53 protein-coding genes and 1 tRNA gene (2 of these 54 cut by a window edge) are annotated in these 57,671 nt (G+C 56.1%); 32 read left to right on the top strand and 22 right to left on the bottom strand.

The genetic code is table 11. The annotated features are described in order from the left end of the window. The 3 genes from VFU50_04785 to VFU50_04775 all read left to right on the top strand — a co-directional run. A protein-coding gene (locus VFU50_04785; protein HEU5232154.1) for a hypothetical protein crosses the window boundary here: on the top strand, window positions 1-17 show its 3' portion. 715 nt of this gene lie to the left of the window's left edge; only the last 17 of its 732 coding nucleotides appear in the window; its start codon lies beyond the left edge, outside the window; its stop codon occupies window positions 15-17. Between the two features lie 207 nt (window positions 18-224). Beyond that, window positions 225-1,925 (top strand): FecR family protein, encoded by a 1,701-nt coding sequence (locus VFU50_04780; protein ID HEU5232153.1) that lies wholly within the window; start codon window positions 225-227, stop codon window positions 1,923-1,925. Between the two features lie 158 nt (window positions 1,926-2,083). Then, entirely contained in the window at window positions 2,084-3,121 is a 1,038-nt protein-coding gene (locus VFU50_04775; GenBank protein HEU5232152.1) for an ankyrin repeat domain-containing protein, read from the top strand. A 179-nt stretch (window positions 3,122-3,300) separates the two neighbouring features. On the opposite strand, the gene VFU50_04770 is transcribed toward VFU50_04775, so the two are convergent. Further along, window positions 3,301-3,681 (bottom strand): response regulator, encoded by a 381-nt coding sequence (locus tag VFU50_04770; protein HEU5232151.1) that lies wholly within the window; start codon window positions 3,679-3,681, stop codon window positions 3,301-3,303. Window positions 3,682-3,832: 151 nt separating this feature from the next. Here VFU50_04770 and VFU50_04765 point away from each other — a divergent pair, with 151 nt between their 5' ends. The 3 genes from VFU50_04765 (at window position 3,833) to VFU50_04755 (ending at window position 6,429) form a co-directional block, all read left to right on the top strand. Next, window positions 3,833-5,374 (top strand): PAS domain S-box protein, encoded by a 1,542-nt coding sequence (locus VFU50_04765; GenBank protein ID HEU5232150.1) that lies wholly within the window; start codon window positions 3,833-3,835, stop codon window positions 5,372-5,374. A gap of 108 nt (window positions 5,375-5,482) precedes the next feature. Continuing rightward, window positions 5,483-5,953 (top strand): response regulator, encoded by a 471-nt coding sequence (locus VFU50_04760; GenBank protein ID HEU5232149.1) that lies wholly within the window; start codon window positions 5,483-5,485, stop codon window positions 5,951-5,953. 2 nt (window positions 5,954-5,955) lie between these two features. Next, on the top strand, window positions 5,956-6,429 hold the full coding sequence (locus tag VFU50_04755) for a response regulator (protein ID HEU5232148.1): 474 nt from the start codon (window positions 5,956-5,958) through the stop codon (window positions 6,427-6,429). A 145-nt stretch (window positions 6,430-6,574) separates the two neighbouring features. Here the strand turns inward: VFU50_04755 and VFU50_04750 are convergent, their stop codons facing one another. From VFU50_04750 to VFU50_04730, 5 genes are all read right to left on the bottom strand, one after another. After that, window positions 6,575-7,411, bottom strand: a complete 837-nt coding sequence (locus VFU50_04750) for a DUF2231 domain-containing protein (protein HEU5232147.1) — start codon at window positions 7,409-7,411, stop codon at window positions 6,575-6,577. Between the two features lie 97 nt (window positions 7,412-7,508). Then, window positions 7,509-8,042: a DUF4142 domain-containing protein gene (locus VFU50_04745; protein ID HEU5232146.1), complete on the bottom strand. Its 534-nt coding sequence runs from the start codon at window positions 8,040-8,042 to the stop codon at window positions 7,509-7,511. Window positions 8,043-8,361: 319 nt separating this feature from the next. Further along, window positions 8,362-8,694 (bottom strand): metalloregulator ArsR/SmtB family transcription factor, encoded by a 333-nt coding sequence (locus VFU50_04740; protein ID HEU5232145.1) that lies wholly within the window; start codon window positions 8,692-8,694, stop codon window positions 8,362-8,364. Window positions 8,695-8,715: 21 nt separating this feature from the next. Beyond that, window positions 8,716-9,627: a PP2C family protein-serine/threonine phosphatase gene (locus VFU50_04735; GenBank protein ID HEU5232144.1), complete on the bottom strand. Its 912-nt coding sequence runs from the start codon at window positions 9,625-9,627 to the stop codon at window positions 8,716-8,718. Between the two features lie 49 nt (window positions 9,628-9,676). Then, complete coding sequence (locus tag VFU50_04730) at window positions 9,677-10,150, bottom strand: SRPBCC family protein (GenBank protein ID HEU5232143.1); 474 nt, start codon at window positions 10,148-10,150, stop codon at window positions 9,677-9,679. On the opposite strand from VFU50_04730, the gene VFU50_04725 reads away from it, so the two are divergent. Both VFU50_04725 and VFU50_04720 read left to right on the top strand, forming a co-directional pair. After that, a complete protein-coding gene (locus VFU50_04725; protein ID HEU5232142.1) occupies window positions 10,120-12,021 on the top strand; it encodes a carboxypeptidase regulatory-like domain-containing protein in 1,902 nt (633 codons plus the stop codon). The two genes, VFU50_04730 and VFU50_04725, sit on opposite strands and share 31 nt — an antisense overlap. A gap of 255 nt (window positions 12,022-12,276) precedes the next feature. Continuing rightward, a complete protein-coding gene (locus tag VFU50_04720; GenBank protein ID HEU5232141.1) occupies window positions 12,277-13,251 on the top strand; it encodes a glycosyltransferase family 2 protein in 975 nt (324 codons plus the stop codon). Window positions 13,252-13,359: 108 nt separating this feature from the next. Here VFU50_04720 and VFU50_04715 read toward each other — a convergent pair whose 3' ends face one another. Then, window positions 13,360-14,394 carry an SDR family oxidoreductase gene (locus VFU50_04715; protein HEU5232140.1) on the bottom strand — a complete coding sequence of 345 codons (1,035 nt, stop codon included), beginning with the start codon at window positions 14,392-14,394 and terminating at the stop codon, window positions 13,360-13,362. Window positions 14,395-14,594: 200 nt separating this feature from the next. Here VFU50_04715 and VFU50_04710 point away from each other — a divergent pair, with 200 nt between their 5' ends. Both VFU50_04710 and VFU50_04705 read left to right on the top strand, forming a co-directional pair. Beyond that, window positions 14,595-15,521, top strand: a complete 927-nt coding sequence (locus VFU50_04710) for a helix-turn-helix domain-containing GNAT family N-acetyltransferase (protein HEU5232139.1) — start codon at window positions 14,595-14,597, stop codon at window positions 15,519-15,521. Between the two features lie 37 nt (window positions 15,522-15,558). Beyond that, complete coding sequence (locus VFU50_04705; GenBank protein HEU5232138.1) at window positions 15,559-16,905, top strand: M20/M25/M40 family metallo-hydrolase; 1,347 nt, start codon at window positions 15,559-15,561, stop codon at window positions 16,903-16,905. A gap of 146 nt (window positions 16,906-17,051) precedes the next feature. Here VFU50_04705 and VFU50_04700 read toward each other — a convergent pair whose 3' ends face one another. From VFU50_04700 to VFU50_04665, 8 genes are all read right to left on the bottom strand, one after another. Beyond that, window positions 17,052-17,588, bottom strand: coding sequence for a GtrA family protein (locus tag VFU50_04700; protein HEU5232137.1), 537 nt, complete (start codon window positions 17,586-17,588; stop codon window positions 17,052-17,054). A 15-nt stretch (window positions 17,589-17,603) separates the two neighbouring features. After that, window positions 17,604-19,592: a TolC family protein gene (locus tag VFU50_04695; GenBank protein ID HEU5232136.1), complete on the bottom strand. Its 1,989-nt coding sequence runs from the start codon at window positions 19,590-19,592 to the stop codon at window positions 17,604-17,606. Between the two features lie 146 nt (window positions 19,593-19,738). Then, window positions 19,739-20,209, bottom strand: coding sequence for a hypothetical protein (locus VFU50_04690; protein ID HEU5232135.1), 471 nt, complete (start codon window positions 20,207-20,209; stop codon window positions 19,739-19,741). Continuing rightward, complete coding sequence (locus VFU50_04685; GenBank protein ID HEU5232134.1) at window positions 20,206-21,120, bottom strand: hypothetical protein; 915 nt, start codon at window positions 21,118-21,120, stop codon at window positions 20,206-20,208. Before VFU50_04685 ends, VFU50_04690 begins: the two co-directional genes overlap by 4 nt. A 91-nt stretch (window positions 21,121-21,211) precedes the next feature. Further along, complete coding sequence (locus tag VFU50_04680) at window positions 21,212-22,276, bottom strand: LacI family DNA-binding transcriptional regulator (protein ID HEU5232133.1); 1,065 nt, start codon at window positions 22,274-22,276, stop codon at window positions 21,212-21,214. Window positions 22,277-22,472: 196 nt separating this feature from the next. Continuing rightward, a complete protein-coding gene (locus VFU50_04675) occupies window positions 22,473-22,820 on the bottom strand; it encodes an STAS domain-containing protein (protein ID HEU5232132.1) in 348 nt (115 codons plus the stop codon). Beyond that, window positions 22,817-23,263 carry an ATP-binding protein gene (locus VFU50_04670; protein ID HEU5232131.1) on the bottom strand — a complete coding sequence of 149 codons (447 nt, stop codon included), beginning with the start codon at window positions 23,261-23,263 and terminating at the stop codon, window positions 22,817-22,819. The genes VFU50_04675 and VFU50_04670 overlap by 4 nt, the downstream gene beginning before the upstream one ends. 265 nt (window positions 23,264-23,528) lie before the next feature. Next, entirely contained in the window at window positions 23,529-24,362 is an 834-nt protein-coding gene (locus tag VFU50_04665; protein ID HEU5232130.1) for an ABC transporter permease, read from the bottom strand. Between the two features lie 208 nt (window positions 24,363-24,570). Here VFU50_04665 and VFU50_04660 point away from each other — a divergent pair, with 208 nt between their 5' ends. The 8 genes from VFU50_04660 (at window position 24,571) to VFU50_04625 (ending at window position 31,315) form a co-directional block, all read left to right on the top strand. Next, on the top strand, window positions 24,571-25,083 hold the full coding sequence (locus VFU50_04660; GenBank protein ID HEU5232129.1) for a helix-turn-helix transcriptional regulator: 513 nt from the start codon (window positions 24,571-24,573) through the stop codon (window positions 25,081-25,083). Beyond that, the gene (locus VFU50_04655) at window positions 25,080-25,670 is read left to right on the top strand and encodes an NfeD family protein (protein HEU5232128.1); all 591 of its coding nucleotides are present in this window, start codon (window positions 25,080-25,082) and stop codon (window positions 25,668-25,670) included. The genes VFU50_04660 and VFU50_04655 overlap by 4 nt, the downstream gene beginning before the upstream one ends. 34 nt (window positions 25,671-25,704) lie before the next feature. Continuing rightward, window positions 25,705-27,162, top strand: coding sequence for an SPFH domain-containing protein (locus VFU50_04650; protein ID HEU5232127.1), 1,458 nt, complete (start codon window positions 25,705-25,707; stop codon window positions 27,160-27,162). A gap of 56 nt (window positions 27,163-27,218) precedes the next feature. After that, window positions 27,219-27,368 carry a hypothetical protein gene (locus VFU50_04645; protein HEU5232126.1) on the top strand — a complete coding sequence of 50 codons (150 nt, stop codon included), beginning with the start codon at window positions 27,219-27,221 and terminating at the stop codon, window positions 27,366-27,368. Window positions 27,369-27,443: 75 nt separating this feature from the next. Continuing rightward, window positions 27,444-28,106, top strand: a complete 663-nt coding sequence (locus VFU50_04640; GenBank protein ID HEU5232125.1) for a PspA/IM30 family protein — start codon at window positions 27,444-27,446, stop codon at window positions 28,104-28,106. Window positions 28,107-28,385: 279 nt separating this feature from the next. Beyond that, on the top strand, window positions 28,386-29,288 hold the full coding sequence (locus tag VFU50_04635; GenBank protein ID HEU5232124.1) for a DUF1648 domain-containing protein: 903 nt from the start codon (window positions 28,386-28,388) through the stop codon (window positions 29,286-29,288). Between the two features lie 166 nt (window positions 29,289-29,454). Beyond that, entirely contained in the window at window positions 29,455-30,252 is a 798-nt protein-coding gene (locus VFU50_04630) for a CAP domain-containing protein (protein ID HEU5232123.1), read from the top strand. Window positions 30,253-30,322: 70 nt separating this feature from the next. Continuing rightward, window positions 30,323-31,315, top strand: a complete 993-nt coding sequence (locus VFU50_04625) for a YpdA family putative bacillithiol disulfide reductase (protein HEU5232122.1) — start codon at window positions 30,323-30,325, stop codon at window positions 31,313-31,315. Between the two features lies 1 nt (window position 31,316). On the opposite strand, the gene VFU50_04620 is transcribed toward VFU50_04625, so the two are convergent. Next, complete coding sequence (locus VFU50_04620; GenBank protein ID HEU5232121.1) at window positions 31,317-31,604, bottom strand: hypothetical protein; 288 nt, start codon at window positions 31,602-31,604, stop codon at window positions 31,317-31,319. 246 nt (window positions 31,605-31,850) lie between these two features. Here VFU50_04620 and VFU50_04615 point away from each other — a divergent pair, with 246 nt between their 5' ends. The 4 genes from VFU50_04615 (at window position 31,851) to VFU50_04600 (ending at window position 36,471) form a co-directional block, all read left to right on the top strand. Next, a complete protein-coding gene (locus VFU50_04615) occupies window positions 31,851-32,429 on the top strand; it encodes an outer membrane beta-barrel protein (GenBank protein ID HEU5232120.1) in 579 nt (192 codons plus the stop codon). A 254-nt stretch (window positions 32,430-32,683) separates the two neighbouring features. After that, complete coding sequence (locus tag VFU50_04610) at window positions 32,684-33,934, top strand: glycosyltransferase (GenBank protein ID HEU5232119.1); 1,251 nt, start codon at window positions 32,684-32,686, stop codon at window positions 33,932-33,934. A gap of 3 nt (window positions 33,935-33,937) precedes the next feature. Then, complete coding sequence (locus VFU50_04605; protein ID HEU5232118.1) at window positions 33,938-34,753, top strand: dolichyl-phosphate beta-glucosyltransferase; 816 nt, start codon at window positions 33,938-33,940, stop codon at window positions 34,751-34,753. Window positions 34,754-34,953: 200 nt separating this feature from the next. Continuing rightward, window positions 34,954-36,471 carry a hypothetical protein gene (locus tag VFU50_04600; GenBank protein ID HEU5232117.1) on the top strand — a complete coding sequence of 506 codons (1,518 nt, stop codon included), beginning with the start codon at window positions 34,954-34,956 and terminating at the stop codon, window positions 36,469-36,471. A gap of 110 nt (window positions 36,472-36,581) precedes the next feature. Here VFU50_04600 and VFU50_04595 read toward each other — a convergent pair whose 3' ends face one another. Then, window positions 36,582-38,486, bottom strand: coding sequence for a RecQ family ATP-dependent DNA helicase (locus VFU50_04595; protein HEU5232116.1), 1,905 nt, complete (start codon window positions 38,484-38,486; stop codon window positions 36,582-36,584). A gap of 412 nt (window positions 38,487-38,898) precedes the next feature. Between VFU50_04595 and VFU50_04590 the strand changes: the two genes are divergently transcribed. Then, the gene (locus tag VFU50_04590) at window positions 38,899-39,552 is read left to right on the top strand and encodes a methyltransferase domain-containing protein (GenBank protein ID HEU5232115.1); all 654 of its coding nucleotides are present in this window, start codon (window positions 38,899-38,901) and stop codon (window positions 39,550-39,552) included. 117 nt (window positions 39,553-39,669) lie between these two features. Here VFU50_04590 and VFU50_04585 read toward each other — a convergent pair whose 3' ends face one another. From VFU50_04585 to ftsY, 3 genes are all read right to left on the bottom strand, one after another. Beyond that, entirely contained in the window at window positions 39,670-40,308 is a 639-nt protein-coding gene (locus VFU50_04585) for a riboflavin synthase (GenBank protein HEU5232114.1), read from the bottom strand. 223 nt (window positions 40,309-40,531) lie between these two features. After that, entirely contained in the window at window positions 40,532-41,704 is a 1,173-nt protein-coding gene (ribD, locus tag VFU50_04580) for a bifunctional diaminohydroxyphosphoribosylaminopyrimidine deaminase/5-amino-6-(5-phosphoribosylamino)uracil reductase RibD (GenBank protein HEU5232113.1), read from the bottom strand. 3 nt (window positions 41,705-41,707) lie between these two features. Beyond that, window positions 41,708-42,667 carry a signal recognition particle-docking protein FtsY gene (gene ftsY / locus VFU50_04575; protein ID HEU5232112.1) on the bottom strand — a complete coding sequence of 320 codons (960 nt, stop codon included), beginning with the start codon at window positions 42,665-42,667 and terminating at the stop codon, window positions 41,708-41,710. Between the two features lie 656 nt (window positions 42,668-43,323). Between ftsY and VFU50_04570 the strand changes: the two genes are divergently transcribed. The 3 genes from VFU50_04570 to VFU50_04560 are packed head-to-tail and all read left to right on the top strand — an operon-like array spanning window position 43,324 to window position 45,736. Then, window positions 43,324-44,349 (top strand): oxidoreductase, encoded by a 1,026-nt coding sequence (locus VFU50_04570; protein ID HEU5232111.1) that lies wholly within the window; start codon window positions 43,324-43,326, stop codon window positions 44,347-44,349. Window positions 44,350-44,402: 53 nt separating this feature from the next. Further along, entirely contained in the window at window positions 44,403-44,762 is a 360-nt protein-coding gene (locus VFU50_04565) for a cupin domain-containing protein (protein HEU5232110.1), read from the top strand. Window positions 44,763-44,773: 11 nt separating this feature from the next. After that, on the top strand, window positions 44,774-45,736 hold the full coding sequence (locus VFU50_04560; GenBank protein ID HEU5232109.1) for an NADPH:quinone reductase: 963 nt from the start codon (window positions 44,774-44,776) through the stop codon (window positions 45,734-45,736). A gap of 153 nt (window positions 45,737-45,889) precedes the next feature. Here the strand turns inward: VFU50_04560 and VFU50_04555 are convergent, their stop codons facing one another. Continuing rightward, window positions 45,890-48,385: a zinc-dependent metalloprotease gene (locus VFU50_04555; protein HEU5232108.1), complete on the bottom strand. Its 2,496-nt coding sequence runs from the start codon at window positions 48,383-48,385 to the stop codon at window positions 45,890-45,892. 268 nt (window positions 48,386-48,653) lie between these two features. Beyond that, a tRNA-Leu gene (locus VFU50_04550) sits at window positions 48,654-48,738 on the bottom strand. Window positions 48,739-49,507: 769 nt separating this feature from the next. Between VFU50_04550 and VFU50_04545 the strand changes: the two genes are divergently transcribed. The 6 genes from VFU50_04545 to VFU50_04520 all read left to right on the top strand — a co-directional run. Continuing rightward, window positions 49,508-50,080, top strand: coding sequence for a hypothetical protein (locus VFU50_04545; GenBank protein ID HEU5232107.1), 573 nt, complete (start codon window positions 49,508-49,510; stop codon window positions 50,078-50,080). Window positions 50,081-50,404: 324 nt separating this feature from the next. After that, a complete protein-coding gene (dnaE, locus tag VFU50_04540; protein ID HEU5232106.1) occupies window positions 50,405-53,872 on the top strand; it encodes a DNA polymerase III subunit alpha in 3,468 nt (1,155 codons plus the stop codon). Beyond that, window positions 53,869-54,864: an acetyl-CoA carboxylase carboxyltransferase subunit alpha gene (locus tag VFU50_04535; protein HEU5232105.1), complete on the top strand. Its 996-nt coding sequence runs from the start codon at window positions 53,869-53,871 to the stop codon at window positions 54,862-54,864. The genes dnaE and VFU50_04535 overlap by 4 nt, the downstream gene beginning before the upstream one ends. After that, window positions 54,864-55,928, top strand: coding sequence for a hypothetical protein (locus tag VFU50_04530; protein HEU5232104.1), 1,065 nt, complete (start codon window positions 54,864-54,866; stop codon window positions 55,926-55,928). Before VFU50_04535 ends, VFU50_04530 begins: the two co-directional genes overlap by 1 nt. A 261-nt stretch (window positions 55,929-56,189) precedes the next feature. Next, window positions 56,190-56,981: a glutamate 5-kinase gene (gene proB, locus VFU50_04525; protein HEU5232103.1), complete on the top strand. Its 792-nt coding sequence runs from the start codon at window positions 56,190-56,192 to the stop codon at window positions 56,979-56,981. Next, window positions 56,978-57,671, top strand: partial view of a glutamate-5-semialdehyde dehydrogenase gene (locus tag VFU50_04520; GenBank protein HEU5232102.1) — the 5' portion only. Its footprint extends 635 nt past the window's final position; the window shows 694 of its 1,329 coding nt (coding positions 1-694); the start codon lies at window positions 56,978-56,980; its stop codon lies beyond the right edge, outside the window. The genes proB and VFU50_04520 overlap by 4 nt, the downstream gene beginning before the upstream one ends.

The following is a 57,671-nucleotide window of genomic DNA, read 5'->3' as shown; positions in this document are numbered from 1 at the left end:
CGGTTGCTCCGCAGTAACAGCCGTCGGCGGTAGCCGATGGGGCAGCCACGGTGTTTGCGGCTGCGGTGATCGAGCTCGTTCAGTATTTCGAGTCACTCGGAGCTGGCCATCCGGCCATCTCCGATCCACCGCCTACCAGCCGCGGTTCTGTGTGGACGCAATAAAGGCGCAACTCTTGTGTTCTGCGCGTGGTCTAATATGAGTAAGAAGATACGGAGCCAGCTATGTCCATTACGGCACTGCGCTCGTCCTACCTCAGGTCGGTTCTTCGGCCCCTGGTTTTTGTCTCGCTTGCGTTCCTGTTTGCGCTGCCACTTCTTGCCGATTCGCACGTGCGCATCGTGCGTCTGAGCTTAGTTGATGGTGATGTTCAACTCGACAAGGGGGATGGACGCGGGTTCGGCACCGCCTACGTCAACATGCCGATCGTGCATCAATCGAAGCTCTGGGCCCGCGATGGACAGGCTGAGGTTGAACTGGAAGACGGAAGTTCCATCCGACTCACGCCCGACACGATCGTCGCCTTCAACGATCTGAGTCTCGACAACAACGGCGGACGCAACACCTCGGTGGAGCTGCAGCAAGGCACAGCGTACTTCGATATTCGCTATCACGATTCTGACCACTTCCAGCTCGACTTCGGACGCAATCGCGTTTCGCTGGATAGGTCCGCCCGCTTTCGCGTGAACGTAGATAAGCACGACTTTGACGTGGCGGTTCTAAGCGGCGAGATCGAAGTGGAGAATGCCTCGAACGCCGAAGTCGCCGTCAAGAAGGGTGAGACCATTCGCCTCGACGGCGACGATCCCGATCGTTATTACCTGGCCAAAGGCGTCGATGCCGAGAACTATGATCAGTGGGACAACGCCCGCGCCAAGTGGCACGATGAAGCAGTCGCGTCGAATTCGTACCAAAATGGGAATGTAGTCTACGGCTCCGACCTCGGCCAGTATGGAAATTACTTCTATGTACCCGGCTACGGCTACATGTGGCGTCCTTACTCGGTCGGTCTCGGCTGGGATCCGTTTGCCGATGGCTACTGGATTTCCTATCCCGGCTTTGGCTACACCTTCGTGTCCGGATATCCGTGGGGATGGGCGCCGTACCGCTATGGTTCGTGGCAGTACGTAAACGGTTATGGGTGGTGTTGGAGCCGAGGTTCAAATTGGAACAATTGGCAGACGGTTCCGCCGGTTTACAACGTTCCGCCGCACTATCGTCCGCCAATGCCTCCTCATCATCATGGATCGCCGGTAATGGTCGTTGACAACGGTAGGGTTATGCCCGTGCCGCATCGGCACATGATTGTCGACAACGACGCGATCGAGCATCATCGTCCAATCGCTGCGAAAGTCACAACAGCCAATGGTGAAGTTGTGCAGCAGGGAAGCGGTCGACCTGCAGAAGGTTTTGTCGGACGTCCAGGCTTTACTTCTGCCGCACCGGTAGCCGGTGTGACTATCGCACCGACGCCGCGAGTCGCCGGGCCTCGCTTTGGCAATCCACGATGGGGTGATGGCGAGCGTGTTCCTCGCCAGGCGCAGATTCCTGCGGCGCAAGCTCCGCCGGGGATGAGCGTGGTTTCGCCTCGGCCGACGCCTGCTGCTGTTCCCGCGGCTGCTGCGCCGCGTCCTCTGCCAACTCCGCCGGTGCGAATGGCTCCCGCTGTAAACAACGACAGGCCGATGCCAAGTCCCAGAACGGAACCGCGCTCCTCTCCGGCGCCGATTCGCATGGGGGGCGGCATGAGTTCCGGGGCTGTCATGTCACGTCCTTCGATGTCGTCCGCGGGAGGCGGAATGCGGATGTCAGCTCCGTCCATGGGCGGCGGTGGCGGCATGCGCGGCGGCGGTGGAGGCGGTGGAGGCGGTGGCATGCACGCTGGTGGGGGCGGAGGCGGCTCTTCGCACGGCAGTCATCGTTAGTGTCGTAGTCGCCGTTTGCGGCAATCAATAGTTTTGGTGCGGAGTTATTGTGACTCCGCACGTTCCTTTTTTGAAACCGCTTCCGAAATCGGAACATTATTCTTTCGCATTGGGTCTTTCTGCCAATCAACGCTCCGTAGAGAATACAATCATCACCCATGCACGCTGGTTCCGCAGTGCTGGAAGCACTTGGTGGAGAAGAGGGTTGCAGACGGCTGTCGGTGGCGTTCTATGCGCGTGTTGGCAGAGATCCAGTTCTGCGTCCGTTCTTCCCCGGTAAGAGCCTGCGGTGCGCGATCGAAGAGTTCTCTGCATTCCTGATTCAATTCCTGGGAGGAGATGAAAACGAATCTCAGTTCCGATGGTGGCTGAGCTTGCGCGAATCGCATGCGCGGTTCCAAATCGGGCCGGAAGCGCGACACGCCTGGTTGAAGAATATGGAAGCCACGCTTGATGCCGCCCCGATGAATAACGCGACGAGAACTGCTCTTCGTAACTTTTTCTTGCACAGTTCCGCATATGTCATTGGGAGTGAGGACGGCGAGCCAGATCATGAGGAGTTGGCTGCGCGATGGAGCGAGCAGCGGGCTTTGGATCGCCTTATTGCCGCCATTGTGGCCGGCCAAGATGATGAAGCGCTAGCTCTCGCGCCGCAATTTGCTTCCCGTCCCTCGGTATTTGTGGGCGTACTCGCACGGATGATCGAATCCGGTCGTGCGAGGTTGATTCGCTTCGTCATCGATGCTGCGGAGAGCAATCCTTCTCTTGCGACGCAGCGTTTTAATAAGGGAACTCTTTTGCATTTCGCAGCCGCTGCGGGATGCCTGGAAGTGGTGGCTTCACTCCTACGGCTTGGTGTCGACCCAAATCTTCACGGTCGCGGCGACCATACGCCGCTGTACTGTGTCGCGAACGAATGCGGATCAGAAACGGGCGCGGATATAGTGCGTGCGTTGGTGCAAGGCGGCGCCGACGTCAACGCGGATGGGGGCGTAACGCGCGCAACAGCTCTTCACATGGCCGCCAGACGAGGACACGTGGAGATCGCACGCGCTTTGCTCGATGCGGGCGCCGCCGTGGATGTCCGCGATCGCAAAGGCGACACGCCCTTGCAGCGCGCAATCAAGTGCCGCAAGCACGCAGTCGCACAATTGCTACGGGAGCGCGGGGCAGAGAATCGGCAAGCGTTGCGCTAACTCGCCATCGGCCGGTCCATTCCCAGTTTGGGAGATTTCGTGGAATCCCGCCTGAAGAAGATGCCTTCCATGAGCAAACATTGGCGCTACTGGAGAGTTCAATCCAAGCAAATGGAACGTTTTCTGACGACGACAGACGGCCGGGAGCCAAGCGAGTGAAGATGGAATCGAAGATTCGCCTACTGCCTGGACTGAGAAAGAGTCACTGCGGCCGAAACTGTCTTGAGCAGCTTTTCCGGCTCACCTTTTGGGACGAATCCACTTCCGTAGGCCTTCGCCTCCTCCGGCATAAAAGGAAGGTCGGAGAGCACGATTATGGGAGTGCTTGGGAACTTTGCACGAACAAGCTCGGCAATATTGGTTGCGGTCAGTTCACTTGACAGGCGGAAATCCAGAAGCACGACATCCACGTTTACGTGCGCAGGATCGGGGAGGTTAACGGAAGTGCTTCCAACCAGCGCCTGCACAACGGCAAACGAACCGCGTTCCAGAATCCATGTGTACAGCTTGAGCTGCGACGGGTCGTCGTCGATCAGCAGGATGGTGGGCACGACTTTCATGCAGAGTTCCAGTGTAACAGAATAGTTACAGGGCTGACGGCAAAGGCGAAAATTCCGTCTCAGTAAGGCAGTGCGGTGCATCTAACCGTGTTCACAGCCACAGGACGGGCTTGCGACCGTGCAAGCTGATAAATTGTCCTGTTCCGTCCATATGTCATCGCGCCTTTCAGCCGCTTCCGTTTTTAAAGCGCACAATCTGAGTTCAGACGAACTGTTCCGCCTGCTCGTCGAGAACATCGTCGATTACGCGATATTCGTGCTCGATCCCGAGGGTTACATCGTCTCCTGGAACAAGGGCGCGGAGCGACTGAAAGGATATAAGCGCGACGAGATCATTGGCCAGCACTTCAGCATCTTCTACACTCCCGCCGATCTTGCCGCCGACAAACCCAAATTGGAACTTCGCACCGCGAAAAAAGAAGGACATTTAGAGGAGGAAGGCTGGCGACTGCGCAAGGACGGCTCGCGTTTCTGGGCCAACGTGCTCATCACGAGCATTCTCGACGAGCAGGGCAATCTCATCGGTTACGGAAAGATCACGCGCGATCTGACCGAAAAACGTCTCTCAGAGCTGCGCTACCGACTGCTCGTCGAGGGAGTTCAGGACTACGCGATTTTTTCCATGGACCCGAACGGTGTTGTCACTTCCTGGAATCTCGGAGCTGAGCGCATCAAGGGCTATAAGCCTGACGAGATCATCGGCAAACACTTCTCGACGTTCTACACGCCGGAAGACCGTGCCAACGGTCTTCCCAAAAAAGTACTCCATACCGCTGCTACGGAAGGGCATTTCGCAGGCGAGGGCTGGCGCGTCCGCAAAGACGGCACGCGTTTTTGGGCCAACGTCGTAGTTACGGCTGTGCGCGATGACGAAGGCACGCTGTACGGATTCTCGAAAGTTACGCGTGACATGTCGGAACGAAAACGCCTGCTCGACACCATCCAACGTCACTCGCACGAGCTTGAACGCCGTATTCAGGAGCGCGAGGAGACGAACGCAGAACTCGAAGCATTCGCCTACTCGGTTTCCCATGATCTGCGCGCGCCTTTACGCGCCATCGGCGGCTTTGCCGAAGCGATGCGCGAAGATTGTGCCGCCAATCTCGATGAGCGTGGCCTCGACTACCTGAACGAAATCACCAATGCGGCTTCGAGAATGAATATCCTCGTTCAGGATCTCCTGGACTACGGTCGCGTGAGCCGGGTCGACATCACGCTGAATACAGTCAACCTCGGCGAAGCCGTGCAGCAGGCCGCCAAGCAACTCGGGGAAGAACAGCATGGATCGCTTTCGGTCGATGTGCCGGCGGGGCTCTTCGTACAAGCGCATCAGCCCATGCTCGTGCAGGTAATCTTCAATCTGTTCACCAACGCTTTCAAATTTCACGAGAAGAACTCGGTCCCGAACGTTCGCGTCTCTGCTGAGCAGCGCGATGGGCGTGTCCGCCTGAGTGTCCGCGACAACGGGATCGGCATCGCTCCCCAGCATCAGGAGCGCATCTGGCACGTGTTCGAGAGACTCCACGAACGTGAGGCTTATCCTGGCACCGGCATCGGTCTGGCGATCGTGAAGCGGGCTGTCGGACGCATGCAGGGAACCTGCGGTGTGGAGTCGGATTCAGGAAAAGGCAGTACGTTCTGGTTTGAGCTTCCCGCAGCACACAAAGAAACCCCAGAGAGCAATTCCGAGTAGCCGAACGCCTGTATCTCTTGTCGATGAGGACAACCGTTCTCGTCTCCATCGGCTCACACCTTCTGGCGACAAATACAACAAAGGAATTGAATGGCTAAAAGGAACTGAATGGCTAAAGGACCAGTTCTGCTCGTCGAAGATGATCCCTCTGATGCCCGGTTGATTCAACGTGCCTTCGGTAAGCTGGATGCGACGCTTGCCATGATTCGTCTCACCAATGGCGACGATGTCGTCTCCTATCTTTCGGGAGAAAAACCGTACGACAATCGCACGACGCATCCACTGCCTTGCATTGTTCTGCTCGATATCAAATTGCCGCGCCGTTCGGGTTTTGAAGTCTTGCAGTGGTTACGGCGGCAACCCACCGCGCTCAATCGGCTTCCTGTAGTAATGTTGACGTCTTCAAGGCACTCGGTGGACATCAACCGAGCCTATGACCTCGGCGCAAATTCCTATTTATCCAAGCCCGAGACCGCTTCTCAGTTGGAGCAATTAGCCACACGCTTTCAGAGCTACTGGCTGGGAATAAACGAATCTCCCGATCTACTTGGGAACGCAGCAAAACTGAATCGCTCATAACCATGCCCGACCGTACCTTGCCAACCATCCTGCTGATAGAGGACGAAGCTTCCGACGCAACTCTGTTGCGTCGCGGTTTCGAGAAAGCTGCGGTGCGCAATCCCATCGTTCACCTCAGAGATGGAGACGAGGCGCTTGCTTACCTGGCAGGAGTCGGACAATACAACGATCGCACAAAGCATCCCTTGCCAGTACTCATCCTTCTCGACCTCAAGCTGCCGGGGATGACTGGCCTGCAGCTCCTCCAATGGCTGCGAACGCAAAAAGAAATTCGGCGAATTCCCGTTGTGGTACTTACCATGGACGACAGTGCCAGCACGGTAAATGCAGCCTATGATCTCGGCGCCAATTCCTACCTCGTGAAGCCAGGTGATCCCGAACAAATCGGAAAGATCGTTGAGGCCATCCAGCGTTACTGGATCGAACTGAATGAGGCCCCTCCGCTTGTGGTAGGTGCAAAGCATTACGGGACGTAATCCACCCGCATCGCAGCCCCTTAGACCATATTGGAGTTGGAGCCATGCTGCTTCAGATCGCAGGAAGAGAATCGCCTTCATGAATCAGCCGCTCTCGCGAACATAGCGTGCGGCAATACTGTCTGCGCGGCTTAAACGTGGAGCATCACTTTCCGAAGACCATCATCCCGCCCAAACTTCCCTGGTACACGAGCGCAAGTACTGCGACGAGCGCGCAGAAAAGGTATGCCAAAGTGGGAGGAACACCGCGTTTGTGAATACTCCAGCGCCATATTGCGAGGATGATGAACAGCACAGCGGCTGCCGTTCCCAGCCACTGGTGTACAGTGATCAGCCTTGCCGGCAGCGCTGAACCGGCGGCGTGTTTCCACCACCATCCCGCCGCAGCAGTGAATGGCGTGATCACGGCGGCATAGAGTACCAGCCACCACGCTGCATTGTGCAGGCTCTGCCGTCGAAAGATAAGTCCGAGCACATCGCTCAGTAAAGCGAGTGGCAGCAGAGCCGCTGTGAAGTTGACGAGAATTGGATGGAACTGCTCAGGAGACCTCGGAGGAGACCACTTGAGCGTGGCAGCACCTTCTCCGTGGGTGCTTGCTTCGTTAGCGTGACTGCCTTCCTGCCCCGCCGCTTGCACGATCAGCTCCGCTGCCATGTTCGGGTGTGGGCGGCAATGGTAGCCAATGGTTCCTTCGTGTTCGACGACTGTCTGCCATGATGAGCCGGGATTGATCAGTCCCGAATCGAAACTTCCATTATTGGCAGTAACGGTGTGGGCAAAAATATCTTCGTTTTTCCACTGCACTGTGTCCCCTGGCTTAACAGTCAATTGCTGGGGATCGAAGTGCATCTGTTTGATGATGACAATGTGCTGCGCGCTTGCGGACTGGGAGGATTGTGCGCGCAGAGGTACTGCAGAGAAGACAGCTACCGCCACGGCGGTCAGGATAAGTCCCCAGATCTGTAGTCGTGGCGGTGCCATAGGGTATGTGCTCACATCGTGCAATTGTGGTCTGCACGCGTTCGACATCGCTGTTGATTGTTCTCGCAAACAGACATCGAGACGAATAAGTGGCGGATTAGCTTCCGCCTAGAGATTTCTGCAATTGCTGTGCGTGTTCCAGATGTCCCTGCAGGAGAGGAGCCGCACCTTCCAGCGCCGATTTGAGTTCCGCGTTTTTCGCGTTTGGGATCAGCGTGTTCTTTGCGGCGTCGATGACCGCCTGGTGAAACGCGACCTCATGAGAAGCATATTCCTGATCGAATGCCTTGCCGTGCAGGCCCGACAGCTTCTTGGTCTCTTGCGCAGCCTGCTGTTTCAGTTGCTTCGACGTGGCGCTCGGTTGCTGAGTTACTCCGAGCTTCTTCGCCAGGTCACTTACTGATTTTTCCAAATTCGTGTGATCGGAAATCATCTGGTTGGCGAATTCTTTCACCTGCGGGTCCTTGGTTTTCTTGAGTGCGAGCTTCGCCTGATTGATATCAATCTGGTTGGCTGTCTGCACAATGCCTACGATTTGAGGATCGCTGGGCGCTTGTGCGTATGCCGCAAGGGCTCCTGCTCCCAAGAGCACCGCGGATGTAATAGCGGCTGCAAAACGAGTTTTCTTCATATTCGAGTGTTCTCTCCTTATCGAGAATGCCTGACAGGCTGGCAGCCAATGGGTTGCATATAAGAGAGTCGCAAGCGGATAAAAGGTTACATCCAGGTTTTGTCAAGAAAGTGATGGCGCAAGAAGGCACTTGGTGACTGACCATCGCGAGCAGGGTGCCCGCGCATCGCTCTGCGCTTGTGTCAGGAGACGCGCATCTCGCCGGCGTCAAAGATTTTGCAATTCCCATCTTGAGTCGGCGTCAGGTTAGACTGGATGCTACGCAGTCTCTAATTCGGCTACCAGCTTAGGCGTGTGACTCGGTGTGGGGATCGTCGGGTCAATCTTCTTTGGATTCGGCAAGCATAGCTCCCAACCGATCCAGCCGCCGCTCCCATGCCGAACGATGCTCGTTGATCCACTGTTCCATTGCATCAAATCCAGCAGAATTGAGGCTGGCAGTGCGTACCCGGCCTAGCTTTTCGGTGCGCACCAATCCGCTTTCTTCAAGCAATTGGAGATGCTGGCCGACGGCGGTCAGCGTGATATTCAGCGGTTCGGCCAATGCCGAAACCGTATGAGGTCTTTCTGCGAGCTTCTCGATGATTGCGCGACGCGTCGGGTCGCCCAGAGCTTCGAAGATCCGCGCGATTTGTATATGTGCTTTTGCCATCGTCAATTCAGGGCAGCAGGCTCATTCTCGCGAGAGTTCGTCGGCCAAATCATCGAGCAAGCGGCTCCACATGGATTCCAACACGGCGGTATTCTTTACCGATTCCCGTTCTGGCACGGGAACATTCGGTTGAGGGCCGCCAAATTCGTTGTCTCGGATTTTCAACAGCAAAACGGTTTCGTCATCGTGCTGCTTTCCGCAAGGCGAGAGTTGTGCATACACGAGTTCTGCGAGACCGGACAGCGGAGCGTCAGCATTGTTGCGCAGCAGCCTGGCAATTCGGTCGAGTCCCAAATCCGGATCAGGGTCATCGCCTCTCTCCAGAACGCCGTCGGTCACAAGCGCGAAAATGTCTCCCGGTTCGCAGGGAATCGCGGTGCTCGTGTATCCGTCACTCGCCAGCAGGCCGAGTGGTAATTGAGAGACGCAGTATCGCAGCACTTCTCCGGTGGCATGCCGGTAGTGAAGCAAGGGAACGTGCCCGGCAGAGATGTACTCAACATTGCCGCTGCCATTGAAGCGCAGCGCCGCGAACGTCGCGTACATATTCGACTCTTTGACTACGGGCAGCACACGGTTGATATCGTCGAGCAGTTTCGTGAGTGGCTGGCCTAACAGCAATCCATAGCGAACCGCGGTCTTCACCATTCCCATCAGCACACCCGCACGGAAGCCATGCCCGGAGACATCGGCCACGTAAGCGGTGAGATCGTTTTCGCTCGCCACCAGGTCCATCAGATCTCCACCGACATCGTCTTTTGGTAGGCTGCGTCCATAAGCTTCGAGCTGCGCTCCAGAATGAGAGAGTGGAGGAACAAGGGTGCTCTGCATCTGGCTGCCAACGGAATCTGTCTTCCGCCGACCCGGGCTCAGAGCCTCGCCGGAGAAGATTCCTAATTCGGGAATCACGATCATCTTCGGAATGGTGTTCACTGTCAGCCTCCATGCGTTAATAAAATCTGTCCGTGAGGTTGTGGTTTGCTCAGCGCGTCATCTCTGCAGCGAGACTATCCAACAGTCCGCGCCAGCCGGCCTCGATCATCTTCGGGCCGTCCGGCCATTCGATGTATGTGCCCTGATGAGTGCAGACGAGATCCGTGCCCTGCCGGCTGCCTAGAAACTCGAACGTGATCAGGGATGCGGAGATGCGCTTATCGTTTAGGTCCATGGTCGATGCGGTCACGATGCGCTGGTTAGGAGCGATGTCCTGAAAGCGTCCTTCGTTAGTGATGTACATGCCGGCAATCGGCGTTCCTTCGCTCATGCGATACCGCAAACGCTCAGTCCCGCCAAGGCGAAAGTCCATGGCGTACTCCTCGATCTTGTGTCCCTCACCCTCAGCGAACCAGCGGCGCTTCTTGGTTGCATCGGCAAAGGCGGCGAAGACCTTGTCGGGAGCCTTTGGAAAACTTCTATCGAGAACAAATGTGCTGTGAACTGCAGAGGCCTGTTGCACTGGAATCCTCCTTCAATACTCAAGTAACAACTTCAGTATTGACTAGCGGCAACAGATTGTCAAGTAGAAACTTCAGTATTTATTTCCACGCGTCTGGCGGCTATAAAATTGCCTTCGAGGCACGAAGGGATGAGAGGAAGGTAGCGTCCTCTTCGACCGGCGGTCCGTATCGCACGATGAGGCAAATGCTAGCTGTAAACAAATTCATATTCATTGCTGTTTTGTATGGATTTTTGTGCGCAAGTTGCATCGGGCAGGATCAGTCTTCGGCGTTGTCTGCGAGTGTGGCAAAGAGTAATGCACCCAAGGGGCAGATCTCAGGGCAGGTGCTCGATTCGAGCACCGGACAGCCACTTAGGAAAGCGTGGGTCACAGCGCGGCAGAGCGAGCGGGGCGGTCGAAACGGGTCTACGACTGTGACCGACGCGCAGGGCAGCTTTTTACTGAAAGATCTCGAAGCTGGGCGATACATCTTGTCGGTCCAGCGCAACGGCTATGTCAGCCAGGTATATGGGCAAAAGTCCGCCGGAGAGCAGGGCACTACGATCTCGTTGAGCGCCGGCCAGAATTTGACCGATATCGTCTTCCGCCTGATTCAAGGCGGCGTGATCACGGGGCGTGTGGTCGATGAAGATTCCGAGCCTCTGGCTCATGCTCAGGTGCAGGCGCTGCAATTCCGCTACATGCAGGGACGGCGACGGTTGGTTCCCGTCGGCGGCGCCAATAGCGACGATCGCGGAGAGTATCGAATTTTCGGAATTCGTCCGGGACAGGTATACGTGCGCGCCACGTTGCGCGGCTTTGGATTCGTCGCTCCCGGCGAGTCGATGGATCCTTCGGCTCCGTCAGAAACCACCGCATATCCTCCTGTTTTTTATCCAAATGTTCTGGATGCCAGTCAGGCAGCGCCTCTCACCGTTCGCGGCGGCGATGAACTGCACGTTGATTTCTCCATGAGCCCGCAGCGCTCGTATTCGGTAAGTGGGAGAGTTGTCGGAGGATTGCAGGGAAGCTCGGGACGTGGGACATGGCTCATGCTCATGAAACACGGTGAAGGCATGTTCGCTTTTGGTCCTGGGCTCAACACAACGACGCGCGAAGACAATACTTTCACCTTCAAGCAGGTGTTGCCGGGTTCGTACGACCTGATTGCGCAGCAGCAGGAGGATAAGAATTCAGCCAGCGCGCGGGTTGCAATCGATATCCGCGAAGGCGATGTGCAAGGAGTAGTCGTCTCGCTGTCTCCAAAAGTCGACGTTACTGGTCACATTAGCTTCGATACGAGCCCGACACCGAAGCTCACCGGGATCAACATCGCGCTCTCGCCTCAGGACACGCAGGACTTCATGCGCGGAGCTTACGGCCAAGTAAAAGATGATGGCTCGTTTACGCTGCAGGCTGCTCCTGATGAGCGCTATCGTATTGCGGCCTATGGGCTGCCGCCCGGCACGTATCTCAAGTCGGCGTCGGCAGGCCGCGATGACGTGCTGGACAGAGGCTACAGCCCGGCAAGCAGCCGCAGCCTCGATCTGGTCTTTGGCACAGGAGCTAAGCTGACTGGCACCATCAACACACCGGATGGCAAAGGCGAGCCGGGAGTGACAGTGCTGGTCGCACCTGATCGCAAGCTCGCTGGGCTCGCCGATGAGTTCCGCACGGCAACAACCGACCAAAATGGGAAATACCAGCTCCAGGGACTCCGGCCTGGAAGTTATCGCGTGTATGCCTTCGAGCACATCGATCCCGGCGCGTACGAGGACGAGACTTGGCTAAACGGCTTCGCCGATCTGGCGCAAACGGTCCGATTATCAGAAGGAGGGCAGGAGAATCTGGATTTGAAGCCGATTCCGGCGGGGCAGGACGCGCAATAAAGCAGGCAATAGGCGATACGCAATAGGCGAAAAACAGTACCCGGTAGATTGCACTCTGGGCCGTGGAAAGTGCGCAAGACAGCATCGTTTCGGTGGAGTGCCTCCGACATGATTTGAAGGACTAGAGCCTCCGAAGAGAGGCCTTCGCCTACAAGCCCAGTGCTTACTGCCTATTGCGTATTGCGTGTTTTCTCGCTCGTAATCACCCTCAAGGCGATGTAGACTATCGCTTCTCCCCGCTATAATCTGATGACCATGCCCAAGTACTCCATCGTTGTCCCTTTTCACAATGAACAGGAGAACGTGACCGTTCTCTACGACCGCCTGAAAGGGGTGATGGAGGCCAATTCCGACAGCTTTGAACTGGTCTTCGTGGACGATGGAAGCTCTGATTTGACCTTCCATTTGTTGAGCGAAATTGCTGCTATCGACAGCCGCGTTACAGTCGTGAAGCTACGCCGCAATTTTGGACAGACCTCGGCTTTGGCAGCGGGTTTCGACCATGCCACCGGTGAGTACGTCATCGCGATGGACGGCGATCTGCAGCACGATCCCAATGACATCCCGGCGTTTCTCGAGAAAATCGGAGAGGGCTACGACATCGTCAGCGGATGGCGCAAGGAGCGCATCGACAACTTTGTGATGCGACGCTTTCCGTCCCGCTGTGCTAATTGGCTCATGGCCAAGCTGAGCGGCGTCGATATCCACGACTTCGGCACCACGTTCAAGGCTTACCGCCGCGAGATCATCAATCAGGTACCGCTCTATGGCGAGCTGCATCGGTTTATTCCCGCGCTGGCATCGTGGTATGGCGCCTCGATCTGCGAAATCCCAATTCGGAACATCAATCGCGAGCGCGGAGCCTCCCATTACGGGATTTCCCGCACCTTCCGTGTCTTCTTTGACCTGATTACGATTCGCTTTCTGCTCCGCTACCTGTCGCGTCCGCTGCATTTCTTTGGGACGTTCGGAGCGGCGGGCATTTTCTCAGGATCGGGAATCGCTCTTTGGCTCGTCCTCGAAAAGCTGCTGCACAACAGCAACGTAATGGACGACCACGGTCCATTGCTCGTCTTTGCTGCAGTGCTGATTGTTGCGGGAGTTCAGCTCCTTGCACTCGGTCTATTAGGCGAGATGCAGGTACGCCACTTCCATGAGCCCGCTCGCCGCGCACCGTATTCCGTCGATCGAGTCCTGCGGTCGCATACGGGCGAGACGGTGAATGACTAATTCGGCAATAAGCGGTAGGCGATAAACGAGTCTGTCACCAGCTTAGCTTTTGCTCATTGCTTACTGCCTATTGCCTACTGCCTATTGCCTACTTCGTTCTGCTCCTTCTCAGGCGGCCAATTTCTCTTTGACCGTCTCAACCACCTCAGCCGCTTTCTCCTTATTTGTGATCAAAGCCACGGCTGCTCCTGCTGCTACCAAGCCGAGGCCAATCCAGCGGCGATTCAGATCTAGAGTGAGCTGCCAGCTTCGTTTGTGGGCGCGCGTGTCGAAGTCACCATGCGCTCCGTGATCGCCCGGCAGCGGCTGCCACAGATTGTTTGGCCGATTCGGATCAGCTGCGCCGTCGTACTGTTGCGAGTCGAAGCCGGTCTTGCCCAGGTAGCGGTCGAGAATTCCCGGAATGAACTTTTGTCCGGTGATGGCGGCGACCGTCGGAGCGCCGACCCAGATCTCGCGGCGTGGGTGCCCGGCAGCATAGACGATAGCTTCCGCTGCGACTTCTGGTTCAAAGATTGGAGGTACGGGCTGCGGTTTGCGCGGCAGGCGGCTCTTTACCCAACTGAATTGCGGAGTGTTGAGCGCGGGCATATGAACGACAGTGAGTCGGACCTTGCTCTTGTTATGCACAAGTTCGCAGCGGAGTGAGTCAGTAAAACCAACGATTCCGTGCTTGGCGCCGCAATAGGCGGCTTGCAGCGGGATGCTGCGATAGGCCAGAGCTGACCCGACCTGAACGATCGTGCCGCGATTGCGCTGGTGCATGCGGCGTAGCGCCGACATGGTGCCGTACACGTAGCCCAGATAGGTAACCTCGGTCACACGCTTGAACTCCTCTGCTGTCATCTCGATAAAAGGAGAGAAGACGGAGACCATCGCGACATTCACCCAGACGTCAATCGGACCGAGTTCCGATTCGGTCCTCTCGGCCGCTTCTTCTATTGCATTGGCGTCAGCGACATCGATGGGCAGCACCAGAGCGCGACGTCCGTACGATTCGACTTCGCGACGGGCGCCTTCGAGACCATCGTGTCCGCGGGCAATCAGCGCGACGTTTGCGCCTTTTTTTGCGAACAAACGAACGGCAGCGCGTCCTGCTCCAGCCGACGCGCCAGTCACAACCACAACTTTAGGGAATGCCATGAGTGCTCCAGGAAAAGAATCTGGCCGGCAGGCCTGCATGCTTAGAAGGTGGCGTGAGGGAACAAGATGCAACCTTAGAGAGCGGAATCGGGCTGTCGATTCATTGCTGCACCAACATCCGAACAGGAGGAGAGCGCCCAGCTTCCGGGTAGGAAACGGATTAGTTGACAGGGTCAACTATTGCAGCCGATAGTATTGGAATGGCAAGGACAGTGCTTGAACAGCGTGTACAAGCTGTACGCCAATTCAGCCGCTTCTACACACGCCAACTCGGCGTCCTCAACGAGAAACTGCTAGGCAGCAAATACTCGCTCACCGAGGTGCGAGTCCTCTTCGAATTGGCGCAGCGGGAAAGCTGCAGAGCTAAGGACATCGGCCAGGATCTTGGGCTCGATGCCGGTTATCTGAGCCGCATCGTGAACCGATTTGTCCGCACCAGGCTGGTAACGCGCGAGCGCTCCGAGGTCGATGCCAGAAACATGCTGCTTCGACTTACTACAAAAGGGCGAGCGGTCTTCACCTCTCTCGACAGGCAATCGAGTCAGCAAGTTGCTGAAATGCTAACCGCCCTACCCGAAGCTAAGCAGAAGAAGCTCGTGAACGCCCTGCATCAGGCAGAAGAAGCGTTTGCCGCTGAAAAGACCGCAGAGCTTGTAGTGCTCCGACCGCATCGGCCCGGAGACATCGGCTGGGTCATCCACCGGCATGGAGCTCTTTATGCCGAGGAATATGGGTGGGATGAAAGCTTCGAGGCGTTAGTAGCCGAAGTCGCCGCTCAGTTCATCAAGAACTTTGATCCCACTCGCGAACGTTGTTTGATCGCCGAACTGGACGGCGAAGCCGTCGGCTCGATTTTTCTCGTTAAGTACACGGAGGAGATTGCCAAGCTCAGACTGCTGCTGGTCGAACCGCTCGCGAGAGGGTTCGGTGTCGGTCGCAAGCTGATTCGGGAGTGCATCGATTTCGCGCGACAAAGCGGATACAAGAAAGTGACCCTCTGGACGCAGAGCTGTCTTCTTGCAGCAAGGAAGCTTTATCGCGAAGTGGGATTCAAGCTGGTGAAAGAGGAGCCGCAGAGCGCATTTGGAGCAGATCTTGTGAGCGAAATCTGGGAACTGGAGCTGTGAAGTCAAGCTCCAGAATCCGTTTGATATCATTCGCGGCGTGAAACCTGTTCATCTGCTCATCGTCGCTCTTCTCTTTTCTGTCACCGCCCGAACACAAACTGCGAATCTCAGTCCGATTGAACAAAAGATGGTTCAAACGATCGATGCGGACAAACAACCGTCGATCGATCTGCTCCGGCAATTAGTCGAAATCAATAGCGGCACTAAAAACCTTGAAGGCGTGCGTGCGGTCGGGAAAGTCCTGATGCCGCGCTTTGAAGCGCTGGGCTTCAAAGTGCGATGGGTCCCGATGGATGAAGTTCAGCGCGCCGGTACTCTGGTTGCCGAGCATCCTTGTCCTGAATCGGGAAAGTGCGGCAAACGCGTGCTACTGGTCGGGCACATGGATACGGTTTTTGAGAAAGACAGCCCCTTCCAGCACTTCCAAATGATCGACGACCATACCGCCTCCGGTCCGGGCACCGATGACATGAAGGGTGGTCTGGTCGTGATGCTGTCAGCGCTGAAAGCGCTCAAGGACTCCGGCGCGCTTGATCATGCCGGTATCAAAGTTGTCCTCAGCGGCGATGAAGAAGCTGCCGGGCATCCGCTGGAGATCGCTCGCCGCGAGATGATCCATGCGGCAAAGAACAGCGACGCGGGTCTGGAATTTGAAGCCACCGCTCGCGTGGACGGCGTCTATTACGGCAGCACAAGCCGGCGGGGAAGCATCACCTGGAGGATCGAAGCGAACGGCAGAACAGGTCATTCCTCCGGAGTCTTTGGTCCCGAAATGGGATACGGCGCGATCTACGAGCTCACGCGCATTCTCGACTCCTTCCGTACCCAGCTTCCCGAGCAGTATCTGACTTACAACGTAGGCCTGATTGTCGGAGGCACGACCGCGCAGGTAAACGCGCAGGAGACCGGGGGCGAGGCAACGGGCAAACCGAACATCGTTTCTCCCACGGCGATTGCGATTGGCGATCTTCGCTGCATTTCGAACGAGCAGGTGGAGCGAGTAGAAGGCAGGATGCGCTCGATTGTTGCCCAGCATCTGGCTAAAACAGATGCGACCATCAACTTCTATGAAGCATACCCAGCGCAAGCGCCGACGCCGGGAAACAAGGCGCTTCTCAAGTTACTCAACCAAGTGAACCGATCGCTGGGGCAGCCGGACATGCCAGAGCTCGATCCCCTCAAGCGCGGCGCTGGCGATAGCGCGTTCGTCGCGCAGCATATTCCTACACTGGCGGGTGTGGGCTCATCTGGTTCTGGAGACCATTCGGCTGACGAGAAGATCGACCTCAATTCGTTGCCTATTAACAGCAAACGTGCGGCATTGCTCATCTATCGCTTGGGCCAATTGCCTCCGGGTGGAAATCTGGTTGATCAGGTGAGGTAAACGGAACGTCGTCGGTAGATTGCTGGGGCAGCCGCGTGTGTTGCGGCTGCGCTTCTTCAGGAGTGCATGCGGGATGGTTTCGTTCGGAGCTGGCTATTCGGCCATCTCCGACCCACCGGCTACCGCCGGCGGTTCTGTTGCTGTTTTTAATGCTTTCTGTGGGCGAAGACCCAGAACTTGTATCCCAAAAAGTTGAACGCCAGGGAAACCGCCGTTCCCACCAGCGCCGCTAGTGACGGCCACCATTTTGGCTCGATTCCCGAAAAAGGACGCGTGTAGGTCGCCACGTACCACGAACTGCCCACGTTCACAACAGCTCCGAGCACACTCACGAACAAGAACTGAGAGCCTTCCAGCATTGGGTTCTTGGTTTCTACTCGTTTGAATGTCCATGAGCGATTCATGAAGTAACTGTTCACTACCGCGCAGACGAATGCCACTGTTTTGAAGAGCGCAAACATTGCTCCTCGCTGTCCCGTGTGAGTAATGAAGATGAGCAGGTTGAGGATGGCGAGGTCGACGACGGTGTTGATGGCGCCGACGACGCCAAAACGCACGATTTGGGTGCGCAGGGACGCCTTCGCTGATGCGGAAGGAGGTGGTTCGTCTATCGTAAGCAAGCCCGAAGAGAAACTAGCCTGATTGTGGCCCATTCGTCGTTGATCGTGGTTTGGCTGTGTCATTGTATCCGATGCTATCTACTCTCCCTTGGGCTGCGGGACAACTCCGGTCTGCTGCGGCTGGAATGCCGGCACCGGCTGGGTGAGGATGTCGTTTCCGCGCACCGCATACGGAGAATGCGGCATGTGAGTCACGTTTCCGGTCTCAGCATCTTGAATATTGACGCCGAGCGTCTCCAGCGTGCGGCCCGTCACGATATCGAGTTGGAGCTTGGAAGATTCATACGCAGACATCGCATTCACAAGATTCGATTCCGCTGTAGAAACGTTGCTCATCTGTGTGAGAACGTTATACGTAGTGCTCAGGCCTTGAGCCAATTTCTTCTGCTCGGCATCCAGGCTTTGAGTCGCAAATTCACGGGCTTTCAACGCCGAATCCACAGCCGCACGATTCTGCTGGACCGCGAACTGCGCATTGCGGACGTCGATCGCGATCGTGTTCTCCAGTTGCTGGAGCCGCACCTCCGCTTGCCGGTACTCGAGTTCGGAGCGAATCTGGTCTGCCTGAGCGGCGCGGTTCCGAATTGGGATGTTGACGCTCACCCCCGCGAAATACGTAGGATGGCCACTGGTCGCGCTGAGGGCATCGAAGTACCCCCCATTGTTTGGCAGGCTGGGCGTTCCTGTCGCGGTGAAATTTGGATTTAAGGCGCCTGCGAGCCCGGTGCCTCCGTAGTTTGCGACCAGATCTACTGTCGGCAGAAGCGCGTTGCGCGCTGCGCGTTTACTGATGCTACGGTTACTCAGATCGATTCGCGCCTGCGCCAGTTCGGGACGATGCTGCAGGGCTTCGTTGACCAGGTCCTGTGTAGGAACCACCGGTTCTGAAGAAGGCAATTGGATCCGATCTGTGGGAATGACGCCTGCATTCGCGAGCACCGGATCATTTTCGTTGCGCGTAATTGCGTTCTTCATCAGCAGCTGCTGCAGTTGCAAGTTCGTCTGCGACGTAATCAGCGCCTGCTGGCTTGCAGCTTCTTGCGCCTGAGCATTCACAATCTCAATTTGCGCGATCGTGCCTGCCTGTACCTGCTTGCGATTATTCGCCTCAAGCTGCTGGGCGGAAGCGAGTGCCCGCTCTTTGGCTTTCTCGTCCTCATACGCAGTTACGAGACTCCAATAGAGGGTTTCGATTTGCGTAACCGTGAAGATCACTTGCTGGCGAAAAGCTTCGTCGGCGATCTCACGATTGTTGCTGGCTATGGTGATGAAACGCCGATTAGATGCCAGGCTCATGCCTTCAAGCAGATGCTGCCGAGCCTGGATCAGGAAATTGGAATTCAGCTGCGGCACGAGAAACGTGCGTGTGCTGTTCGACGTCACGCGCGAATTGTTGAACGTCACATTAAGCAGGGTGCCGGTTGAGAAGCCTTGCTGATATCCGAAATTCTCTTCGCCGGTACCCTGTAGCAGTGAAGGAACGCCGCTGATGACTGTATTCGACTGCGGCGTGTTGGTGTGCTGATAGCCCAGAGTCGAAGTGAGGAGAGGGTCGAAGGAATCGATCGGCGGTCCAACGCCGAGTGTCGATGAAACCAGACCTCCGGTTCCAGTGCCTGCTCCGCCGGCAGCGGCGACAGTGCCTCCGGCGCCCCCACCTGCCGTGCCGCCGCCAATGCCGGCGACACCTGCCCCCGGCGTCCCCTGCACGATTCCCGTATTTACGCCGCGAGCGTTTGCTCCTGACTTGGTCCGAAGGATGTCGGTGTCGGCAATTGGTAGATTGTAGCGGGCAATCACCAGGTCGAGATTGTTCTCGAGCGCCAACGTGATGGCGTCGTCGAGAGACAACATGATGTTCCCATTCTGAACCAGTGTGTTAATTCGCGCGGAGTTAGTGAGACTTGGCTCGGCTACATGGTGGGCTTTATAGGGAGCCAATACAGTTGGAAAATACGAAGCGCCGGTGGTGTAGTCACCGGCATGCTGCTCTTGAGAGTACAGGCCGCTCCAACTCGCACACACAATCGCAACGATGGAAGAAAATCGAACGATTAACCGATGCATGATCATGGTCCTCCGGGGAAAACAAAGGCTGACAACAGTCCTTCGCATTCTGCAATGCAGACGCAGGAATTCGCAACGAAGCGAAACTCACAGACTATCGAAGCCAGGGCAGGGAAGACGTTAAGGTTTGTGATATGGCGCGCGATTCAGCTCGTGGAACCAGCAGCCGAATTGGACCGAACGAGCCCGAACGCATTTCGTACGCGCGTGCGGCTGAAATAGGCGAGGATCAGGATGAGGAAGCAGAAACGCAAGATGCCGAGCACCAGCAGTACAGGTGGAAGATGACGAAACATGCGGGCAAAGAGGCTGACGTCCAACACAAAGGACAGCACCACGAAAGCGCAGGTCACAAACCACGCCCAACGCTGCAGCTTCCACAGCGCGATGCCGACCCAGCAGCAGAACACCGCCATTACCACGAAGTAGGTGGTTACGATTCCGGGAAAATCGAGCAGCAGCGTCGGTCCCAATTCGGCAGACGGGGTAGCGTTTTCGATAAAGCCGATCACCGACAATCGAGCGAACAACCACGCCATCAGCAGAGCCGTATATCCGGTAGCGCCAAGAAAATAGAAGAACGCGATAATGCTCACGCCCGCAGGACGCCGCTTCACTGGTGCTGAACCTCCCCTACAGAAATGATCTTTGATTCTGTGCGGAACTTCTTGTAATCGCTGAACACGGCGTCGATGTCGAGCCGGATCGGCTTCACGAGCGCCACGCGCGCATCGAAGACAATATGCGCATGAAGAGGCAACCATACCTCGTTGTTAACCAGCGTTTGTTCGATTTCAATATGGGAACCTGGATGCAGGCGCAGCAGAAAGCCTCCCCAGGTGATGGTGTCGATTACGTCGGCATCCATCCTGAGCCACTGGAACTCCGTTTTGTCGATCCATAGCTTCGGGCGCAGCTTTGGCAAGACTCGCGCCGCGTTGAGATTCGGCCGGAAGTCCGGGCGCGGTTCGCCGCTGATCACATATGCGGCACGCCCATTCAAGGTCTCTTCGCCGACGATGCGGAAATCGTATGCGTTCGGCACTTCGAGCAGAAACTCGTGCTCTTCGCGATGTCGCTTTTCAAAATCCGCCAGGCGTTTCTGGTGTTCAGACGGAGTTTCGGTGCGACGCTTGGCCATCGTGTCGTTTAACTTCGTCTCGACCTTGCGCGCCTCGGCGTCCGAGAGCGGCTGATCGTTGCGTTTGATGAGGTGAGCGTAAGGTTGATCGTACAGGAAGATGATCTCTTCGGTCTCAGATTTGTTCGATTTGACGCTGCCATCGGCGTTCAGTTCTCGCTGCTCGATGCGCTGGATGAAGGTGTAGTTCTTTTCCTGCTCCCAATTCGAAACATCGCGCTGCATAGCGCGGCGCACGATCTCCTTCGCCGCTGGAGCAGGCGCAGGAGACGGAGTAGGTTGCGGTGATCGGCGGCTGTGAGATTTTTGCGAAAAACAGGCGAGAGAAAATGCAGCGATGAAAACGAGAGCACCGGCGCGATAGGAATTCCTGAAGTTCCAACTCATCACAGATGGATTGCTCTCGCTCGGATTGCATCATAAACGTAAATCACAGGAGGCGCAGAATCCGATTGGTCATGTCCGGCAGTGTTTTGCATCAATCGCCGGTGTGCTTGGGTGGCCCGCAGGAATCGCGGACCACGAGTTCCGTGGCCAGCAGCACCGGAGTCACATTCTTCGCTCGCTTCTCCAGGTGATCGATCAGCAGACGTGCTGCGACGGTGCCAAGCTCACGCGCTGGTTGGCGAACTACGGTCAGCCGAGGACGCAACAGCGTTGACCAATAGAAATCGTCAAAGCCCAGCAAACTGATTTGATCGGGACACGCGAGCCCGAGTTCCTGAATCGCCGCAAGCGCACCTAACGCCATCATGTTGTTGGTGCAGAAAATCGCGGTCGGGCGCGGCGTCCCCTCGAGCAACTGCATGGCATGATGATGTCCACTATCCATGTCGTTATGGCCGGAGTGGATCAGCGAGCGCTCTTGCTTGATCTTCGCGCTCCGCATCGCCTGCAGAAAGCCTTTCAAGCGATCGGCGGAAGTTCCGCTGGACGTATCTCCGGAGATGATGCCGATTTTTCTGTGTCCAAGACTCAGCAGATATCGTGTGGCTTTATCCGCCGCCAGAGTGTTGTCAACCCCGACGCGGCCAATTGCGCTGTCCCCCGCGACTGGGTAGCGATCGGCATAGACAACCGGAAGAGTTCCCAATATGGGCTTGAGTCTCTTAGCAACCGCTTCCATTGCCGGCACGCGTATGATTCCGTCTACACGCCGACGATGAAACGAGTCGAGGTAATTTCGTTCTTCCTCCCAGCTTTCGCGAGAATCGCCGATGAGTATGGTGTACCCCACTGACGCGGAATAGTCCTTTGCTCCGCGCACCAGATCGACGTAGAAGTTGTTCGAAAGATCGGGAACGACGATGGCAATGGAGTGCGTTTTTTGCAGCCGCAGCCCGCGTGCCAGATCGTTCGGCCGATATTTCAGTTCTTTGATTGCCTCTTCAATACGGCGGCGCGTCTCTGCGCTGACATAATCGGAGTTGTTCAGGGCAGCGGAGATTGTCGAGACCGATGCACCGGCAGCTTTCGCTACTTCGCGAATAGTTACATGATGCTTCGCGTTCCTTCGCTTCGTTCTCAGGCTCCTGCGGGGCATGGGTGTGCTGGAAGCATAGTATCTGCAGATTAGACGCTGTGAAAGAAGGGGAACTTCCTTTTCAACCAGGGTAGATCAGCGAAATGTAATCCCATCGCGAGTGCGGCAAAGAGAATGCTGTAGAGGAGGGAGTAGAAGAGCGTGAGTCTCCCCGCCAATCGATTGAGGCAGGCGGGGAGTAACTCAAAATAAGCGCCTACTTCGTGAAGGCCTTAATGGCAGAGGCCTCATCGTCTTTCACGTCGAAGACGGTGTAGAGCTTCGTAATCTGCAGCAGGTCATGAACCTTCTTCGTCAAGTTGAGCAGCTTGAGCTCGCCGCCCTGGTTGCGGACCGTGGTGAAGGCGCTCACCAATTCGCCGATGCCGGAGCTGTCGATGTAGGTCACGTCACCCAGGTTGAGCAGAATCTTCTTTTCGCCTTTGCCGAGCAGCTCGCGGATCTGGTCGCGCAGCATGACGCTACCTTCGCCGAGGGTGATACGTCCGCTGAGATCCATGATGGTCACGCCGTCAACGCGACGGCTGTTTGATTTCATTGTCACTGTCGTCCCTCCGAGGCCCCCTCTGTGGAATGGCCGGTATGTTTTATCAGCGTAATTTCTGTTCCAGGCTCCAGGTTGCGGAACCGCACCTCGTCCATGAATGAGCGAATTAAGAAGATGCCACGCCCCGATTGCTTCAGCAGGTTCTCTTCGGCCAGCGGGTCGGGGATGTCTTCCTCTCGCAGTCCGCGTCCCTGATCGGCAATCGTGATTACGAGCGCATCGCCCGTGTTCTCAAAAGACACCATCATCTTCTTCTTCGGATCATAAGCGTTGCCGTGAAGCACGGCGTTTACCGCGGCCTCACGCACAGCCATGGCAATCCGATGGCAATCTTCGTCATCAAAAGGCATCTTCGACGCCAATTTTTCGGCTGTCTGTTCTGCCTTATTTACGCTGTCGAGTGTGGAATCCAGCGTGTATGAGACCCGTTCTAAGGTCATGAATTGCTTTTCCGAAGCGACAGTATAGCTCCCCGCAAAACCCCGAATTGCATGGAAAGACGCCCGTTGAATGGGAATCGGTAGTTTGCCTGTCGTAGCGAAGAAATGTCAATGGATGTTCTGCGCGATGGCTTGCTGCAATGCTATCCGGAAAAGTAGGCTTGCTCCGACGGTCAGTCTTGATTTTCCCGGCATTCGCGGGAATCACTATGTCGTTGGTGTTACCGCGTATATCGAACTACTGGTTACAAGGCGGTTAGTTGCTTCAGAAGCCCGCCTCAATCCTCGACCGCGGATCGAGATAATCGCGAAGAGCGTCGCCGATGAAGTTGAAGGAAAGCACTGCCAGCATGACGGCAGCAGCAGGAAAGAGCACGAGGTGTGGCGCATCGAATAAGTGCGACCGGCCGTCGTTGAGCATCGATCCCCAACTCGCAGTAGGAGGAGGAACGCCCAGGCCGAGAAAGCTCATCGTGGCCTCGGCGAGAACAGCCCCGGCCATTCCAATCGCAGCTTGGACGATTACAGGCTGAATTATGTTAGGAAGAATGTGACGCGTGATTACACGCCAGTCACTCGCTCCCAGCGCGCGCGCCGCCTCTACAAATTCTCGCTCTCGCACTGCCAACACTTGCGCACGGACTAAGCGCGCGTAGCCGACCCATCCTCCGATGGAGAGCGCAAGGATCAAGTTGAAAATCCCCGGACCAAGAAACGCCACGAACGCAATCGCCAGCAGAATCCCAGGGAACGACAGAAACGCATTCATCACGATGACGTTGAAGAATCGATCGACGCGCCCACCATAATACCCGGCGATCGATCCGAAGATGAGTCCCAGCAGTAAAGAGCCGACCACCACGCTTACCCCGACGAGCATGGAAATGCGCGCGCCGTAGATTACGCGAGAAAAAATATCGCGGCCGAGTTCATCTGTACCAAACCAGTGTGCCCGCGTTGGTGCTTCGAGTCGTGTAGCCAAATCGAGTTGCGCAGGATTGCGCGGCGCGATCAATGGCGCAAACAGCGCGAAGATTACGAACAAGCAGACGAGCGCCACGCCGAAAGCCGCTAGTCGGTTGCGGAGCAGTGCGCGCATGGCAAGAGTTTCAATTTAACCATGGAGACACGGAATCACGAAGAACGGAAACCGGGTGCTCTGTGGCCGTGTGTCTACGTGGTGAATAGGGCGTGTTTTCAAATACATAACCCAATACAAAAAATTCAGAAGCAACCCTCTTGACGTCTATCGCAATCAGTAATACTCTTATGGCGATTTGCAATAGAACCAACGGAAGAGTTTGGGAATGAAGTTGGGCGAGAAAATCCGGTACCTGCGCGAGGTCGAGGGCAGCATTCGAGGGCTCGATCGCGAGCTGACACAGCAGGAAGTTGTGCGCGCGATTAAGAAAGAGCTGGGAACGAGTATCAGTCAATCGTATCTTTCCCAAATCGAGAAAGGTGCACGGCCGCATCTGACCAACACCACGCGCATGTTGCTGGCCAGGTTCTTCAAGGTGCATCCCGGATATCTGGTGGACGATCCCGAGGGTTATCACACCGAGCTGATTTCGGATGTCCGCACCTTGGAAGAGCGGCTGGACCTGTGGCTGATCGCCGGAGCGGAACGCTTTCGCCGCGATCCGCAGATGAAGCACGCGCTCCTGCTGCTGGCGAAGCACGCAGATTCGCGCGGGTGCCTGGTGTTGCTGGGAGCAATTCTCGAGACGCCGGGACTAGCGGAACGCCTACTCCAAGTGCTGAAGCCGGAAACGGGCGCAAAGGCGAACGGCAGCGCGAAAGCGGAGGAGGTCTTATGAATTGGGAGCTCTTCTATCTGATCTGTTTCATTGTGGGATTCGTCTTCAGCACGCTTTCGTTTTTGACGGGCACGCTGCACGTTCATCTGCCGATTAAGGGTCAAGTGCATGTTGGGCACGGCGGAATGCATGGATTCGCATCATTCTTCAATTCGTTCACGCTCATGGCGTTTCTGACCTGGTTTGGCGGCATGGGTTATCTGCTGACACGCTATTCCAGCTTGTGGACGGGATTGGCGCTGATACTCGCCACCATCGCTGGTTTGGTTGGAGCCGCAATTGTGTTTTGGTTCCTTGCACGCGTACTGCTGAAGCACGACGTCGGCATCGACGCCGCCGAGTACGACATGATCGGCGTTCTTGGGCGCGTGAGCAGTTCGATCCGCAGCCAGGGCACCGGCGAGATCGTCTTCGAGCAAGTGGGGACCCGCCGAAGTTGCGGCGCCCGTACCGAAGACGGGTCTCCGATCGCGAAAGGGACCGAAGTTGTAGTGACGCGCTACGAGCGGGGCATCGCTTACGTGCGCGCATGGGATGAGATTTCCGGCGAGGCTGAGGCCAGCGCCGGGGAAGCAAGCAAGTTGTAGGCGGTTCCGTTCTGGGACCCAAGGAGAAACGGGTATGCCGAACTTTTCATGGCAAGTAGTGGTTGGGCTTTCCGTGCTGGGAGTGATGTTCCTCCTGGCGATGATGGCGAAGCTCTTCGTCAAAGCCGGACCGAATGAGGCGCTGATCGTCTACGGCTTCAAGGGAAAACGCGTGCGCATCGGGCACGGGACAGTGGTCTTCCCGCTGTTCGAGAGCTGTCGCATGCTCTCGCTCGAGCTGATGTCCTTCGACGTTGCGCCGCAGCAGGATCTGTACACGAACCAGGGCGTCGCGGTATCGGTGGAAGCCGTGGCGCAGATCAAAGTGAAATCCGACGAGGTCTCGATCTTCACCGCGGCCGAGCAGTTCCTAACGAAGACTCCGCCGCAGCGGGAAGGTCTCATCCGTCTGGTGATGGAAGGACATCTGCGCGGCATCATCGGCCAGCTCACGGTCGAGCAGATCGTGAAGGAGCCGGAGATGGTCGCCGATCGCATGCGTTCCACATGCTCCGACGATCTGAACAAGATGGGACTCGAAGTTGTCTCGTTTACGATCAAAGAAGTGCGTGACAAGAACGAGTACATCGCCAACATGGGACGTCCGGATGTCGCGCGCATTAAGCGCGATGCCGACGTGGCTGCTGCTGAAGCCGAGCGCGACACTGCGATCAAACGCGCAGAAGCGCAGCGTGCAGCCGCGATCGCCAAGGCTCAAGCGGATCAGGAACGCGTGCTGGCCGAGACGCTCTCGCAGGCGAAACAGGCTGAAGCGCAACGCGATCTCGACGTCAAGAAAGCTGCCTATGCCGAGATGATCAAGAAGCAGCAGGCGCAGGCCGACAAAGCGTACGAGATCCAGACCAACATTCAGCAGCAGACGGTGATCGCCGAAGCTGTCAAGGTGCAGCAGGTCGAAAAAGAGCAACAGATCAAGGTGCAAGAAGCTGAGATTCTGCGCCACGAGAAGGAGCTTATCGCGACCGTGCTGAAAGAGGCTGAGATCGAGCGTCAGCGCATTCAGACTCTCGCCGAAGCCGAGCGCCAGCGTCAGATGGTCGAAGCCGAAGGACGTGCCTCAGCGACTCGCGCGCAGGGCGAGGCCGAAGCCGAGATCATCTTCAAGAAAGGCGAAGCCGAAGCCAAGGCGATGAACGTGAAAGCCGAGGCGTATCAGGAGTGGAACCAGGCCGCGGTCGTTGACAAGCTCATCACCGGTCTTCCCGAAGTGGTACGTGCAATGGCCGCTCCTCTCGCGAACGTAGACAAGATCACCATTGTTTCGACCGGCAACGACGGCGCAGCAGGCGCGAGCAAGATCACGGGCGACATGACAAAGATCGCCGCCCAGGTCCCCGCGTTGTTCGAGGCGCTGTCGGGCATGAGCATGAACGAGTTGCTCGGCCGTGTGAAGCAGTTAAAGAACGGTGAAGCCGATGGCGACGCAACCAAGAAGAAATCTGCGAGTGCAGCTTCAGGACAGACACATTAATAACGTGCAGGACATCGCCTCGGGCGATGTCCTGCATGAAGCAGACAGGAGAGGTTATGAACACTTGGAAGGGAGCATTCGTCGCGGTGCTGTTGAGTGGAGTCGTCATCGGGCTGCTGAACGGCCATCTCGCGATCTGGACCGCAATTGGTGCGGCTCTGGGTGCGGTGATGGCCGGACGCGAGCGCAAGCGTGCCGCCGGTTGAACGATCTCTCGAATTCCGAGTTGCCGGAATTATTCGATCAAAGAAATTGCAGGGCAAGTGAAAGGAGTTTGAGTCATGGCGTTACTGGAAAGAGTTTCGACGTTGATCCGGGCCAACATCAATGACCTGGTGGACAAGGCAGAAGATCCGGAAAAGATGATCAAGCAGGTCATCCTCGACATGCAGAACCAGCTTCTGCAAGTAAAGACGCAGGTCGCGATCGCCATCGCCGACCAGCATCTGCTGGAGAAGAAACAGAAAGAGAACGAAGAGAAGATCGGCGAATGGACACGCAAGGCGGAACTCGCAGTTTCGAAGAAGCAGGACGATCTCGCGCGTGCGGCGCTGGAGCGATCACTCTCATGCAAGCAGAACGCGGCCAACTTCGAACAACAGGTAGCCGATCAGAAGATCGAAGTCGAGAACCTCAAAAACGCGCTGCGCCGCCTGGAGCAGAAGCTCGAGGAAGCGCAGGCCAAGTCGGACATGCTGGTGGCGCAAGCGCGTCGCACGCGCGTTGTGGGGAAGGCGCGGACGGCGCAGTCAGCAGCCAACGACGGAAAGCATGTAGATACGTTCGATCGCATGAAGCAGAAGATCGCTCGCGGCGAAGCGATCAACCATGCTCATAGCGAGTTGACCGGAGATTCGCTCGAAGACCGCTTCGCCACTCTGGAGCGCGAGGAAGAGATCGAGAGGCTCTTGGCGGAAATCAAGAATCGAAGTGCGTCGGCGTGAAGGCGGCTGGCCGGCTTTCGGCTACCAGCCTCCGGCCTGTTCATGCCGGGCTATAGCGTCGCCAACTAGAAATTGTCATCCCTCGCGCGGCCGCGAGAGAGTTGCGGATATCGAGAACTTTGATTTGCCGCGCGGGGGATCTGCTGTTATGGGTTGGTCCGCTCGCAGCAGGTCCCCCGGGCCGCATTAACTTTCCAGATGCGTTGAGGACGACGCGGCGGCCCGAGGGATGACAGTATCTATAGTTCAGAAGCATTTTAGTGGAATTGGAGGGTTTTGATGCAACCACCAAAATCATCCTGGCTCGAAAAGCTTCTCATCATTGTTCCCTGGGCGGCGATTCCCGTTTTAGCTCTCCACTTTTCGGCAGTTCGCAGCGACCTGCCCGAGCGCATGGCAGTTCATTTCGACTTGAATGGACGACCGAACGGATGGCAATCGCCGGGGATGTTTCTAGGGTTTTCCACATTATTTCTACTCCTCGCGATTGTGGTCATGAGCTTTGTGCTTCTCCGCTCATTCCGATTGCGCTCTCTCACTGTTGCGGTCACCCTCATTCACTATTTCACTGTCGGCGTGGTGTTCGTAGTGTGCTGGCAGGTCCTCGATCACGCGGCATACAGACGCTCCATGTCGCAGATCTGGCCAATGCCGGGAGCGCTTCCCGTTATGGGACTCACGTTTGCGGTTCTTGCACTGGCGCAAATGCCTCATGCCGGAACGCAGCCATCTTCGACGGGAATATTGATTGCCGAAGAGCGGCACAAATCACCGCTGCAACTCCTCTGGATTCTTCCCGGAATGGCAATTGGCCTGTGGATGACATTCACCCTGCCCAATCCCGGCAGACTGGTAGGCATTTTTCTGACCGCGATCATGGCATGGGTCGGCTTTGCTGTCGTGGAGGGCTTCAAGTACATCGTGCGCAGCGACGGCGTGCAGGTGAAAGGGTTTCTCCTCCCGCTGCGCTTCATTCCGCGTTCCAGCATTCACTCCTATCGCATGGAGCCCTGGACCGGGCTCGGATACGGAATCCGGCTGACCTCAACCGGTACAGCATACATTTGGGGTGGAAAGAACGTGGTCAACATTGCGACCGACCACGGCAATGTAATGCTTGGACACTACAGTCCGGAGCGTCTGATCAGCGATTTGGATCGGATGATGACCACGAGCTCTTAGAAACTGGCGCAAGTGAGATGATGGTAACGAGCTTCACATTGTGTTTTCCGCAGCCCCGTTCTTCATGGAAGAACACTGGGTTGCTGCGTGAGGCTTTATAGAAAAGCAACAACAAAGTCCTTTGCCAAAAAAGTACGGCTCCGGACGACACCGTTTTCATGAGTTAATGACTCGATCTCTCCTTTTGTTCGTAATTTGTCTCTGCTCGGTCGTCTCGGCGCAAGAGATCACCAGCACGACCGAAATGGAACGCCAGATCTTCGAGTGGACGAATCAGGAGCGGGCCAAAGTGAATGCTCCTCCGCTCACTTGGGATAATCGCTTGGCGATCGCTGCACGTTTGCATTCCGACGAAATGGCCAAGCAGAAGAATTTGACCCATCAGCTGCCAGGAGAAGCTAAGTTCACCGAGAGGCTTTCACTCCAGGGCGCTCGCTTCAGCGCCGCTGCCGAGAACGTTGGCTACGGCGACGACGCCGAAACTCTGCAATCGGGATGGATGCATTCACCCGGCCATCGCACAAACCTGCTCAACCCTGCTTACAACCAAATGGGGATGGGAATCGTGCGCTCCGGCAATCAATTGTGGGCGACGGAAGACTTCGCCACCGGAGTTCCACGACTTTCATCGGAAGATTTCGAACAGGCAGTGGAGAAGCAGATCGCATCGTTGCGCAGGAAACACGGATTGCCCGCAATGGAGGCGGTCACCTCTACGCAGCTTCGTCGAATCGCCTGTGCAGGCGACACCTCTGGCGGTGCGGCTATGGCGGCACTGCCGCGACGCAACATGCAGGCCTACAGCTTCAACTTCACTACGCCGAACGCTGCCGACCTTCCGAATGTTCTAACGAAGCGCGTTCTTGAGATGCCGAGCGGTGGCTATTCAATAGGCGCCTGTTTGTCGGAAGCGGGAAATAATGGCATGAGTACCTACCGTGTTTTGATCGCGCTATATCGATAAACGAATCGCTGTGGTGTCTCGATCATCTATATTGTTTGCACTGTCGAGAATGACTCCAGAAAATACCGAAATGTTTGACGTTCTGGTAATAGGCGCAGGTCCGACGGGAATGGCTTGCGCAATTGAGGCGCAGCGTGTGGGCTTGAGAGCGGTGCTGGTCGATAAAGGGTGCCTGGTGAATTCTCTGTTTCACTATCCCGCGAACATGACGTTCTTCACCACGCCGGAGCTTCTCGAAATCGGCGACATTCCATTCAGCAGCCCGAATCAAAAGCCGAATCGGAGCGAGGCGCTGGAATATTACCGCAAAGTTGCCGATCACTATGCGTTGGATGTTCGGCAATATGAACGCGTAGAACGCGTCCAGGGAAGCGATGGAAACTTCCGTGTCCACACGCGTGATCGCTTCGACGCTGCACACGTACACTCTGCGCAGAAGCTCGTGCTCGCGACCGGCTACTACGATCTGCCGAACTACATGGATATTCCCGGCGAGAACTTGCGCAAGGTCGCGCACTACTACCATGAGCCTCATCCTTACTACGACACGGATGTGCTGGTGATTGGCGGCAAGAACTCAGCAGCGATTGCTGCGCTGGAACTCTGGCGCCACGGAGCGCGCGTTACGCTTGTTCACCGCGGTCCTTCGATGCACAAAAACGTCAAATACTGGATTCTCCCCGATATTGAGAATCGCATTCGCAATGGCGAAGTGACCGCGCATTTCGAGACGAACGTTCGTGAAATTCGGGAAAGAAATGTGCTTTTGGAAACTCACGGTCGGCAGTTCGAAATTTCCAACGACTTCGTTTTTGCGCTCACGGGATATCATCCCGATTACGACTTCCTGCGCAGCCTGGGGATTCAGATTACGGGAAACGATTGCCGGCCCTACTGCAATACCGAAAGCCTGGAATCAAATGTCGCTGGAATTTATCTCGCAGGTGTAATCGTCGCCGGCGCGCGGACGAGCGAGATATTCATTGAGAATGGACGCTTTCACGGGCGCCAGATTGCGGCAGATCTTGCGCGCAAGTTGGCGCCCCAAACCGTGAATAGCTAGATCAGCCTTCCGGACCCAAATACCTCAATCCAACCCCGGCGAGCTCCTCTTCCCGCATTTCCAGTTCAGGAAAACTCACGTAACCGTCGCGGACGACCCGATCGAACGCGAGGTCGAGTTCCCGGTCAGGAAGATCGAGAGCGAGCTTGTCATAGAGAAGCTCGTGAAGTTCTTCTTTGTTCATGCTCGCAGTGAATGATTCACCGCCCAGGTCTTCATAGCGGATCTGGAAGATCTCCCCGCCAGGAGAGGCGTTGGCTGCTTTTCTGATATCGAGCGTTCCGTGCATCTACCTACCTCTGACTGCTCTGATTGCGGTTTCTGACGATAGGGTTTTCCGCCTACAACTCCAGAGATGAAGAAAGCTACGTCCGCGGGAACGAGCGATCGGCTACTCTCATTCGCTGCCAACCTGCCGCCTGCGCTGCTCGTCTCATTTAGCGTCTCTCCACCTCACCTGGTTGGGATGTGTGAACGTAAGTTGCGCGCCCAAATGCGTGGAGGACGACAGATTTGCAATTTGGGGGAAGGTTCCATGAAAACACGTTTAGCAGTCATGCTGATTGCTGTGGGTGCGCTGGCTTGCGCGCCTGCCATGCGCGCGCAGGATCACGGAGAACTTGGTGTATATGGTGAATTGTTTCGCGCCTCTGCCAGCGATCTTAATCTTTACGGTGTCGGCGGCCGCGTTAGCCTGAACGTACACCCGAACGTGGCCCTCGAGGCCGAGGGCTCGTACGACTTCTCGCAGAGCAATACCCAGAACGTGAGCGACATTAACGGCAACACGACCCTGTTCCGCTCCGATCTGCGCGCTACCCACTTCGCCTTCGGACCGAAGTTCCAGTTGGGTACGAACTCGCCTGTTCGCGCATTTCTGTTTGCTAAGGGCGGTTTTGTACGCTTCGGCGTAACACCGGGAGCGGTTACCTTCGGCAACTTCCCGACCAGTCTCCAAGGCACTGACCTGAACGGCGTCTTTTATCCAGGTGGCGGACTCGAATTTTTCCTTGGCCCTCTTGGTATCCGTGTTGATGCGGGCGACGAGATCTACTTCGATCGCGGCGCGCAGCACGATCTGAAGGTCTCTTTCGGTCCGACAATTCGCTTCTGACGTGGACGAGAGGCGCAGTATCCCTGCGTCTCTCATCTCCGCACAGCTTTGTATACGTTATCTGAATGGTTAACGTTGGAATGATTATCGCTGAAGGGGAATGGCAATGAGATATGCGCGCGGATTGCGGGCAAATCGCGTTGCGGTCCGCGCTTATGGCGTACAAAGTTTTTCGAAGCTGCTGCCAACATCTCGGCAGAGTATCTCATCTGTAAACAGGTAAGCACCTCCTGAAACCAAGGCGGATGGGCCCCATGAAAGTTTGTTTAGTCACAGCATTCCCTCCGAGTACAGAGAGACTCAACGAGTACGGTTTCCATTTAGCCAAAGAACTCAAAAAGCACGACCTCATCAGCCTCACGGTCCTGGCCGACCAGATGGATCAGCCCGCTGCAGAGCTTCCCGAGTTCGACGTCGATCGCTGCTGGAAATTTAATTCCGCCTCGACGCCCTTCGCGCTGCTGCGCGCCGCCAGAAAACACAAGCCCGACGTTGTCTGGTTTAATTTGGTCTTCTCCAGTTTTGGCGATAAGCCAGTCCCTGCGTTTCTCGGCATCTGCACGGCGTTCCTACTGCGATTGTTTGGTTTTTATACGCACATTACTTTGCATCATGTAATCGAAGCGTTGGATCTGTCCAAAGGCACGCGGTTCCCACGTCTGTATCGCTTCTGCGGCGCGATCGCGACGAAGCTGATCCTCTTCTCCGGATCGGTGACTGTTCTACTGCCGTCATATCGCAAGCTGTTGCTTGAAAACTACGGCGGTGAATACGTCCATCTGCGCAAACACGGAATCTTTTCCGCGGCTCCGAAATTTCCCGACATCAGCAAACGGGGAAATCCTGAGCACCGCATTCTTGCATTTGGCAAATGGGGAACCTACAAGCGTCCAGAAATTCTGATCGAAGCTTTTGCGCAGATCGCCGATCGATTCCCGAACGCGAAACTGGTGATCGCGGGCTCAAATCACCCGATGTGTCCCGGATACGTCGAGTCATTGCGCGAACGCTGGAAAGATTGCTCGCACATCGAATTCCAGGGCTATGTTCCAGAAGATGAAATTGGGCGGCTCTTCTCTTCTGCAACTGTGATGGTCCTGCCTTATACCTCCGCGGGCGGGCCAAGCGGAGTAGCACATCAGGCCTGCGAATTTGCTGTGCCAATCATTGGTTCAGACATCCCTGATTTCCGTGACATGGCTCAGACCGAAGAGCTAGCCATGTTGTTTTATGAAAACGGTAATACCGACAGCCTGGCAAAGATCCTGGCTGATCTACTCGAGAATCCGACTCTGCAGCAGGAAATGGCGGAGCAGAATTTCTCGGTAGCGGTGCGCATGACGATGGAGAAGGTTGTCGATCAGTATCTCCAGTCATTCGCGAAGTACATTGCGTTGAAGCGGCGACACAAAGCCTCAAGGAGGAAGCCGGCCCAGACAATCGAAGTCTGGCCGTCGCGATTTCACCGGGCGACAGAAGCGATGGACCCACTGAATTCAAGGTGAACCATGTATTCGCTCACTATCGTCATTCCGGCTTATAACGAAGAGGGACGCCTGGACGCCACTCTCGACAAGCTGGCTGCATTTATCGAAGCTGAAGCATGGAACGCGGAAATCATCGTCGTCGACGATGGCTCTCAGGACGGCACCGCGCGTCTGGTCACGCGTCACATGCAGCAGCTACCCTACTTGCGCCTGATGCAAAATCATATCAACCGCGGCAAAGGATTCAGTCTGCGCCGTGGAGCAGAAGCCGCGCTGGGCGAAATTATTCTTCTATGCGACGCCGATCTTTCTGTGCCAATTCAGGAATTCCACAAGTTGCTCGCCGCGCTTCATGAAGGTGCCGATATCGCCATTGGTTCGCGCGGAGTCGTTGCGGGAGGAGAGCGGGTCGCCGTGCCCTGGTATCGCCGTATGTGCAGCGCCGGGTTCCAGATGGTCGTCCGTTCCGTGTTGGGATTACGGTATGAAGACACTCAATGCGGCTTCAAGGCGTTCAAGCGAAAAGCTGCACGCCTGATCTTCTCGCGTCAACGCATCGAGCGCTGGGGTTTCGATCCCGAGGTGCTTATGCTCGCCGACCGCTTCTGCTTCGTTGTGAAAGAGGTTGGCGTGGAAGCTATCCACGATGACCGCAGCAGGTTGAACCTCGTGAGCGCTTCATTCCAGATGTTGTGCGAGGTACTTAAGGTTCGTTATCACCTGCTGTTCGGACTCTACAGTCACCCGACGCCGAGTTTTCAGGCTGCTTCTCCAGCGTCGCCGCCCCCAGTCGCAGGCACCGACACGCTCGGGACGGCATCCGCCAGCACCAATTAATTTGTTAGAAGCCTCTAGGCCGCAGGTTACAGGGAACAGGGAACAGGTCACATAAGAGCAGGCATTCTTCACTCTAACCTTTCTCCTGTTCTCTATCCCTTTTGCTTGGCGTGTTCGAATCCTTTCATACAGCGAGGGAACCGGGACTACACTTGAGGTGTCAAAAACCCGTATCAGCTCCTGGCTGATGCACCAACATCGTGTCCTTCCTGAACATTCCGCGCGGCGCGCCTAGAGGAGAGCTGCGCACCGTAGGACCGCCTCCTCAAGTTCCATTTTGGGTCCGTTCACGCCGCGCGCTTACGTATTCTGTTCTGGCCGGCTTTATGACCGGCTTCATCGCGTGTCCTCTTCGCTATGTTGTTCTCAGGACCTGGATCACACCTCCGTCTCTTCAACAGCTTCGCTGGTTGCCGCCGATCATTGTCGCGATCGAGTACGTCGGGATTGTCCTGGTTGCGGCCTTCTCAGGCGCAATCGCCGGGTATGGCCCGGGTGTACGTCTCGGAGATTCCAGAACTCGGCGAAATCTCGTTCTCTTCACGATCGTTGCGGTATGGACCGCCCCGTTAATAATCCTCCTCCTCGAACGCTCAGCCTGGGCTGGACTGATCGCGGCAGCTATGGTGATCGCCGGATTTTCAGTGTTGCGAAGGGTGACGGATGAAGAGGTATATCCGAGTCCTGCAGCCATACAAAGCCAACAAGGATTCGGCAACTTCTCTCAACTGGAAGACTTGAGCCGACTCTCAAAATCGCTCGCCTTGGTGATTCTCGCAACGGCAGCATTGGAAGCAGCCGGATTGGCGAATTGGATTGCCGAGCGCGAAATCGCCTTCGTACTCTTTGTTGTCGGGGCTGCCGTACTTGCAACGCAACTTCCGCGTGGGAGTACTCCAAACATTTCGCCTCGACTGCTTTCTCGCGATGGGACGCGCCTTGCATTGAGCGCTGGTTGCGCGACGGCAATGGTATTAGTTGGCCTGCTGCCGTTCATTGCTTCTTCGAATGGAGACGCTTCACTGGCGGCGCTGTTGCGAAGCCTCTTCGTGCGCAAAGCCGGCGGAGCTGTCGTGCGCAATCATGCCGTTCGCTTGCAGGAGACGCCGATTCGGAGTGATGGGTACATCGGAGTGATCCTCACGCCAAAGCGGATGCCTCAGGTCAGCTCCAGGCAAATTCCGCAGCTTGTCTTCAATCGGAAGGCAATGGGCCTTAAGAACCCGCTGCATATTCCATTTACCGGCTCCTATTGGTTTTTCCAAGATCCATTCGTCCGTCCCCCATTCGATTCGGTAAGGGCAGAAGGTGACCCGGCGAACGTGGGTGTCCGCTCTTCGAATCGAAAGCCGCTTCAGATGGAAGCGGTGCAAACTTTAGACGAACCCATCGAGACGCGCGATATCGACAAGATCAAACTCGCAATGCTTGATGCCGATCAGAATCCGCAAACGATCTCGGTGGAACTCGTACTCGCCGACACGCGCACTTGGGGAATTCCTATGCTGTCACTCGGAGTAGAACGCCTGGAGCAGAGTTCAGATCTGATGAATGTAATGACTTCCCATTCCGAAACTGAGGGATTCAAGGTGCCGTTGCACTGTGATCTCGTGCGCTTCAACCAAATTCGCTTGATCTTCCGCCTCGATCCCTCACGGGACAGACGAGCAGCGGCGATTGCGATTGACAGCTTCGTACTGGTGCCGCGCGGGCTGTAATACCGAACCCTGCAGGATTTCACCACAGGGCGCCGCAGAGGACCACAGAGGAAAAACTACTTTCTCTTTAGCATCCCTCTGTCGTCCTCAGTGTCCTCCGTGGTGAAATCCTATGCTCGCGCATGCTCGAAGCGGCGCTTGGCCAAAACGAGCCGGATTTCATCGAATGTGATCTCGGGGGGCAGCGCATCTTTAATGGGACGCAATCTCTCACTGCTCACGGAGGTGCAGGCTGCTTCAATGGCCTCTACCTTCTCATTGCCGACCCATTGCGGCTGGAAATCCAGTTCTCCGCTTTCCACCATGTCGGCGACGAGCGCGACTACGCTGCCAAGTTGACGTCCGCGAATTTCTGCAATTTCCTGCAGCGTGCGTCCCTGCGCAAGCAGCCGTCTGGTTTCCTCTGACGGTTTGGAGGTCTTCTTGACTCCTGAAGCGTTCCCGGCAGCACGCGCACCGGCACGGAACTCCTGCATGGCCTTAAGAATCTGCGCACCATAGGATCCGATTTTGCGTTCTCCCATTCCGGGAACACGTTTCATTTCGATGAGATTGGATGGCTGAATGCGGCAGAGTGCTTCGAGCGTGCTGTCGTGCATGACGACGAACGCAGCCAGTCCCTGCTGGCGGGAGGTCTGTCTTCGCCACTCGCGAAGGTATTCTTTGAGTTCGTAATCGATGTCGGAGAGCGGAGGCTCGGGCGTAGGCAGCGATTGCGGAGCGCCGTTACCGACTGCAGAGAATGCCATAGCTCGCTTTCGGTTGCGCGTCGGCTGCTCGACTGGCACAACGAGCCAGTCAGGCTGGGATCCGCACACATCGCAGGCGCCGCACGTGGTCCACTTGGGCGTCTCCCCAAAATGGGAACACACTTGCAGATGCCGGCAGACGCTGCTCTCGACGAATCGCCTGACCTGGTGATAGCGCTGCCAGGAGCGTTCCTTTTCAGCAGGATCGGTGATCTTCTCGATGAAGTACGTCAGCAGGCCGATATCGCGCTTTTGCCAGAGCAGCAGGCAATCCGCAGGTTCGCCATCGCGTCCGGCGCGTCCGGCTTCCTGATAGTACTGCTCGATCGATTTCGGCAGGGATAGATGAATCACGGCGCGAACCGCGGCTTTGTTGATGCCGAGGCCGAACGCGATCGTCCCCACGATGACGCGAACTTCGTCGGATGTCCAACGCTCCTGGTTTGTTCGGCGAGTTGCGGCATCCATCTGACCGTGATAAGCAATTGCCGGAATGCCGCGCGCTTCGAGGAAGTCCACGGTCTCCTCCACGCGCCTGATCGTCGGCGCATACACAATCACGTTGCTGCCGTGGTATTTGCCGAGTGCGCGCAGAAGCAGATCCGGCTGCGCCCATGAGTCACATTCCTTGACCACATAGCGCAAATTGCGACGATGAAAACTGGCAATGTACTTATCTGGATTGCGCAGCCGAAGCTGATGAATAATGTCGTGCCGCACCTGCCGCGTAGCGCTAGCCGTGAATGCCGCGATCGGGCAGTCGGGAAAGTGCTGACGCAGCGCGCTGAGCTGACGGTACTCCGGACGGAACTCGTGTCCCCATTCGGAGATGCAGTGTGCCTCGTCAATCGCGAAGAACGAAACCGGAACCTGCTTCAGCCAGTCGATCGTGTCTCTCCGAGCGAGGCGCTCGGGCGAAAGATACAGCAGACGAAACTCTCCTCGAACCGCCTTGATCGCGATCTCGGACTGATCTCCTATACTCATAGCGCTGTTGAGCACGCTCGCGGGAATGCCCATCTGCGTGAGTTGCGCAAGCTGGTCCTGCATGAGAGCGATCAGAGGAGAGATGACGATCACCGTACGGCCGTCCAGCATGGCAGCGGGCAATTGATAGCAGAGAGATTTGCCGCCACCCGTAGGCATCACGACGCAGGTGTCGCGACCGGAGAGCAGACTGTTGACAATGCGCTCCTGCAGAGGACGAAAAGAGTCATATCCCCAATACCGCTTCAGCGCCGCAAGCGCATTCTGATCAGAATTCATGGGCCGAGGTGGCGTGACCGCAGGACGAGAACGACCGTGAGTCGCAGCCTATTCTAACCTTAGGCGCGATTGCCGCAGAACGCATTTCTCACGGACTATTACCCTGTCTGGGATCGGAAAATTCAGCACACTGGAAAAACCTGTCTTCCTGAAGCGCTTCTTTTGCGCGAAGGATCTCCCGCGATGCTTCCGCCTGAAATGCCCTTGCGTGGCTCTTACCAAAACGGTTGCTTCATGGCCGAAGAGGCTGGAAGGCGCATTTCCGTTTTATGCATTCCGGAAGATCCTTCGTGCAAAAAAAAGCGCTTCAGGAAGACAGGAGATTGAGACTTTTTCCAAATCCAGCGTGCATCATCCGAGTTAAACCTGTGCTCTCAGTCTCTCCTGACTCGCATGCGACAATGTTTCCACAATGAGTCTTTCATCCGACGTCAACCTCTGGCCCTCGGCCGAGCACGCGCTCGAATATCTTCGCCGCGCCGACACGATTCCGCATCGCGTCGAGGGCGAAGCCGCGCTGTTGGAATTTGTCCCTGCGAATGCCGCTCGCATTCTCGATCTCGGAAGCGGAGGAGGAAGACTGCTTGGCCTGGTGCGGGCCGCGAGACCGCAAACGCAATTCGTGGCTCTGGATTTCTCCCCGACCATGTTGGATACGTTGCGTGAGCGTTTCAGCTCAACTACCTATGTAACTGTCATCGCCCACGATCTCGCAAATCCGCTGCCCGAAATGGGAAGCTTCGATTGCGTAATCTCCAGCTTCGCAATTCATCATCTGGCGCACGAGCGCAAGCGGAGCCTTTATGGCGAGATATTCGAATTCCTTACTCCCGATGGCGTTTTCTGCAACCTCGAGCATGTAGCGTCGCCAACCATAGCCCTGCATCATGAATTCCTTCGCTCCATCGACACGGCTCCCGAGCAGGAGGATCCTTCAAACAAGCTGCTCGATGTCGAAACCCAACTACAGTGGCTTCGGGAAATTGGGTTCATCGACGTAGACTGCCACTGGAAATGGCGCGAACTCGCCCTGCTCGCAGGCAGAAAACAGAACCGCCGCCGGTAAGCGGTGGGCTGGAGATGGCCGGATGGCCAGCTCCAGGTGCGACCTAAACCCATAAGCAATTGAGAAACGCAGTCAGGAAACATACGACTGCCCACTGCCTTGCGCCCAGCTGCTCCGTCAAAACCCTCTCGCTACCAACTCCTCAATGGTCCAACGCTGTCCTTTGTCCCGCTGCTTCTCCGCATACCGCGCCAGCACATCGACTTCAATATTCACCGGCTCTCCCGACGAGAGAGTATGCAGATTCGTTGCCGCATAAGTATGGGGAATGATTGCGATTGTGACGCGAGTGTCGGAGATCTTCGCAACGGTGAGGCTGATACCCTCGACCGTAACCGAGCCCTTCTCGACGATATAACGAGTGAGTGACTCAGGAACCTCAACTTCGAGCCAGCGATCTTTACTGCCGTTGCTAGTCGGACGAAGTGAAACAAGCTTGCCAGTTCCATCTACATGACCTTGCACAATGTGTCCGCCGAGCGGAGTTCCGGCTGGAGTAGGCAGTTCCAAATTGACAATGCGACCGGGTGAGAGATGTGAAAGGGAAGTGCGAGCGATCGTCTCCTGGGCGAGGTCGGCTTCGAATGAATCGGCAGTTGCTTTGAGAGCGGTGAGGCACACCCCGTTTACGGCAACGCTGTCGCCTTCCGTCAGCTTAGAGGCAAGCCTCGGAGCGGAGACACGGATGCGCATCGTGCCGCTGCTGCTAGTCAATGACTCGATAATTCCCGTTTGTTGAATCAGGCCTGTGAACATTGTTGAAGAAATCAGGTCCTACGAAACCTGGACTGAGTGGACGTAGTGGACGGAATGGACAGACCAGCAAAAACCTACTTCATCTCAGTCTACAAAGTCTACCGAGTAGTCCACTCAGTCCACTCAGTCCACCTCAGTCCACTCAGTCCACTCAATCCACTCAATCCACTCAGTCCACTCAGTCCACTCAGTCCACCTCATCAATATCGGCGCTCGCTGCCGCTTACGGTCTCCGGCTCTGTTCGCATTCGTATGGATTCTTAATGTAGCCCTCTACAGCAAAATCCTCCCCAAATCGATGCAGCAAGATCGAATGCACGCGCGCAGCCTCGCTGATGCGCGGAAATCCTGGGCCGGTGGCGAACGGTACCGAGCCCGTGCCGGCGAGAATTTTTGGTGCGTAAAACAAAAAAACTTTGTCGACCACATCTGCAGCAAGAGCTGTCCAATTCACCAGCGCACCGCCTTCGATGATCAAACTCGTGATCTCCATTTCACCAAGTTTCTGAATCACGGCGGCGATGTCGGGCCGGCCATCGAGTGCGCCAAGCTTCACTTGCTCAACGCGAATGCCACGATCTTCGAGTTCCCGCCGCTTCCTCTCTTCAGCAAACGAGCAGAAGACGATCAGATCGTCTTTAACGGTTCTTACCAGCTGCGAGTCCAGAGGCAGGCGCAGCTTCGAATCACTGACCACGCGCAACAACGGACGCCGCCTTGGCCTTCCCGTGCGATCAGTGAGCAAAGGATTGTCGGCAATCACTGTATTCACGCCAACGAGGATGGCATCCGCAGCGTGACGTAGTTCCTGAACATGCGCACGGGCCTCTGCGCTGGTGATCCATCCGCCGGCAGCGTCGCCGAGGCCCACTCCGCTGCCCGGCGGCGTGAACGGCGGAGCGATCTTCCCATCGAGCGTCATGCCAGCCTTCAACGTGACCAGCGGAGTCTTGTGGACGATGTATTTGGCAAACGCTTCGTTCAGCTTGCGCGCTTCTGCTTCGAGCATGCCTACGTACACTTCGATTCCGGCAGCGCGCAGCCGCTCGAATCCCTTTCCCGAAACGGCGGGATTGGGATCCTGCATCGCAGCATAAACGCGCACGATGCCGGCGCGGACCACAGCGTCGGCACATGGTCCGGTGCGTCCGGTGTGAGAGCAGGGTTCGAGATTCAGATACAGAGTGGCACCGCGCGCACGCTCGCCAGCTTGCTCTATGGCGAGCACCTCGGCGTGCTTTACACCGTCGTAGGTGTGAAAGCCTTCGCCTAGGATTTCGCCCGCTGCACCGACGACAATGGCGCCAACGTGCGGATTAGGAGAAGCCAGAGCGATACCCTGTCGCGCCAAATCCAATGCACGGCGCATGAACTGTTCGTGATCGTGCGCTGGCATGAGTTATGCAAAAAGGGAATCGACGAATGATTGAGAATCGAAAGGGAGCAAATCGCCGGCTTTCTCGCCCACACCGACATAACGCACGGGCAATCCGAGCTCACGGGATATCGCTACCACCACTCCGCCCTTCGCTGTGCCATCGAGCTTGGTGAGCACAATTCCAGTCACGCCGGCCGATTGTGTGAATTGCCGCGCCTGCTGCAGGCCGTTCTGTCCTGTCGTTGCGTCCATCACGAGAAGAGTTTCGTGAGGAGCCTCGGGAATCACCTTCTTCGCTGTCCGCCGCATTTTCTCCAGTTCAGCCATCAGGTTCTGCTTAGTGTGCAGACGTCCGGCGGTATCGATGATCACATAATCCGTGCCGCGCGCTTTTGCCGCGCTCAGTCCATCGAACAAGACGGCAGAAGGATCACCACCAGGTTTGGTCTTGATGACCTCAGTTCCAGTGCGAGTACCCCAGACTTCGAGCTGCTCAATGGCTGCGGCTCGGAAGGTGTCCGCTGCGCACATCAAAACGGTCTTGCCCTGCGTGCGGAACAAGCTCGCGAGCTTTCCGATAGTCGTGGTTTTGCCCGTTCCATTGACACCTACGATGAGCAAAACCTCCGGACCATCAACCTGTCGCGCCGGAACATTCGAGGAATGGTTGAGGATTGCTGCGATCTGCTCCTTCAATAAACGCTTTAACTCTTCTACGTTGCCGATCTCTTTGTGCGTGGCCCGCTCGCGCAGGCCGTCGAGGATTTCACTGGTTGTCGCCGTGCCCAGGTCGGCGGCGATGAGCGTAGCTTCGAGATCGTCCAGCGTTCTGGCGTCGATCTCTTTATTAAATGCAACGATCTCCTCGATGCGCTCGCTGAGGTTCTCGCGGGTGCGCGAGACCGCCTCTTTCATGCGATCGAGAAAGCCTGGCTTTTTGTTTTTTTCCTCGTCGAGGCTGCCGAAAAGAGTCTGAATCATGAAGAACGCCGCAAGAATTCGATTATACGTAAGCGAGTCAGAAGCGAAGCTGCGCTGGGATGCAGGCAGGGAACGGCGAGAATTGCGCGGCCGCTCGGCTTATGACTTGAGGGACACGAACGGCGGACAAAAAACCGTGGTTCTGCTGCTTGTAACTGACTGAATCTTCGTAAAGCTTTCCACATAATTTTCTTTGATTCCGTCTCGATATTCTGGTTCCATTATGGTAAAGTGGCGAGGCAAAGAAAAAGAGAATGCGGCGTCGCCGACGTAGATCCGATCCTTTGCAGGCGATGTCCGAGCTGTCCGAATGGGAGCTGTGTTCTTCACCAACTGCCAAACGAGAGTATGGAAACGAAGCGGTCAATATTTCCCCGTGGCCTCGCTGGGCGCAGCGCTTTATGGATACAGAGGGGTGATTACTAAGTAGTAATAAACGAGATGTTGGTATTTCGAATTTTTGGAATACAACATATTGCGTACAAAATTGGGGAAATAGATCACAAGTGAGCTTAAGTCGTTTCGATGACGTATTTTGCGAGATAAGGGGAGGGGGAGGGGGTACACAGGTCCAAGGCGGTTTTGCGAATCGGACGACTGCGAGCGTCTATGGCTTGATCGGATGAAACGCGTTGAATGAGAGCTTAGGCAAAAGGATGATCAACGTCGGACTTGTCGGTTTCGGCTTTGCGGGGCGTGTCTTCCATGCCCCCATCATTTCTGCAGTTCCGGGTCTCAACCTGCGCGCAATCGTGCGGAGGAACGGTGATGACGCTTCGCGAGCCTACCCAGGCGCCACTCAGGCGCGTTCGATTGACGAGTTGCTCGCAATTCCCGAGATCCAGCTTGTCGTAGTCGCCACGCCGAATACCTCGCACTTCCCGTTGGCGAAGCAATGCCTGATTGCAGGCAAGGACGTAATAGTCGATAAGCCGTTCACCACGACGTATGCCGAAGCAAAGGAGTTGGTCGATCTGGCTCACCAACGCGGACGAATGCTGACGGTCTATCAAAACCGGCGGTTCGACGGTGATTTTCGTACCATCTTTAATCTGCTCGCCGAAAAGCGGCTCGGAAGAATCGTCTTATTTGAATCGCACTTCGATCGTTATCGGCTGGAGCTGCGGCCCGATGCCTGGCGAGAGCGTCGCGAACCGGGAAGCGGAATTTTCTTCGATCTCGGCGTTCATCTCCTCGATCAAGCCTTGCTCCTCTTTGGCACGCCCGAGGCGGTAACCGCGGACCTTCGGATGGAGCGCCAGGGAGGTCAGGTCGATGATGCTTTCGACGTCCTGCTGCATTACCCACGTATGCGGGCTCTGCTCCGCGCCAGCATGATCGCCCTTGCTCCGGATCTGCGCTTCCTCGTGCGCGGTGAGAAGGCCGCGTATATGAAATACGGAATCGATCCACAGGAAGAAGTGCTCAAGCGCGGCGAGGTGCCGGGAGGTGACTCCTGGGGCAAAGAGAAACAGGAAAGCTGGGGAGTGCTGCAGTCGGTCAATGGCGCAGAGCGCGTGGAAACAGAAGCGGGAGACTACCGCCTGTTCTATCAAAATGTCCGCGATACCATATTGGGAAAATCAAAGATAGCTGTCACACACGAGCAGATGCTGAATGTGATGCGCGGAGTCGAGTTGGCGCGCAGAAGCAGCGAGGAGCGGAGGACGGTGCAGTGGTAACGGAACGGGCGGCGGTTCTGTTGGTCAGTGCCACCTGATACCCTTATTTCCCTATGAAATACACGGCATGGAAGGACGTTGAACTCGAGCAGGTGAATCCGCTGCTCGACCGACAAATCATCACAGGCGACGAGGTCATGCTCGCCCGCGTACTGCTGAAGAAGGGCTGCATCGTTCCCGAGCACAGCCATGTGAACGAGCAGGTGACCTACATTCTCGAAGGCGCTCTCAAGTTCTGGATCGAGGGAAAGGAAATTGTTGTACACGAAGGCGAGGTGCTCTGCATTCCGTCGCACGTTCCGCACAAGGCGGAAGCCATGGAGGACACGGTCGATCTCGATATCTTCTATCCGCTTCGCCAGGACTGGCTGAACAAGACCGACGGCTACTTACGGGCCGCGTCCAAAAAGTAAGTGGAGATTCGATGAAGGCGATTCGCGTTCAGCAATTCGGCGGGCCTGAGGTGTTGAAGGTTGAGACTGTTCCCGATCTGCAACCCGGTCCCGGACAGGTTCTCGTGAAGGTTCACGCTGCCGGCGTAAACCCATTCGAGACTTACCAGCGCACAGGCACCTACGCTGTTAAGCCGCAGCTTCCATACACTCCGGGAGCAGACGCGGCCGGGACAGTGATTAGCGTCGGGTCCGGAGTACAGCGTTTCCGAGCAGGCGATCGGGTGTATGTCGCAGGAAACGTGACCGGCAGCTACGCCGAACAGGTGGTGTGTCTCGAAGCGCAAGCGCATCTTTTACCGAAGAATGTCTCGTTCCAGCAAGGCGCGGCGATGGGTGTTCCGTACGGAACTGCGTATCGCGCTCTCTTCCAGAAAGCTCACGGCCTTCCTAACGAAACCATTTTGGTCCATGGAGCGAGCGGAGGCGTTGGTATTGCTGCAGTCCAGTTAGGGCGCGCGCACGGCATGACCGTAATCGGCACTGCTGGAACGGAAAAGGGAAGAACCCTGGTTCGCGACAATGGCGCACATCATGTCCTCGATCACAGCAAAGGCAGCGTCGCTGAAGAAGTAAAGAGGATTACAGACGGTCGCGGTGTGAACGTCATCCTGGAAATGCTCGCGAACAAGAACCTGGCGCAGGATCTCTCGATGCTCGCGATTCGCGGACGGATCGTAGTCATCGGTAACCGCGGCACAATTGAAATCAATCCCCGAGATGCTATGGCGCGCGACGCAATCATCCTGGGAATGACGCTGTGGAACACACCGGAAGAAGATCTCGCCAGGATTCACGCAGCGCTCGTGGCATCCCTCGAGAATGGCGTTGTGCGTCCCGTGATCGGGAAAGAACTGCCTCTCGCCGAAGCGGCACGCGCACACGAGGAGATCATGCAGCCGGGAAGCTACGGGAAGATTGTGTTGATGCCTTAAGGTTTTATTGTCATTCCGAACGCCTGCTTTTGGCGTGAGGAATCCCTATTGACTTCGAAGATGTTCGGGCTTGCTACTGTAACTATAGGGATTCCTCACTTCTGCTCACGCGAACTCCCGCGTGAGCATCCGTTCGGAATGACAATACCGATGCTAAACCGGTGGCCCTGCCGGCGCTCCTGACGGCTTCAACTTCGGCACGTTCTGCTTGGGATCGCGAATGAATGCTTCGATTCTGCGCTCAATGGCCTCTGCATTCCCAGCTTGGGACGCCTTTACGTGAGCGGAGACGCTATTTACTCCCGTCCACGCTTGGGCGCGAACTTCGGCAGTCGCGTTGTCATCGGCAGCAAGAATCATTAATCGATCGGCTAACTCGTTCTGGAGAACATCAGCAAGATCTGCATGGCCTGCCGCAGTCGGAGCAAATGCGCTTCTTACCAGAGCGGAAAGGATCTCGCTCGCAGAAGGCGAGCTGCTGTCGAAGTGATGAATGGAGTCCATGCGAGCGAGTCGCTCAGGATCGAGAAGTCCGCCGTAAACGATCTCCGCAATGGACCGTGCGCCGTCGTATGGACTGAACAAATATCCGGCGCTGGATTTGTAAGCTTCCGGATCGGGTCCCGCGTTTTCATGCTGCACCAGCGAATTCCAGATTCGGGACGGCACTTCCATATGGTCTGGGCGAAGCGCCTGCAGGCACAACTGGAGAGCCTCACGCTGGCTCTGCGGATTCCAGATTTCGAGCGGCTTTTGGCCGTCGCCGGCGACCGTGAGTGGAACCCTGGCGCTACCGATCGTGTTGATCGCCGATGCGAGCGCGTAACGGTGGAAGAGGTACACAAGAGCGAATCGGGCGGCGAATTTCGAAATGGGCTCGCCCTGGCGGAGCATCGTAGGGCTGTAAGATGCGACCAACGCGTTGCGAACTGGAAGGATTTCGCGCAGCCACGTGACTGGATCAGGACCATCGTCATAGGCGTTCCAACGCGGATCGTCGTAGTTGCCCCAGAAAATTCCCTGGCCGAGAGCCTTGCGCACGATTCCATCGAGTCGCGCAAGCTCCTGTGGATCTTCGGGCGAAACAGGCAACTGAACGCCTGTGCTGTATCCCCACTCAATCGCGAACTTGTCGTAGCTGCCAACGCCCTGCATGTACGCATCGCTCAGATCGGCGGTGCCGTCTTTGCGAATGCGGATGCGCGGGGCGAAGTAGTCCATCACCGATCCACGATCGAAGGTGCTGGTGACAAAGTTGTGCTCAAGTCCGAGAATATGTCCCATTTCATGGCAGGCAAGGAGTGCGATGCGTCGAACCAGGACTTCATCTTCCGAGAGCTGCGGATCGGCATTGTCGAGTTCTGCGAACAGGTCCATTTCGGAATCGTCGCGACCCGAAGCTGCGCCCGGCGTGACCACGTCCCAGTAGTTGTTGACCGTCCTCATGCGATGAGAGTCCAGCTGCACCACAGCATGAAGAATCTCGCCGGTGCGCGGATCGGTTTGCACCATGCCAACGGACCAGCCGCGTCCGTTGCGGTTTGTCCATTGAATCGTGGGATAGCGCACGTCGAGCGGATCAGCGCCTTCAGGCAGGTCTTCCATTACGAGCGCATTGCGAAATCCCGCCTGCTCGAATGCCTGGTTCCACCACAACGCACCACGACGCGCAGCCGAGCGCATCGGCTCGGGAATGGCACGGTCAAGGTAAAAAGTGATCGGCTTAACCGGCTCGCTGATCGCGGCGCGTGGATCCTTCTTCTCCAGTCGCCAGCGATCAATAAAGTTCTGGCTCAGCGACTGTTTGTAGCTGCGAGAGAAGTCATCAAACTGCTCGCCGAAAAATCCGACGCGAGGATCGGCAACGCGCGGCTGATATCCGGCAGGCGGAAGCGCAAGCAAAGAAATATGCTCGTGCACAGTGAGCACTCCCGGTTCTGGATTGTTCACGGCTCGACTTCCCGAATCACTGACAAACGTCAGAATGTTCTCGACTTCGGTATTCTGCGGGAAAGCGCGCGTGTGCTCCATGTCCACCGCGCTGCGCTCGCCGTCAAGTCGCCAGTTCGCACCATTCTCATTTGCAACCTGCCGAACCACTCCATTGATGGCGCGCGAAGGACGGCGCAATTGGTTCAGCAATCCAGTGGCATCGCGGACCACCAATGGATTGGCGTTTACGACCAGACTGTCTCCCTGCTCCGACTCGACGGGCAGAGCGGCGATGACCGAAGTGGGAAAGCTGCGCTCAACCGAGTGCTTCAATTCGGAACTACCGTTCTCGGCGCGGAAGCTGGTGTTCTCGGCAATGACCAACACCTTCGGTCCGGAGCGCACGAATCGGCAAAGCTGCGAGCCGCCGACGCTGCTCCGATCGGCAAACATCTCGATCGAGCCAACGCCGCTGCTCAGTCCGGTGAAATAAATGAAGTCGCCACCGAGCCGTTCGAGCGAGAGCTCGAAGAGCAGCTCACCTTTCTTCGCGTCCCAGAAGAACGGAATGAATCCGTCATTGCGCTTCAGTCCGGACAGACGGTCACTGGAAGAGTGCTGGTCATTAGCGGCCGCCTGTGGGTTGGAATGCGAATTGTTGTTTTGAGAAAACGCAAAAGCAGAAAGACAGAAGAGGAGAAGAATCGTCTTTGTCATTGCGGATTGATGTTGTCTGGAATTCTGAGACCAGCAATCCTATCAGGAAGCAGGACAGCAGAAGCAGCTCTCGACGGCCGCAAGGACCGAGTGCCGACTGCCCAAAGCCGAGTGCCGGGTTTCTGGTGCGAAAGGAGGGACTCAAACCCTCACGGTGTTACCCGCCAGATCCTAAGTTGAGCCGTTTTGCGGGCGTGAGCGAAGCGGGAGGCAGCAGGCGAAATCCTGAGGCTGTGTTGCCGAAGGATCCAGAGGAAAGAGTAAGGAATGGTGCGAAAGGAGGGACTCGAACCCTCACGGTTTTACCCGCCAGATCCTAAGTCTGGTGCGTCTGCCAATTCCGCCACTTTCGCGTTCTACGACTGATCACAGCGGTGATGCGGAAAATTGCATCTCCTGCTGTTCATTTCGGGTACCAGCAATTGTGACACATTAACGAATATCGATACCAAACAATCCAAGCATGGGTGTGCGCTCACGTAGCAATCGCCTGCATTGTTGAACACCAGGCTCTCACGGCATTTTTGAGTAACGGATTAAAATACCGTCGCTCAAAGGCGTGGGACACTGGGTTTCCGTCCGGATTTGGAGAGGATGTTTCTGATTTCACTGGCGGATTCTGGACAAATGCTCTAGAATGATTAGGCGAATAAAAAGAGAATACGCAGATGCGGAGCTTGGCATTGGTTTCTTATTTCTCATTGTTAGCCACGATGGTGGTTGTAAGTCAGTTGCTTGGCTGCATGGCACCAAAAATTGATAGGCAATACTGGACTCGGCTGACTCGTCCTCGCCTCCGGTCTGAGCTCGCGGAAAACGGCGAAACCTGGTGAGAAGGAAGTAGTGATCGCAACATATTCTGATTTCGATTTTGGAATCACAAGATGTTGTGTTCAAAATTGGGATGAATGTCGCAAAAGCAGAGTTAAAGCTTCTGGATTGAACGACTGTGCATTGGACGAGGCAGGGGGGAGGGGGAGGGGGCCCTTGCTCAGGTGATCTAGAAGCTGAAAATTGCTTGTTTCTCGAATCGCGACCGTTTCCGAAACTTTCTTGGCCGCGAGTGTTTGGCAATTTTTAGGGCGTAATGTTGCATTAGAATTTCGCTCCGTGGAGGGAACAGTGCGCAAGTCCTTGAGTGTGTTGCTGCTTTCCATTTTTGTCTTGGCTCTGCAAAGCTACGCTAAGGCTCCAAGTATTCCCGCTTTGGTACTGCAGGCAAGATACGTTGCTCTCGGGTATGAGACGGCAGAGGGATTCATTGCGGAAACTGATTTTCGTTCGTTCGCTTCCACAAAGGTTGTGCCTGACGATCGACAGGCGATCGCGAACATCTATGACTCCCTGAGTACATGGAAGCGTTACACCATCACCATCAATCCGGCCGATGCCGACCTGTTGATTGCCGTGCGCACCGGCAGGGCGGCTTCAGGCACGGGCGGAATTCGCGTTGGCGCCGGCAGCATTGATCCGACCACAGGTCGGCGAACTTCAACGAGCATCGGCCCGGTGTTCGGGGCGGAAGTGGGCCCGCCTGACGACTACCTCGCGGTATATCAAGCCGATGATGGCAGGGAGGCAGCGCGGCTCTGGGTAGCTACACAGCATGACGGACTCGTGGGCAAGAATCCGCCGCTCTTCAAGAACTTCAAGGATGAAGTTGAGGCCGCAGCGAAGAAGTCCAAGAAGCCTTAGCCGAAGCCGCGCTGAGACTTGAACTTAGTCGCCGACCTGCTCGCGGACGTCTTGCGCCGCCGCCGCACGGCAGAGAGCGACTGCTACGAACATTGCGATACACCAAATAACACCGACCCCAAACAGCAAACCCATACCTTGCTCCTGTAGTGACTTTGGGGAGGAATTGTGGGGAGAGGCGAGATTGTGCCTGTACCGTTTGAGACTGTCAAATGGAGGGTAATTCGCGCGGATATTACCGCGTTTTCCACTTACGCGCGCCGATATCCGCAGGCAGGGTTTCAGATGTTCTCCGAGTAAAATTGAGAGTAACGAGCCGTCAGAATGCCTGAGTTTACCCACCTGCATCTCCATACCGACTACTCCCTTCTGGACGGCGCGTGCGATGTAGATAAGCTGGTCAAGCGAGTCGCTGACCTTGGGCAGAGTTCGGTTGCCATGACTGACCATGGCAACATTTTTGGTGCAGTTGCCTTCCACAACGCTGCCAAGAACGCCGGCATAAAGCCGATCATCGGATGCGAGCTTTACATCTGCAAGAAAGATGACCACCGCGCAGCGCCTGAAGGGGATGAGTACAACCATCTGCTGGTGCTGGCGGAGAACGAAGAAGGCTATCGCAACCTGGTAAAGATCACTTCGGAAGCTTCGCTGCACGGCATGTATTACAAGCCTCGCGTGAGCAAGAAATTTCTCGCGCAGCACGCGAAGGGACTCATCGGTCTGTCGGGATGTCTTGCTGGTGAGCTTTGCGAAAACCTGATGGCCGGCAAATATGAAGCGGCCCGCGACACCGCCGCGATGTATCGCGACATCTTCGGAGAAGGGAACTTCTTCCTCGAGATCCAGGACCAGGGACTCGCGTTGGAAAAGCAGATTCGTCCAGATTTGCTGCGGCTCGAAAAAGAACTCGGCATTCCGCTGGTTGCCACAAACGATAGCCACTACATCTGCGGTGAAGACTCATACGCACACGAGGTCCTGCTTTGCGTGCAGACCGCGTCGTCCATTCGCGATGAGAAACGCTTCAAGTTCGACAGCGATCAGTTCTTCGTAAAGTCCGCCGACGAAATGCACCGCGTCTTTGGCGAGATTCCTGACGCGCTCAAACGCACAATGGCAATTGCAGAGCGCTGCAATGTGAAGATCGGCAAGGTGCAGAATCCGTTTCCGCGCTTCGATGTACCAGAAGGGGAAGACCTCGACAGCTATTTCGAGCAGGTCTGCCGTCAGGGTTTCGCGCGCCGACTGGAGATCATTCGCGGGCTGGAGGCGAAAGGCGAGCTGCGGAAGACCATCAGCGATTACGAGCAGCGACTCTCTCGCGAGATCGATTGCATCAAGCAGATGAAGTTCTCGGGCTACTTCCTCATTGTGTGGGACTTCATTCGTTACGCGAAGGAAAACGGCATTCCTGTCGGTCCGGGCCGCGGTTCAGCCGCCGGATCGCTGGTGTCCTATGCGATGGGTATCACCGATATTGATCCCCTGCAGAACGAACTCCTGTTCGAGCGATTCCTGAATCCGGAACGCGTGTCGATGCCTGATATTGACGTTGATTTCTGCATGAATCGGCGAGGAGAAGTTATCGACTATGTCACTCGCAAATATGGACGCGAGCAGGTTGCCCAGATCATCACCTTCGGCACCATGGCGGCGAAGGCCGCGATTAAGGATGTAGGCCGTGCCATGGAAATTCCGTATGGCGACGTGGATCGCATCGCCAAAATGGTTCCGACGACGCTCAACATCAGCATTGAGCAGGCTCTCACGGATTCTCCGCCTCTGCAGCAGGCATACGACAACGAGCCGCAGGTTCGCGAGTTGATCGATATTGCCCGCAAGCTCGAAGGTCTTGTGCGCAATTCCGGCGTTCACGCCGCAGGCGTGGTGATCGCTCCACAGCCGCTTACTGAACTAGTCCCGCTGCACAAGACAAAGAACGACGAAATCGTGACTGCCTTCGATATGAAGGCGGTCGAGAAGATCGGTCTGCTCAAGATGGACTTCCTTGGGTTGACCACCCTGACGATCCTCGACGACGGGCTTCGTCTCATCGAGCAGACACGCGGAGAGAAGCTCGATTTGCTTGCTCTTCCACTCACCGATTCAGTCACCTACCAAAAAGTCTTTCACACTGGCCTGACCTCAGGCGTGTTCCAGTTTGAATCTCAGGGAATGCGAGATGTGCTGCGTCGTTATCAGCCGACTACGGTTGAAGATCTTACTGCTCTGAACGCTCTTTATCGTCCTGGCCCAATCCAGGGCGGGATGATCGACGACTTCATCGAGCGCAAGCATGGACGCCGTAAAGTCGAATATGAACTTCCCGAATTGGAAGAGATTCTGAAAGAGACCTTGGGCGTGATCGTCTATCAAGAGCAGGTCATGCAGATCGCCAACCGTCTCGCGGGATACTCTCTTGGCGAAGCCGATCTGTTGCGCCGCGCGATGGGCAAGAAGAATCCGGAGGAGATGGCCAAGCAGCGCGATCGTTTCGTGAAGGGCGCGGTCGAGCGTGGCTTCCCGGAAAAGAAGATCGTGAAGATCTTCGATTTGATGGAACAGTTTGCCGGATACGGATTTAACAAATCCCATTCCGCCGCCTATGCGCTGCTCGCGTTTCAGACCGCATATCTGAAGACGCATTACCCGGTAGAGTTCATGGCGGCGCTGCTTACTTCTCAGGCAGGCAGCACGGACGAAGTGGTGAAGTACATCAACGAGTGTCGAGAAATGGGCATTCCGGTCGAACCGCCTGACATCAATTTCAGCGACGCCAACTTTACTCCGCATGGCAATGCAATCCGCTTCGGCCTCTCTGCGGTAAAGAATGTCGGCCGCACTGCCATTGATTCCATTCTTCAGGCACGTAAGGAGATCAGGAAGTTCTCGTCGATTTTCGAGTTCTGCGAGAAGGTCGACCTGCGTTTGCTGAATAAACGCGTGCTCGAGTCTCTGATCAAAAGCGGTGCAATGGATGCGTTCGGCACGCGTGCTCAGCTCATGGCCGGACTCGACAAGGCAATCGAGCGCGCTCAGAAAACGCAACGCGACGCCGAGATGGGCCAGCACGGCCTTTTCGGTGTTTTCCAGTCAGAGATGCCGCAGCAAGAAGACCGTTTGCCGGATGTTCCAGATTGGGACGAGCATCAGCGGCTCGCTGCCGAGAAAGAAATTCTTGGCTTCTTCATCACTGGTCATCCGATGGAGAAGTATCGCGACAAGCTGCTCGATTTGAATGCCCTCGATACGGCTGCGATCAGCGCCATGAAGCAGGGCACTGGCAAAGATGAAATTAAAGCCGCAGGAATCATCGCCGGAGTACGCGTGGTGAAGTCGCGCAAAGGCGATCTCTATGCTCAGGCAGTACTGGAAGACATGGCCGGCTCAATCGAGGCCATTGTCTTTCCCGAAGCCTACAGACGGCTGGCTGAGAAGTTGAAGATGGAGGTTCCCGTTTTGGTTTACGGCTCCGTCCGCGTTGAGGAGGGCGCCAATCCGAAGTTGGCGATTTCCAATATTCAATCGCTTGACGAAGCAAAGCCAAAGTTGCCCCGTTCCCTGCGAATTCGTCTGCCGCTTGATGCTGCTCAAACTGAAACCGTAGACGCTCTCCACAGTCTCTTCCGCGAGCGCAAGGGGGAAGCAAAGGTCTTGTTCAATTTGGAACGCCCGGGCGACTTTATGGTGGTGATGGAGGCGGACGGATATAATGTTCAAGCTGACCGGCTTTTCATTTCACGCGCAGAGGAACTCTGCGGACGTGGCAGCGTTCAGGTGATTGATTGAGCGCTACTGCCCTCAGTGCCACACCTCCTCCATTCATGGACGCAGCTACTAAGGCCAGAAAAGACATAGAAAGTATCGAGCGCCAGATATCGCATTTGGAATCTATTCCCGGCGCCGACATTCAAACCAAGCAGCAGCTCTATGAACTTCACCGCCAGATAGAAGCGCTTCGCAATCAGCTTGAGACCGTCAGCTCAGCGTGGCAAAAGACAGAACTCGCACGGCATCCGCAGCGCCCGTATTTTCAGGATTATGTAGACCGGATATTTTCGGACTGGAGCGAGATTCATGGCGATCGCCGTTTTTCAGACGATCCAGCCCTGCTTTGCGGGATGGCCCGTTTCCACGGTGAAGAGGTCCTGCTGCTCGGAACGCAGAAGGGACGCGATGCCAAGCAGCGTGTCCAGCGAAACTTCGGCATGGCGAATCCTGAAGGCTACCGCAAGGCTCTGCGCGCAATGAAGCTGGCGGAGAAGTTTCACCGTCTTGTGATCAGCTTTATCGACATCCCGGGAGCATTTCCCGGATTGGGAGCCGAGGAGCGTGGTCAGGGGGAGGCAATCGCTGTGAACCTGCGGGAAATGGCGCGGCTGCGAGTGCCATCCATTGCCATTGTGACCGGCGAAGGAGGCAGCGGCGGAGCTTTGGCGATTGCCGTTGCCGATCGTGTGCTGATGATGGAGAACTCCATTTACTCCGTGATCTCGCCCGAAGGCTGCGCATCGATCATGTGGCGCGATGCCACGAAGAAAGAAGCGGCTGCGCAGGCGATGAGAATTACCGCCGAGGATCTGCAAGAGCTCAAATGCATCGACGGTATCATTCCAGAACCGGATGGCGGTGCTCATAACGATCCCGATGCTGCCGCCGCGTTGCTCGATGAAGCCCTTCAGCGGTATCTGCGTGAGCTGAAGTCGATGCCGTGCGATCAACTGCTGGCTGCGCGCTACGATAAATTTCGCAACATCGCCCAGTTCTTCACTGAGAGCTGATGCCGAAATCCTTAGCTTCTTCTCAACCACAGCCTGCAACCGCTGACATCGTTGCCCACGCTTCCTGTCGAGTCGACCTCGCCGGCAGTACGCTCGATCTCTGGCCCTTGTATCTCTTTCACCCCGGAGCTGTGACGGTTAATTTTGCGGTAAACATTCTCACCCGCTGCCAGATCATTCCCGGTCGTGACGCTTCCATCCATTTCAAATCCATCGATACTGGCCGCGAAGATCACTTCCGCGATTTCGACGAGTTTTGCCGGGCAAAGAAAGTCCAGCATCATCTGGCCGCGCATCTCATTCATTTCTTCATGCCTGCAGGTCCGGCAAATGGCCGTGGATTCACGATAGAAACCAATTCGGAATCGCCGGCAGGGGCGGGGATCTCGGGATCGTCCGCGCTGATGGTCGCAACCGTTGCCGCTCTGGCGCGCTACAACAGACGCCAGCTCGATCGCGAACAGATTCGGCAGATCGCTCAGAACGTTGAAGCGCAACTCATCAAGGTCCCGACAGGATGCCAGGACTACTATCCCGCTCTCTATGGTGGAGTGAACGCGATTCATCTGGACGTAGATGGAATCCATCGCCAGTCAATCGCCGTCGCGCCCGAGGACATTGAGTCTCGATTTGTGCTCGTTTATACGGGAGCTCCGCGGCAATCTGGAATCAACAATTGGGAAGTATTCAAGGCGCACATCAACGGCGACAAGCGCGTGTTTCGCAACTTCCAGCAAATCGGCGAGATCGCCCGCTCCATGCATGCGGCTCTCGAATCCGGCGACTGGCCCGAAGTGGGAAGGCTGCTTGGTGAAGAATGGAAGCTTCGCCGCACGAATGCTCCGGGAATTAGCACACCGCTCATCGAGAAACTGATCGCAGCCGCAAAGCGAAAGGGAGCAGTGGCTGCAAAAGTCTGTGGAGCCGGCGGTGGCGGTTGTTTCGTCTTATTCGTTCGCGAGGGTAGTCACGATTCCGTGGCGGAGGCGATTCACAAGAACGGCGGCCGCGTGCTGCCATTTCGTGTGAATCCCGATGGAGTAACTGTCGTAAGTCAATCCTGAAGTGGGAATTGTCGGTTTTGGGAAGCGTCAGTTTTTTGGGTTGAGAGATCGATTGTTGTTGACAAAGTTCTTTCTATTCCGGAAAATTAGTTCATTCATGAGTCAGGTTTTCTCAACGCCATCGCCGAACCCGTGCCCGTCACCGGTACGCCGCGACCGCTTTGGGAAATGACTTTGTGAATAGATAAAGCGCAATCATCCCAAAGGCCCACGGTCGCAGAGACTGTGGGCCTTTTTGTTTCTGCTTAGACGGAGATTGGAATGACGATTCGAAACAGATTAGCCAATGCCGATGACATAGTCGTTAAAGTTGGAACCAAGGTGTTGATCGGCGCAGACGGCTCGGTTGCGAATGAAGTATTGGACCGATTAGTGACATCGATCGCACGACTACGCTCGCGCGGATGTCGTGTAGTGCTTGTCTCCTCGGGAGCGGTCGGAATCGGAGCTAGTGCACTTGGAGTTTCCCATCAATTGGTTTCGGTGTGTGCGGCAACCGGGCAAAGCGTTCTGACCTCCGTATATCAGCAAGCCTTCCGTTCGCACAGCATCCACGTGGGTCAAATTCTGGTCACAGCCGAAGATTTCGCGACGCCCTCCCGCAGTAGAAAGCTGATCCAAACTCTTCAGCATCTGATCGAGGCCGGAGCATTACCAATTCTCAATGAGAACGATGCGATCAGCGGTTCCCAGGTCGAAAGCGACTCCGCCCGCGCATTCTCCGAGAACGATATGCTCGCATCGCTGATCGCGCGCGAACTTCATGCTGATTTGCTCGTCTTTCTCACCGATGTGGATGGCGTCTATGACCTTCATCCAGAGGATCCCGAGGCAGCGTTGATTTCCGAACTCCAGGGCGAACACGTGGAAGCGAATGGCGAAAGCCGCAATGGCCGCGGTGGTGTGCGGGCCAAAGTGAAAGCCGCAATCCATGCGACGCGCGAACGCCACACAGTAGCTGTAATTGCGAACGGCCGCACGCCAGATGTTCTGGAGAGAATTTTGAGTGGTGACCAGATTGGAACGTTAGTCGCTTCCGTGGAGGTGAAATGACTCATACAAATCCACAGAGCGCAGCTGTCGCGGCGAAGCAGTCCTCGCGCCAGCTTGCGGCATTAGCCCCAGAAGCGAAGCAGCAGGTCCTTGAAGCCGTTGCTGCCGAGATCGAACAATCCGCTGAGACCATTTTCGAAGCGAATCGTCAGGATGTAATTGCAGCCAGAAATGGATCTAGTCAGGATGGAATCTCCTCGTCTGCTCTCGCCCGCATGACTCTCAATGAAGAGAAGCTCTCGCAGATGGCTCGAAGTGTGAATGCTGTGAGCGGTCTGGAGGACCCAGTCGGAAAAATTCTTCATCAATCCGAATTGGACGATGGACTGGAACTCACAAAAATATCGTGCCCTTTCGGAGTGATCGCTGCGGTAGTTGAAGCGCGCCCGGACGCTGTGGTGCAGTTGTCAGCCCTCGCGTTTAAGTCCGGTAACGCGCTCATGATCAAAGCCGGTGTGGAGATCGCTCGAACCACTGAAATACTCCTTGGAATTTTCAAGAGCGCATATGAACGCGCCAGAATTCCGGCTGATGCGCTCACTAATGTGAAGAGCAGGGAAGAACTGCGCGAGCTTTTGAAACTGGATCAGTACATCGATCTGGTGGTGCCTCGTGGAAGCTCAGAACTGGTCCGCTTCATCTCAGCCAATACACGGATTCCGGTGCTTGGGCATGCAGACGGTGTGTGCC

This window comes from Terriglobales bacterium (assembly GCA_035764005.1).
In the GTDB taxonomy this organism is placed as follows: domain Bacteria; phylum Acidobacteriota; class Terriglobia; order Terriglobales; family Acidobacteriaceae; genus Gp1-AA112.
Note: the sequence above shows the minus strand (reverse complement) of the source record. Positions and strands in the feature narration are given on the sequence as shown.

What these genes read in the sequence shown, in the direction of transcription:
- VFU50_04780 (HEU5232153.1), top strand. Translation starts at nt 225, where the DNA reads ATGTCCATTACGGCACTGCGCTCGTCCTACCTCAGGTCGGTTCTTCGG.
- VFU50_04775 (HEU5232152.1), top strand. Translation starts at nt 2,084, where the DNA reads ATGCACGCTGGTTCCGCAGTGCTGGAAGCACTTGGTGGAGAAGAGGGT.
- VFU50_04770 (HEU5232151.1), bottom strand. Translation starts at nt 3,681, where the DNA reads ATGAAAGTCGTGCCCACCATCCTGCTGATCGACGACGACCCGTCGCAG.
- VFU50_04765 (HEU5232150.1), top strand. Translation starts at nt 3,833, where the DNA reads ATGTCATCGCGCCTTTCAGCCGCTTCCGTTTTTAAAGCGCACAATCTG.
- VFU50_04760 (HEU5232149.1), top strand. Translation starts at nt 5,483, where the DNA reads ATGGCTAAAGGACCAGTTCTGCTCGTCGAAGATGATCCCTCTGATGCC.
- VFU50_04755 (HEU5232148.1), top strand. Translation starts at nt 5,956, where the DNA reads ATGCCCGACCGTACCTTGCCAACCATCCTGCTGATAGAGGACGAAGCT.
- VFU50_04750 (HEU5232147.1), bottom strand. Translation starts at nt 7,411, where the DNA reads ATGGCACCGCCACGACTACAGATCTGGGGACTTATCCTGACCGCCGTG.
- VFU50_04745 (HEU5232146.1), bottom strand. Translation starts at nt 8,042, where the DNA reads ATGAAGAAAACTCGTTTTGCAGCCGCTATTACATCCGCGGTGCTCTTG.
- VFU50_04740 (HEU5232145.1), bottom strand. Translation starts at nt 8,694, where the DNA reads ATGGCAAAAGCACATATACAAATCGCGCGGATCTTCGAAGCTCTGGGC.
- VFU50_04725 (HEU5232142.1), top strand. Translation starts at nt 10,120, where the DNA reads ATGTGCTGTGAACTGCAGAGGCCTGTTGCACTGGAATCCTCCTTCAAT.
- VFU50_04720 (HEU5232141.1), top strand. Translation starts at nt 12,277, where the DNA reads ATGCCCAAGTACTCCATCGTTGTCCCTTTTCACAATGAACAGGAGAAC.
- VFU50_04715 (HEU5232140.1), bottom strand. Translation starts at nt 14,394, where the DNA reads ATGGCATTCCCTAAAGTTGTGGTTGTGACTGGCGCGTCGGCTGGAGCA.
- VFU50_04710 (HEU5232139.1), top strand. Translation starts at nt 14,595, where the DNA reads ATGGCAAGGACAGTGCTTGAACAGCGTGTACAAGCTGTACGCCAATTC.
- VFU50_04700 (HEU5232137.1), bottom strand. Translation starts at nt 17,588, where the DNA reads ATGACACAGCCAAACCACGATCAACGACGAATGGGCCACAATCAGGCT.
- VFU50_04695 (HEU5232136.1), bottom strand. Translation starts at nt 19,592, where the DNA reads ATGCATCGGTTAATCGTTCGATTTTCTTCCATCGTTGCGATTGTGTGT.
- VFU50_04685 (HEU5232134.1), bottom strand. Translation starts at nt 21,120, where the DNA reads ATGAGTTGGAACTTCAGGAATTCCTATCGCGCCGGTGCTCTCGTTTTC.
- VFU50_04680 (HEU5232133.1), bottom strand. Translation starts at nt 22,276, where the DNA reads ATGCCCCGCAGGAGCCTGAGAACGAAGCGAAGGAACGCGAAGCATCAT.
- VFU50_04670 (HEU5232131.1), bottom strand. Translation starts at nt 23,263, where the DNA reads ATGACCTTAGAACGGGTCTCATACACGCTGGATTCCACACTCGACAGC.
- VFU50_04665 (HEU5232130.1), bottom strand. Translation starts at nt 24,362, where the DNA reads ATGCGCGCACTGCTCCGCAACCGACTAGCGGCTTTCGGCGTGGCGCTC.
- VFU50_04660 (HEU5232129.1), top strand. Translation starts at nt 24,571, where the DNA reads ATGAAGTTGGGCGAGAAAATCCGGTACCTGCGCGAGGTCGAGGGCAGC.
- VFU50_04655 (HEU5232128.1), top strand. Translation starts at nt 25,080, where the DNA reads ATGAATTGGGAGCTCTTCTATCTGATCTGTTTCATTGTGGGATTCGTC.
- VFU50_04650 (HEU5232127.1), top strand. Translation starts at nt 25,705, where the DNA reads ATGCCGAACTTTTCATGGCAAGTAGTGGTTGGGCTTTCCGTGCTGGGA.
- VFU50_04645 (HEU5232126.1), top strand. Translation starts at nt 27,219, where the DNA reads ATGAACACTTGGAAGGGAGCATTCGTCGCGGTGCTGTTGAGTGGAGTC.
- VFU50_04640 (HEU5232125.1), top strand. Translation starts at nt 27,444, where the DNA reads ATGGCGTTACTGGAAAGAGTTTCGACGTTGATCCGGGCCAACATCAAT.
- VFU50_04635 (HEU5232124.1), top strand. Translation starts at nt 28,386, where the DNA reads ATGCAACCACCAAAATCATCCTGGCTCGAAAAGCTTCTCATCATTGTT.
- VFU50_04630 (HEU5232123.1), top strand. Translation starts at nt 29,455, where the DNA reads ATGACTCGATCTCTCCTTTTGTTCGTAATTTGTCTCTGCTCGGTCGTC.
- VFU50_04625 (HEU5232122.1), top strand. Translation starts at nt 30,323, where the DNA reads ATGTTTGACGTTCTGGTAATAGGCGCAGGTCCGACGGGAATGGCTTGC.
- VFU50_04620 (HEU5232121.1), bottom strand. Translation starts at nt 31,604, where the DNA reads ATGCACGGAACGCTCGATATCAGAAAAGCAGCCAACGCCTCTCCTGGC.
- VFU50_04615 (HEU5232120.1), top strand. Translation starts at nt 31,851, where the DNA reads ATGAAAACACGTTTAGCAGTCATGCTGATTGCTGTGGGTGCGCTGGCT.
- VFU50_04610 (HEU5232119.1), top strand. Translation starts at nt 32,684, where the DNA reads ATGAAAGTTTGTTTAGTCACAGCATTCCCTCCGAGTACAGAGAGACTC.
- VFU50_04605 (HEU5232118.1), top strand. Translation starts at nt 33,938, where the DNA reads ATGTATTCGCTCACTATCGTCATTCCGGCTTATAACGAAGAGGGACGC.
- VFU50_04595 (HEU5232116.1), bottom strand. Translation starts at nt 38,486, where the DNA reads ATGAATTCTGATCAGAATGCGCTTGCGGCGCTGAAGCGGTATTGGGGA.
- VFU50_04590 (HEU5232115.1), top strand. Translation starts at nt 38,899, where the DNA reads ATGAGTCTTTCATCCGACGTCAACCTCTGGCCCTCGGCCGAGCACGCG.
- VFU50_04585 (HEU5232114.1), bottom strand. Translation starts at nt 40,308, where the DNA reads ATGTTCACAGGCCTGATTCAACAAACGGGAATTATCGAGTCATTGACT.
- ribD (HEU5232113.1), bottom strand. Translation starts at nt 41,704, where the DNA reads ATGCCAGCGCACGATCACGAACAGTTCATGCGCCGTGCATTGGATTTG.
- ftsY (HEU5232112.1), bottom strand. Translation starts at nt 42,667, where the DNA reads ATGATTCAGACTCTTTTCGGCAGCCTCGACGAGGAAAAAAACAAAAAG.
- VFU50_04570 (HEU5232111.1), top strand. Translation starts at nt 43,324, where the DNA reads ATGATCAACGTCGGACTTGTCGGTTTCGGCTTTGCGGGGCGTGTCTTC.
- VFU50_04565 (HEU5232110.1), top strand. Translation starts at nt 44,403, where the DNA reads ATGAAATACACGGCATGGAAGGACGTTGAACTCGAGCAGGTGAATCCG.
- VFU50_04560 (HEU5232109.1), top strand. Translation starts at nt 44,774, where the DNA reads ATGAAGGCGATTCGCGTTCAGCAATTCGGCGGGCCTGAGGTGTTGAAG.
- VFU50_04555 (HEU5232108.1), bottom strand. Translation starts at nt 48,385, where the DNA reads ATGACAAAGACGATTCTTCTCCTCTTCTGTCTTTCTGCTTTTGCGTTT.
- dnaE (HEU5232106.1), top strand. Translation starts at nt 50,405, where the DNA reads ATGCCTGAGTTTACCCACCTGCATCTCCATACCGACTACTCCCTTCTG.
- VFU50_04530 (HEU5232104.1), top strand. Translation starts at nt 54,864, where the DNA reads ATGCCGAAATCCTTAGCTTCTTCTCAACCACAGCCTGCAACCGCTGAC.
- proB (HEU5232103.1), top strand. Translation starts at nt 56,190, where the DNA reads ATGACGATTCGAAACAGATTAGCCAATGCCGATGACATAGTCGTTAAA.